The sequence below is a fragment of the Streptomyces sp. NPDC017676 genome (assembly GCF_044329325.1).
Lineage (GTDB): Bacteria > Actinomycetota > Actinomycetes > Streptomycetales > Streptomycetaceae > Streptomyces.
This window is the reverse complement of the sequence record NZ_JBIRJA010000012.1, coordinates 114,654-170,681: the sequence shown is the minus strand read 5'-3', so window position 1 is coordinate 170,681 and position 56,028 is coordinate 114,654. Positions and strand designations below refer to the sequence as shown.

General features: G+C 70.7%; 54 protein-coding genes (2 of these 54 running past the window's edge). 30 read left to right on the top strand and 24 right to left on the bottom strand.

Annotation, left to right across the window (positions count from 1 at the left end; genetic code table 11):
• The 4 genes from ACH4LD_RS26310 to ACH4LD_RS26295 all read left to right on the top strand — a co-directional run.
• Nucleotides 1-1,233: the 3' portion of an FAD-dependent oxidoreductase gene (locus ACH4LD_RS26310; RefSeq protein WP_398056718.1), read on the top strand. The gene continues 339 nt to the left of window position 1, outside the view; only the last 1,233 of its 1,572 coding nucleotides appear in the window; its start codon lies off the left edge, out of view; it ends in the stop codon at nt 1,231-1,233.
• A 147-nt stretch (nt 1,234-1,380) separates the two neighbouring features.
• Complete coding sequence (locus tag ACH4LD_RS26305; RefSeq protein WP_398056719.1) at nt 1,381-1,833, top strand: hypothetical protein; 453 nt, start codon at nt 1,381-1,383, stop codon at nt 1,831-1,833.
• Between the two features lie 84 nt (nt 1,834-1,917).
• On the top strand, nt 1,918-2,391 hold the full coding sequence (locus tag ACH4LD_RS26300; protein WP_398056720.1) for an MSMEG_6728 family protein: 474 nt from the start codon (nt 1,918-1,920) through the stop codon (nt 2,389-2,391).
• Between the two features lie 121 nt (nt 2,392-2,512).
• Nucleotides 2,513-2,965, top strand: coding sequence for a hypothetical protein (locus ACH4LD_RS26295; RefSeq protein WP_398056721.1), 453 nt, complete (start codon nt 2,513-2,515; stop codon nt 2,963-2,965).
• Nucleotides 2,966-3,053: 88 nt separating this feature from the next.
• Here ACH4LD_RS26295 and ACH4LD_RS26290 read toward each other — a convergent pair whose 3' ends face one another.
• The 7 genes from ACH4LD_RS26290 to ACH4LD_RS26260 all read right to left on the bottom strand — a co-directional run bounded on the left by ACH4LD_RS26290 (nt 3,054) and on the right by ACH4LD_RS26260 (nt 6,938).
• Nucleotides 3,054-3,215 (bottom strand): hypothetical protein, encoded by a 162-nt coding sequence (locus ACH4LD_RS26290; protein ID WP_398056722.1) that lies wholly within the window; start codon nt 3,213-3,215, stop codon nt 3,054-3,056.
• 110 nt (nt 3,216-3,325) lie between these two features.
• Nucleotides 3,326-3,538 (bottom strand): helix-turn-helix domain-containing protein, encoded by a 213-nt coding sequence (locus ACH4LD_RS26285; RefSeq protein WP_398056723.1) that lies wholly within the window; start codon nt 3,536-3,538, stop codon nt 3,326-3,328.
• A gap of 323 nt (nt 3,539-3,861) precedes the next feature.
• Nucleotides 3,862-4,095 (bottom strand): hypothetical protein, encoded by a 234-nt coding sequence (locus ACH4LD_RS26280; RefSeq protein ID WP_398056724.1) that lies wholly within the window; start codon nt 4,093-4,095, stop codon nt 3,862-3,864.
• Between the two features lie 523 nt (nt 4,096-4,618).
• The gene (locus ACH4LD_RS26275; protein WP_398056725.1) at nt 4,619-5,188 is read right to left on the bottom strand and encodes a hypothetical protein; all 570 of its coding nucleotides are present in this window, start codon (nt 5,186-5,188) and stop codon (nt 4,619-4,621) included.
• 187 nt (nt 5,189-5,375) lie between these two features.
• Nucleotides 5,376-6,209: a rod shape-determining protein gene (locus ACH4LD_RS26270; protein ID WP_398056726.1), complete on the bottom strand. Its 834-nt coding sequence runs from the start codon at nt 6,207-6,209 to the stop codon at nt 5,376-5,378.
• Nucleotides 6,206-6,580 carry a TraR/DksA family transcriptional regulator gene (locus tag ACH4LD_RS26265; RefSeq protein ID WP_398056727.1) on the bottom strand — a complete coding sequence of 125 codons (375 nt, stop codon included), beginning with the start codon at nt 6,578-6,580 and terminating at the stop codon, nt 6,206-6,208. Before ACH4LD_RS26265 ends, ACH4LD_RS26270 begins: the two co-directional genes overlap by 4 nt.
• 46 nt (nt 6,581-6,626) lie before the next feature.
• Complete coding sequence (locus tag ACH4LD_RS26260) at nt 6,627-6,938, bottom strand: TraR/DksA family transcriptional regulator (protein WP_398056728.1); 312 nt, start codon at nt 6,936-6,938, stop codon at nt 6,627-6,629.
• Between the two features lie 336 nt (nt 6,939-7,274).
• On the opposite strand from ACH4LD_RS26260, the gene ACH4LD_RS26255 reads away from it, so the two are divergent.
• The 5 genes from ACH4LD_RS26255 to ACH4LD_RS26235 all read left to right on the top strand — a co-directional run bounded on the left by ACH4LD_RS26255 (nt 7,275) and on the right by ACH4LD_RS26235 (nt 13,698).
• Nucleotides 7,275-8,228 (top strand): sensor histidine kinase, encoded by a 954-nt coding sequence (locus tag ACH4LD_RS26255; RefSeq protein ID WP_398056729.1) that lies wholly within the window; start codon nt 7,275-7,277, stop codon nt 8,226-8,228.
• Nucleotides 8,229-8,230: 2 nt separating this feature from the next.
• A complete protein-coding gene (locus tag ACH4LD_RS26250) occupies nt 8,231-8,935 on the top strand; it encodes a response regulator (protein WP_398056730.1) in 705 nt (234 codons plus the stop codon).
• Between the two features lie 1,049 nt (nt 8,936-9,984).
• Nucleotides 9,985-12,267 carry a protein translocase subunit SecD gene (gene secD, locus ACH4LD_RS26245; RefSeq protein ID WP_398056731.1) on the top strand — a complete coding sequence of 761 codons (2,283 nt, stop codon included), beginning with the start codon at nt 9,985-9,987 and terminating at the stop codon, nt 12,265-12,267.
• A 224-nt stretch (nt 12,268-12,491) separates the two neighbouring features.
• Complete coding sequence (locus tag ACH4LD_RS26240) at nt 12,492-13,421, top strand: trypsin-like serine peptidase (protein ID WP_398056732.1); 930 nt, start codon at nt 12,492-12,494, stop codon at nt 13,419-13,421.
• A 1-nt stretch (nt 13,422) separates the two neighbouring features.
• Entirely contained in the window at nt 13,423-13,698 is a 276-nt protein-coding gene (locus ACH4LD_RS26235; protein ID WP_398056733.1) for a carboxypeptidase regulatory-like domain-containing protein, read from the top strand.
• Nucleotides 13,699-14,050: 352 nt separating this feature from the next.
• Here the strand turns inward: ACH4LD_RS26235 and ACH4LD_RS26230 are convergent, their stop codons facing one another.
• Nucleotides 14,051-15,304: a PP2C family protein-serine/threonine phosphatase gene (locus tag ACH4LD_RS26230; RefSeq protein WP_398056734.1), complete on the bottom strand. Its 1,254-nt coding sequence runs from the start codon at nt 15,302-15,304 to the stop codon at nt 14,051-14,053.
• A gap of 244 nt (nt 15,305-15,548) precedes the next feature.
• Between ACH4LD_RS26230 and ACH4LD_RS26225 the strand changes: the two genes are divergently transcribed.
• Nucleotides 15,549-16,190 (top strand): carbonic anhydrase, encoded by a 642-nt coding sequence (locus ACH4LD_RS26225; RefSeq protein WP_398056735.1) that lies wholly within the window; start codon nt 15,549-15,551, stop codon nt 16,188-16,190.
• A gap of 286 nt (nt 16,191-16,476) precedes the next feature.
• Here the strand turns inward: ACH4LD_RS26225 and ACH4LD_RS26220 are convergent, their stop codons facing one another.
• Nucleotides 16,477-16,989, bottom strand: a complete 513-nt coding sequence (locus tag ACH4LD_RS26220) for a hypothetical protein (protein ID WP_398056865.1) — start codon at nt 16,987-16,989, stop codon at nt 16,477-16,479.
• A 501-nt stretch (nt 16,990-17,490) separates the two neighbouring features.
• Between ACH4LD_RS26220 and ACH4LD_RS26215 the strand changes: the two genes are divergently transcribed.
• Nucleotides 17,491-19,419, top strand: a complete 1,929-nt coding sequence (locus ACH4LD_RS26215) for a maleylacetate reductase and hydroxyquinol 1,2-dioxygenase domain-containing protein (protein WP_398056736.1) — start codon at nt 17,491-17,493, stop codon at nt 19,417-19,419.
• A 17-nt stretch (nt 19,420-19,436) separates the two neighbouring features.
• Complete coding sequence (locus tag ACH4LD_RS26210; RefSeq protein WP_398056737.1) at nt 19,437-21,209, top strand: FAD-dependent oxidoreductase; 1,773 nt, start codon at nt 19,437-19,439, stop codon at nt 21,207-21,209.
• Between the two features lie 484 nt (nt 21,210-21,693).
• Here ACH4LD_RS26210 and ACH4LD_RS26205 read toward each other — a convergent pair whose 3' ends face one another.
• Nucleotides 21,694-22,563, bottom strand: coding sequence for a helix-turn-helix domain-containing protein (locus ACH4LD_RS26205; RefSeq protein WP_398056738.1), 870 nt, complete (start codon nt 22,561-22,563; stop codon nt 21,694-21,696).
• Nucleotides 22,564-22,897: 334 nt separating this feature from the next.
• On the opposite strand from ACH4LD_RS26205, the gene ACH4LD_RS26200 reads away from it, so the two are divergent.
• Nucleotides 22,898-23,230, top strand: a complete 333-nt coding sequence (locus tag ACH4LD_RS26200) for a non-heme iron oxygenase ferredoxin subunit (RefSeq protein ID WP_398056739.1) — start codon at nt 22,898-22,900, stop codon at nt 23,228-23,230.
• Complete coding sequence (locus ACH4LD_RS26195) at nt 23,227-23,829, top strand: TetR/AcrR family transcriptional regulator (RefSeq protein WP_398056740.1); 603 nt, start codon at nt 23,227-23,229, stop codon at nt 23,827-23,829. The genes ACH4LD_RS26200 and ACH4LD_RS26195 overlap by 4 nt, the downstream gene beginning before the upstream one ends.
• Before the next feature lie 691 nt (nt 23,830-24,520).
• Here ACH4LD_RS26195 and ACH4LD_RS26190 read toward each other — a convergent pair.
• Complete coding sequence (locus tag ACH4LD_RS26190) at nt 24,521-24,997, bottom strand: hypothetical protein (protein ID WP_398056741.1); 477 nt, start codon at nt 24,995-24,997, stop codon at nt 24,521-24,523.
• A gap of 415 nt (nt 24,998-25,412) precedes the next feature.
• Here ACH4LD_RS26190 and ACH4LD_RS26185 point away from each other — a divergent pair, with 415 nt between their 5' ends.
• Nucleotides 25,413-26,999 carry a N,N-dimethylformamidase beta subunit family domain-containing protein gene (locus ACH4LD_RS26185; protein ID WP_398056742.1) on the top strand — a complete coding sequence of 529 codons (1,587 nt, stop codon included), beginning with the start codon at nt 25,413-25,415 and terminating at the stop codon, nt 26,997-26,999.
• Nucleotides 27,000-27,111: 112 nt separating this feature from the next.
• Here the strand turns inward: ACH4LD_RS26185 and ACH4LD_RS26180 are convergent, their stop codons facing one another.
• Together ACH4LD_RS26180 and ACH4LD_RS26175 are read right to left on the bottom strand one after the other, a co-directional pair.
• A complete protein-coding gene (locus tag ACH4LD_RS26180; RefSeq protein ID WP_398056743.1) occupies nt 27,112-27,444 on the bottom strand; it encodes an antibiotic biosynthesis monooxygenase family protein in 333 nt (110 codons plus the stop codon).
• Nucleotides 27,445-27,691: 247 nt separating this feature from the next.
• Nucleotides 27,692-28,939 carry an MFS transporter gene (locus ACH4LD_RS26175; RefSeq protein ID WP_398056744.1) on the bottom strand — a complete coding sequence of 416 codons (1,248 nt, stop codon included), beginning with the start codon at nt 28,937-28,939 and terminating at the stop codon, nt 27,692-27,694.
• 288 nt (nt 28,940-29,227) lie between these two features.
• Between ACH4LD_RS26175 and ACH4LD_RS26170 the strand changes: the two genes are divergently transcribed.
• The 4 genes from ACH4LD_RS26170 (at nt 29,228) to ACH4LD_RS26155 (ending at nt 32,808) form a co-directional block, all read left to right on the top strand.
• On the top strand, nt 29,228-29,911 hold the full coding sequence (locus tag ACH4LD_RS26170; protein ID WP_398056745.1) for a CbrC family protein: 684 nt from the start codon (nt 29,228-29,230) through the stop codon (nt 29,909-29,911).
• 111 nt (nt 29,912-30,022) lie between these two features.
• Nucleotides 30,023-30,571 (top strand): GNAT family N-acetyltransferase, encoded by a 549-nt coding sequence (locus ACH4LD_RS26165; RefSeq protein WP_398106190.1) that lies wholly within the window; start codon nt 30,023-30,025, stop codon nt 30,569-30,571.
• A gap of 139 nt (nt 30,572-30,710) precedes the next feature.
• Nucleotides 30,711-31,103, top strand: a complete 393-nt coding sequence (locus tag ACH4LD_RS26160; protein WP_398056747.1) for a hypothetical protein — start codon at nt 30,711-30,713, stop codon at nt 31,101-31,103.
• Between the two features lie 463 nt (nt 31,104-31,566).
• On the top strand, nt 31,567-32,808 hold the full coding sequence (locus tag ACH4LD_RS26155; RefSeq protein ID WP_398056748.1) for an alpha/beta hydrolase family protein: 1,242 nt from the start codon (nt 31,567-31,569) through the stop codon (nt 32,806-32,808).
• A 190-nt stretch (nt 32,809-32,998) separates the two neighbouring features.
• Here the strand turns inward: ACH4LD_RS26155 and ACH4LD_RS26150 are convergent, their stop codons facing one another.
• The gene (locus tag ACH4LD_RS26150) at nt 32,999-33,382 is read right to left on the bottom strand and encodes a hypothetical protein (protein ID WP_398056749.1); all 384 of its coding nucleotides are present in this window, start codon (nt 33,380-33,382) and stop codon (nt 32,999-33,001) included.
• Between the two features lie 222 nt (nt 33,383-33,604).
• On the opposite strand from ACH4LD_RS26150, the gene ACH4LD_RS26145 reads away from it, so the two are divergent.
• Nucleotides 33,605-34,048, top strand: coding sequence for an ankyrin repeat domain-containing protein (locus ACH4LD_RS26145; RefSeq protein ID WP_398056750.1), 444 nt, complete (start codon nt 33,605-33,607; stop codon nt 34,046-34,048).
• Between the two features lie 195 nt (nt 34,049-34,243).
• Here the strand turns inward: ACH4LD_RS26145 and ACH4LD_RS26140 are convergent, their stop codons facing one another.
• The 3 genes from ACH4LD_RS26140 to ACH4LD_RS26130 form a co-directional block, all read right to left on the bottom strand.
• Nucleotides 34,244-34,633 (bottom strand): hypothetical protein, encoded by a 390-nt coding sequence (locus tag ACH4LD_RS26140; RefSeq protein WP_398056751.1) that lies wholly within the window; start codon nt 34,631-34,633, stop codon nt 34,244-34,246.
• 144 nt (nt 34,634-34,777) lie between these two features.
• Nucleotides 34,778-35,263, bottom strand: coding sequence for a hypothetical protein (locus tag ACH4LD_RS26135; RefSeq protein ID WP_398056752.1), 486 nt, complete (start codon nt 35,261-35,263; stop codon nt 34,778-34,780).
• Between the two features lie 969 nt (nt 35,264-36,232).
• A complete protein-coding gene (locus ACH4LD_RS26130) occupies nt 36,233-37,468 on the bottom strand; it encodes an epoxide hydrolase family protein (RefSeq protein WP_398056753.1) in 1,236 nt (411 codons plus the stop codon).
• Between the two features lie 1,343 nt (nt 37,469-38,811).
• Here ACH4LD_RS26130 and ACH4LD_RS26125 point away from each other — a divergent pair.
• From ACH4LD_RS26125 to ACH4LD_RS26105, 5 genes are all read left to right on the top strand, one after another.
• The gene (locus ACH4LD_RS26125) at nt 38,812-39,015 is read left to right on the top strand and encodes a cold-shock protein (protein ID WP_103812030.1); all 204 of its coding nucleotides are present in this window, start codon (nt 38,812-38,814) and stop codon (nt 39,013-39,015) included.
• 567 nt (nt 39,016-39,582) lie between these two features.
• A complete protein-coding gene (locus ACH4LD_RS26120) occupies nt 39,583-39,879 on the top strand; it encodes a hypothetical protein (RefSeq protein ID WP_398056754.1) in 297 nt (98 codons plus the stop codon).
• Nucleotides 39,880-40,097: 218 nt separating this feature from the next.
• Complete coding sequence (locus ACH4LD_RS26115) at nt 40,098-40,343, top strand: DUF5133 domain-containing protein (RefSeq protein ID WP_132790812.1); 246 nt, start codon at nt 40,098-40,100, stop codon at nt 40,341-40,343.
• A gap of 692 nt (nt 40,344-41,035) precedes the next feature.
• Nucleotides 41,036-41,392, top strand: coding sequence for a hypothetical protein (locus ACH4LD_RS26110; RefSeq protein WP_398056755.1), 357 nt, complete (start codon nt 41,036-41,038; stop codon nt 41,390-41,392).
• Nucleotides 41,393-43,457: 2,065 nt separating this feature from the next.
• Nucleotides 43,458-43,832 (top strand): hypothetical protein, encoded by a 375-nt coding sequence (locus ACH4LD_RS26105; RefSeq protein WP_398056757.1) that lies wholly within the window; start codon nt 43,458-43,460, stop codon nt 43,830-43,832.
• 466 nt (nt 43,833-44,298) lie between these two features.
• Here ACH4LD_RS26105 and ACH4LD_RS26100 read toward each other — a convergent pair whose 3' ends face one another.
• Nucleotides 44,299-44,994 carry a glycerophosphodiester phosphodiesterase gene (locus ACH4LD_RS26100; RefSeq protein WP_398056758.1) on the bottom strand — a complete coding sequence of 232 codons (696 nt, stop codon included), beginning with the start codon at nt 44,992-44,994 and terminating at the stop codon, nt 44,299-44,301.
• Nucleotides 44,995-45,427: 433 nt separating this feature from the next.
• Complete coding sequence (locus ACH4LD_RS26095; protein WP_398056759.1) at nt 45,428-46,891, bottom strand: MFS transporter; 1,464 nt, start codon at nt 46,889-46,891, stop codon at nt 45,428-45,430.
• Nucleotides 46,892-47,874: 983 nt separating this feature from the next.
• Here ACH4LD_RS26095 and ACH4LD_RS26090 point away from each other — a divergent pair.
• Nucleotides 47,875-49,143: an MFS transporter gene (locus ACH4LD_RS26090; RefSeq protein ID WP_398056760.1), complete on the top strand. Its 1,269-nt coding sequence runs from the start codon at nt 47,875-47,877 to the stop codon at nt 49,141-49,143.
• A 477-nt stretch (nt 49,144-49,620) separates the two neighbouring features.
• On the opposite strand, the gene ACH4LD_RS26085 is transcribed toward ACH4LD_RS26090, so the two are convergent.
• The 5 genes from ACH4LD_RS26085 to ACH4LD_RS26065 form a co-directional block, all read right to left on the bottom strand.
• Nucleotides 49,621-49,746, bottom strand: a complete 126-nt coding sequence (locus ACH4LD_RS26085; protein ID WP_398056873.1) for a hypothetical protein — start codon at nt 49,744-49,746, stop codon at nt 49,621-49,623.
• A 640-nt stretch (nt 49,747-50,386) separates the two neighbouring features.
• Nucleotides 50,387-50,659 carry a hypothetical protein gene (locus ACH4LD_RS26080; RefSeq protein WP_398056761.1) on the bottom strand — a complete coding sequence of 91 codons (273 nt, stop codon included), beginning with the start codon at nt 50,657-50,659 and terminating at the stop codon, nt 50,387-50,389.
• A 20-nt stretch (nt 50,660-50,679) separates the two neighbouring features.
• The gene (locus ACH4LD_RS26075; protein WP_398056762.1) at nt 50,680-51,129 is read right to left on the bottom strand and encodes a hypothetical protein; all 450 of its coding nucleotides are present in this window, start codon (nt 51,127-51,129) and stop codon (nt 50,680-50,682) included.
• Nucleotides 51,126-52,127, bottom strand: coding sequence for a metallophosphoesterase family protein (locus ACH4LD_RS26070; protein ID WP_398056763.1), 1,002 nt, complete (start codon nt 52,125-52,127; stop codon nt 51,126-51,128). The genes ACH4LD_RS26075 and ACH4LD_RS26070 overlap by 4 nt, the downstream gene beginning before the upstream one ends.
• Nucleotides 52,124-52,420: a plastocyanin/azurin family copper-binding protein gene (locus ACH4LD_RS26065; RefSeq protein ID WP_398056764.1), complete on the bottom strand. Its 297-nt coding sequence runs from the start codon at nt 52,418-52,420 to the stop codon at nt 52,124-52,126. The genes ACH4LD_RS26070 and ACH4LD_RS26065 overlap by 4 nt, the downstream gene beginning before the upstream one ends.
• 810 nt (nt 52,421-53,230) lie before the next feature.
• Here ACH4LD_RS26065 and ACH4LD_RS26060 point away from each other — a divergent pair.
• From ACH4LD_RS26060 to ACH4LD_RS26045, 4 genes are all read left to right on the top strand, one after another.
• Nucleotides 53,231-53,830, top strand: a complete 600-nt coding sequence (locus ACH4LD_RS26060; protein WP_398056765.1) for a sigma-70 family RNA polymerase sigma factor — start codon at nt 53,231-53,233, stop codon at nt 53,828-53,830.
• 25 nt (nt 53,831-53,855) lie between these two features.
• Entirely contained in the window at nt 53,856-54,653 is a 798-nt protein-coding gene (locus ACH4LD_RS26055; RefSeq protein ID WP_398056766.1) for an anti-sigma factor family protein, read from the top strand.
• A 610-nt stretch (nt 54,654-55,263) separates the two neighbouring features.
• Nucleotides 55,264-55,704: an ATP-binding protein gene (locus ACH4LD_RS26050; protein ID WP_398056866.1), complete on the top strand. Its 441-nt coding sequence runs from the start codon at nt 55,264-55,266 to the stop codon at nt 55,702-55,704.
• Nucleotides 55,705-55,706: 2 nt separating this feature from the next.
• Nucleotides 55,707-56,028, top strand: partial view of a hypothetical protein gene (locus ACH4LD_RS26045; RefSeq protein WP_398056767.1) — the 5' portion only. 95 nt of this gene lie beyond the right edge of the window; the window shows 322 of its 417 coding nt (coding positions 1-322); its start codon is at nt 55,707-55,709; the stop codon falls past the right edge of the window.

Genomic DNA, 56,028 nt, shown 5'->3' with positions numbered 1-56,028 from the left:
CGGCGGCTGACCGCTCTGCCCGACTATCCGCTGCTCCACGCCGGTGGAACACGCGACAGCTTCCGCCACGTCCCGCGCACCCCGCCGTGGAGCGCGCTCGGCTTCGCCGCGCTCAGCCCCGCCTTCACCGTGCGGGACCTGCGCCGCATGGACCCGAGCGCGGCCCTGCCCTTGCTCGACGTCCGCGTCCCCGGCATCTACGACCGGCTCGACCACGTCAGCGCCCATGCGTTCCTCGACGCAGTCCGCTTCCCCGAGCAGGCCCGGCACCTCGCGTTCGAGGTGTTCTCGCGCAGCTTCTTCGCCGACCCCCGGCAGCTCTCGGCGGCCGAGATGGCGCTGATGTTCCACATCTACTTCCTCGGCTCGGCCGAGGGCCTGCTGTTCGACGTGCCCCGCGCGCCCTTCCCGGCCGCCCTGTGGGAGCCCCTGGCCGGCTACCTGCGGCGGCACGGCGCCGAGGTGCGCACCGCCACGGCCGTCGAACACATCACGCCGGGGCGCACCGGCGGTTACCAGGTCGCCTCCGCCCGGGACGAGCGGTACCACGACAGCGTGGTCCTCGCCCTGGACACCGCGGGCCTGCGCCGCCTCGTCGGCCGCTCGGACCTGCTGGGGGACGCCCCGTGGCGAGAGCGGATCGCACGGTTGCGCAACGCCCCGCCGTTCCTGGTGTCCAGGCTCTGGCTGGACCGCCCCGTGGCGCCCGGCCGGCCGGGATTCCTGGGCACCGGTGGATTCGGGACCCTGGACAACGTCAGTGTCCTGGAGCGCTGGGAGGACGAGGCCGCCCACTGGGCCGCACGCACCGGGGGATCCGTGGTGGAACTGCACGCCTACGCGGTGCCGGCCGACGCCGCCCGGGACGTCGAGGAGAAGCGCCTGATCGAGCAGATGCACCGTGTCTACCCCGAGACGCGCGACGCCACGATCGTCGACGCCCGCCACGAATGGCGCGACGACTGCCCCCTGTTCCCGGTGGGCGGTTACGGAGACCGGCCGACCGTCCGCAGCCCGGACCCGGGTCTCGTGGTGGCCGGTGACCTGGTCCGCACCGGCCTGCCCGTGGCGCTGATGGAACGGGCCGCGACGGCCGGCTTCCTGGCGGCCAACGCCCTGCTGGAGCGCTGGGGGGTGCGGGGAGTGACCCTGTGGACGGTTCCACCGCATGGCCGGAACGCCGTACTGCGGGGACTGGCCCGAGTTGCCACCCGGGCCTGGGGCACTCGGTGAACGGCCGGCGGCCGGCGATCCCGGGGGAGCGCAGGGCCCCACCGCACGCGACGGCCCGTCACACGTCCGGCCCACGCCGCACACGGTCACCCGGCGCGACGGGAAGGGATGCGGGGAACGAAGGCGCCACAGGACCCAGGGAGTGCCATGAACGAGTACCAGGGCCGGCCCGACCACCGGTACCGCCGCCCGGAAGGCGTCGACGACCTGACCGTCGAAGCCCTCGGATCGCTGTCGAAGGCCCTGGAGACCACGGAGCGCGCCCGCGGTCACCTGTACAGCTTCCACCAGTTGACCGGCGGGGCCGACCTCGAACTGGAACGGGCGGTACGGCTGTTGCGCGAGGCCGGGCACACCGAGTGGGCGGCGAAGGCCGAGGCCGAGATCCTGGGGCGCGACGTCATCCCCGGTCATTGGACGTTCCAGATCGTCGAGGCCTACAACGACACCTACTACCGGCCGTTCCAGGAACTGGAACGCAGTGTGGTGAACGCACTCGCCCAGGGCCGGGACCACCTGTACGAGGCGGAGATGAGGGAGGCGCGTCGCGCCCTCGGGCGCCCCGGCCACCCGGCGGGTCCCCCGGCCGCGGACGGCTGACCGCGGCCCGCACGGACCGAGACCACCGGGCTCGGTGGACCACCGAACTCCCGTACCCGCTCAAGGACTTCCAGGACGGCGCCCATGCAGACGTTCCTGCCCGATGCCGACTTCCGGCGCTCCGCCCTGATCCTGGACCGTCGCCGCCTGGGCAAGCAGCGGGTCGAGGCACTCCAGGTCCTGCGCGGCCTGACCGTCCCCGGATACGGCTGGCGCAGGCACCCGGCCGTGCGCATGTGGAGCGGATACGAGGAGGCCCTGGTCCGCTACGGACTCGAAGTGTGCCGGGTCTGGCGCGAGCACGGGCACCAGGACAGCTGTGCCGCGTCACTGATCGCCGGATACGCCGCAGGCCGTCCGGGCGCACACGTGCGCGATCAGCCCGCTCTCGCCGCGGCGGGCGAACTCCCGCCGTGGCTCGGTGACGAGGCCTTCCACCGCAGCCACCAGTCCGCGCTCGTCCGCAAGGACCCGGACACGTACGCACCCGTGTTCCCCGGCGTCCCGGACGACCTGCCCTACGTGTGGCCGTCCTCCGACCGGGAGGCGCGGAGGTAGACGAATCAGTTCGGTGCTCGGAGGTGCCGGACACCTCCCAGGTGTCCAGGGCCCCTGTGGGTCCTCCACGCCGGTGGACCGGGTTGTCCGCGCGCCGGGCACCGATCGCTACACTTCTGGCATGTCATCGTCAATACCGTCCGCTTACAGTGCCCCGGCGGGCAACCCCGTCCCCACCACCCCGGCCCGCCGGTTGCACCCCTCCTGGGCCGCCGCGCTCGTCGTGGGGCTCGTGCTGGGCGCGGGCGGGGTCGGCACCGCCTGGGCGCTCAGCGGGGGGAACGGCTCCGCCGGCAGCGGCGCGGCCGGCGACGCCCGCCAGGCCTGCGACGCCCTGCGGGGCTTCGACGAGTCGGACCTCGCGGCCGACGGGGCCAAGAGGGAAATCGCCTACGACCGCCTCGGCGCCGCCGCCGTGCTGTCCACCGCGGCGGCCGCCGGCGATCACGAGTTCAAGCCGTTGGCCGAGGCCGTGCGCCGGGTGCAGAACCGACTGCTCCGCTTCGCCGACCTCTCCGAGCCCGAGGCGCAGAAGGAATTGAGGTCCGCCCGGTCCGTGTGCGCCGGGCTCTGACCGATGTCCGGGCCGCGGTGCTGCCCGTGACCGACCCGGGCCGCGACTCGCGGACGGCGCGCAGCGGCGGGCCGTTCACCGGCGTGGGTCACATTCCGGACCCCGGCCGGCGGGCGCGCAGCTTGCCGAAGAGCCGCTGGGCCTGGGCCCGACGGCGCGGATCGGCCGCGGTACGCCGTACTTGTTCGATCGTGCGCCGGCCCTGCGGACTGTTCGCGAACTGCTTGAGTCGCTGGAGAACTCCGGACATGACACTCCTTTCGGCAGGGGTGCCCTGCTCTTGTCGGGGCCCCACGAAGCTCGGCTACCCGGAAACCCATGGGTCCAGCCTCGCGCGGTACGCCGATGCCGACGTGGCCGTCATCGCGCCGGGTGGGCGCTGCCGGCGCGGACATCTCCTCCCCGTGCCCTGAGGGGCGCGCCGGCTTCGGTGAGCACGCGGTGCACGAAGCCGTACGACCGGCCGTGCGCCTCGGCTATGGCGCGGATCGACTGCCCCTCGCGGTACTCCTTGGTGAAGGCTTCGGCCAACTCCTTGCGCGCGCTGCCTGTTATCCACTTGCCCTTGTGCACGAAGAATCTCCTCCCGCATCACCGAAACGTGATCACCGGTTTCCCGCGTCCACACGACTCATGCGGGCGAGCCTCGCCGAGTGCGGGAGCCGCGGCGCGCAATGCCGTGCCTGACCGACCGTCGGTCCTCAGCCGGCCCGAAGACCGTCGACGAGCCCGCGCACGGGAGGTGCTGCCGAAATCCCGGTTCGGCAGCGCCGAATCCAGGAGCGCGAGGAAGCCGGCGTACCCGCTTCACGACCCGTTCCCGCAGTCGCCGCCACTGGAGGCCGACCACGTGAGCAGGGCAGCGTTCCCGGACGCACCATCCCCCATCGGCTCGGTCACGGCTCCTCCGCCGGCCGCGTCACTGGCCACCGACGCGGGGCCTGGTCGTCGGGGACGTGCGGGGAGGGGAAGTGGAACGGTACGCCGAGGTGGTCGGCCAGCGCCCGGCCGGCCTCGGCGGCGGCCGTTCGCGGAGTGGAGCCGTCACGACGGTGGTGGACGGTCGCCAAGTGGCCGTCCCCGTCCGGGTCCTCCAGGACCGCGATCAGCACCACGAACCAGTCGTGCACCGTGTTCACCGTCCCACACGGCCTCGATCGCGGCCACACGGCCCGGGAGAGCCGCGGTACGGGCGGCGAGTGAGGGCACGTCGAGCGGATCGGGCGGTGTGCGCCGCACCCCGAGAGCCTCGTACCGCGCGTGCACCACCCGCTCCGCCTCGGCCAAGCCCAGCCCCAGCGGGCGCAGGGCGTTCCATACGGACCTGACCGCCGGCAGGCGGCGGTCCCGCAGCACTTCGGCGTCGACCTCTCGGCGGGTCCGTTCCTCCAGAAGGGGCCACCAGCCGCTCACCGGCTCACCGGCCGGAATCTCCGGATGCGTGTCATGGGCTCGAACGTACGCCAGCCCGCCGCCCGTGACGCACCGGGTTCCGTGATCAGTGGCCCTGCCCCGTCCCGGAGTTCGGCCAGCTCGCACCTCTCGGCGACCGCTCGGCCGAGTGCTCGGCGGCGAGCGGCCGGAAGTCGGCGGCGAAAGCGGGAAGGGCTTCGTGACCGTGCGGGGCGCTGGACCCCTCGGCCTGGCCGTGACCTACGGAGACGTGGTCCAACGCGGTGCAGTCCGGGCCCAGGCGGTGTCCCACGCGGCGAGGTTGCGGCGCAGGATGACGCGGCACGTGACGCCGTAGGCGGCGGCCGCGGTGGCGGGGACGCCGAGGGCGGCGATGATGGCCGATCCCAAGGCGCTGCTGCGGATCTCGCCGGGGCTCGGCGGTGGGTCCGTGATCTTCCCGTCGGTGCCGACCCAGACGCGGACGGCACTCCCCTTGGGCAGCGCGGGTTGGACATCGGCGGTGGCGGTGCGGGTGCGCCCATGGGGGTCGGTGAAGCGGACCTCGGCCGGGTAGCGGGTCTTCCTGGCTTCGGCGGAGCCGGGTTCGGGGTGGCGCCGGGCGTCCTGGAGGAGGACGGCGGTGGTGTGGTGACGGGTGGCGGCCTGGTGCTGGGCGGCGCGGGCGTAGTGGCGGTGGGCGGCGTCGCCGACGAGAACCATGACGGCAGGGGTGGCCGCCGGCGCGGCCAGCAGCAGGACGAGACCGATCCACGCCCGGACCAGGTCGCTGCGGCGGCACAGGGGATTGCGTCTCAGGCGCCGGAGCATGACCACGGACAACTCCTCGTGAGGTGGCGGACGCGGCCGGGCACGCGTCCTCCTTCCGGCGGCGGACGCGGCGGATGCGGAGCCCGAGGAAGCGGGGGGCGAACGCGACGCGGCGGACGTACGCGCCCCATCCCGCGGCCCCGGGACGATCCGCACGACTCAGCCTCAGGCTCACACCGAGCCCCGCTCACACCGTCCAGTGGGGGCGGGCAGCCGGCGGGTGAGTGCCGGAGGCGGAGGGGTGGGTGTGGGCGGCTTGCAGAAGCCTGGCGGCGCCGCGAACCGACGCGGTGTGCGGGGCCGGCACCACGCGCACCGGCATGTGCCGCTGCTCGGTGAGGTGGCGGGTGACCTCGGGACGCAGGGCACCTCCACCGGCCAGCAGGATGCCGCGGTGCACCGCGTCGGCGGTGAGCGAGGTACGGTCCTGCCGCAGCATCGCGGTCACCATCGAGGTCACCACCCCGGCGATCTCCCCGGGTGTGGTCGTGTCGTCCAGATCGCTGGTGCCCAGGGCGGTGCGGCGCGCGTCGGTGATGTCGCCGTCGCCCAGCAGCACCACCTCCGTGAGGTGGGCGCCGATGTCCACCACCATCAGCGGACGGGACATGTCCGCGCCGGCCGCCACGGCGATGGCACGGGCGCCGGGCACGGTCAGGACGGTGTGCGGCCGGAGCACGTCGACCGCGGTGCGGGCCTGGGTGCGGTAGGCGAGGCCGTCCAGGACGGGCGCGGTCACGATGACCATGGGGCGGGCGAAGCGGGGCAGACGGTGGGCGAGGAGGCGTTGCAGCATGCGGGCGCACTCCGGGGTGTCGATGATGGTGCCGCGCTGGACGGGGTGGACCGCGCCGGCACCCGGGAAGGCCACGGTGGGTACGTCGACGACCACACCCTTCCCTGCGATCCAGGCACGGGTGCGGGCGCTTCCCATGTCCAGGGCGATGCCGCAGCAGCGCCGGCACAGCGGCCAGGGCCGGTGCCGGGCAGCGGTCGTGCGGGAGCGGTCGACGCCGGTCATGGGATCGCCTCCCTGACCTGCTGGCAGCGGGCGCAGTAGCGGCACTGCGGCACGATCATCAGCCGTCCCCGGTCGATGGCGCGCCGGCACAGGTGGCAGGTGCCGTACGAGCCGTCGTCCATGCGTCGGAGGGCCGCCTCGACGTCGGCGAGGACCATGCGGGCGGACGCGGCGAGCTTGACGCGGACCTCGATCTGCGCGGCGGCCTGCCGCTGCAGCCGGTCCTCGGCACGTGAGATGACCGGTCCGGCGAGCTGCAGCAGTTGCTCCTGGCGGAACCGGCACTGCTCGTGAAGGTCCCGGCGCAGTGCGGCGAGGTCCTCGGCCGACAGGTGGGTCGTGCTCTGGCCGATGGTCTGGTGGTTCACCACTTCACCCCTTCGAGGGCAGAGGGCGGGAGGTCGGCGCGGGCGGTGGTCAGGTGGCTCGGCGCTGGCAGGCGACGCAGCACCGGGTGTAGGGGAGGATCTCCAGCCGTTCCGCGGGGATGGGCTTGGCGCAGTCCTGGCAGGTGCCGTAGGTGCCGTCGTCGATGCGGGTGAAGGCTTCTTCGATCTCCTTCAGGACCCGTTTCATGGCGGCCCTCTGCTCGGACAGCAGGTACGCGTCCGTGGTCTGCCGGGTCTCGTCGAGGGCTCGCAGCTGGGCCAGCCGGGAGACGCGGGCGTGTTCCAGGTGCCTTCGGGCCTCGTCCGGATGGGGTTCGGTCCGGGTGACGTCGAGTGACATGGTCAGTCCTTTTCGCGGCGGCGCACAGCGCGGCGGCGTTGCCGAGCCGGCGCTTCTCGTGGGCGGTGATCGTGTGCCTCCCACCATGGCCGGTCCGGCGGCGGACACCTATCGGGCGCGGGCCCCATCTACGCCGGGGCACGGGTCCCATACGGACCGACCATGGGTGGTGCGCGCCCCGGGAAATGGGGTCCCGGCCCCATCGACGCGGCACGTGGGACGGGGGACGCTGGCCGCAGGCGCACCCGAGCGCCCCGGTACCGTGGACGCGGTGGGGCTGCGCGATGGCCGACAGTGGAGGTGGAGCGAGGTTGTAGAAGGGGAGGCGTTGGGCCGGTGTCCTTGTTCTGGCGGATCTTCGCCCTGAACGCCGTCGTGCTGGGCACGGCGACCGCGCTGCTCCTGTGGGCTCCGGTGACCGTCTCGGTGCCGGTCCTGCTCACCGAGGCCGTCATCCTCGTCGGCGGCCTGGCCGTGATGCTGGTCGCCAACGCCGTGCTGCTGCGGCTCGGCCTGGCCCCGCTCGACCGGCTCACGAAGCTGATGACCACCGTGGACCTGCTGCGCCCCGGCCAGCGTCTGCCCGCTTCCGGAGGCGGCGAGGTCGCCGAGGTGATCCGCACGTTCAACGCCATGCTGGAGCGGCTGGAGCACGAAAGGGCCACCAGCAGCGCCCGGGCCCTGCTGGCCCAGGAGGCCGAACGCCGCCGTATCGCCCAGGAGTTGCACGACGAGGTCGGCCAGAGCATGACCGCGATCCTGCTGGGACTCAAGCGGGCCGCGGACGACGCTCCGCCGGCACTGCGTGAGGAGCTGCACGAGGTGCAGGAGATCACCCGGGAGAGCCTCGACGAGGTCCGTCACCTGGTGCGCCGGCTGAGGCCCGGCGTGCTGGACGACCTGGGTCTGGTCAGCGCGCTGACCTCGCTCACCGAGGACTTCGCCACGCACACCGGGCTGCGGGTCAGCCGCCGCTTCGACGCCGACCTGCCCGCCCTCCCGCCGGAGACCGAACTGGTCCTCTACCGCGTCGCCCAGGAGTCCCTGACCAACGTAGCCCGCCACGCGGACGCCCAGCGGGTCACGGTCGCCCTGCGCCACGCCGACGACAGCGTGGTGCTGACGGTCACCGACGACGGCTCCGGCATCGAGGCCCCCCGCGAAGGCGCCGGCATCCGCGGGATGCGCGAGCGGGCCCTGCTCATCGGGGGCAGCCTTGAGATCACCTCGGCACCCGGTACCGGCACCCGGGTCCGGCTCACCGCGTCCGCACCGAGGAAGCAGCCCTGACCATGCCCGACGACGCCATCACTACCCCGACCGGAACTCCGCCCTGGAGGGACTCCCGGAGCACGATCCGCATCCTGCTCGCCGACGACCACGCGCTGGTCCGCCGGGGTGTGCGGCTCATCCTCGACCAGGAACCGGACCTGGAGGTGGTCGCCGAGGCCGGTGACGGTGCCGAGGCTGTCGGACTGGCCCGCACCCACGATGTCGACCTGGCCGTCCTGGACATCGCCATGCCCCGCATGACCGGCTTGCAGGCCGCCCGGGAACTGGCCGTCCTCAAGCCGGGTCTGCGGATCCTGATGCTCACCATGCACGACAACGAGCAGTACTTCTTCCAGGCGCTGAAGGCCGGTGCCAGCGGGTACGTGCTGAAGTCGGTCGCCGACCGGGACCTGGTCGCCGCGTGCCGGGCCGCGATGCGGGACGAACCGTTCCTGTATCCCGGCGCGGTCACCGCCCTGATCCGCAACTACCTGGACCGGGCCCGGCGCGGAGAGGAAGCCCCCGATCAGGTCCTCACCCCCCGCGAGGAGGAGGTCCTGAAGCTGGTGGCCGAGGGGCATTCGTCCAAGGAGATCGCGGAGCTGCTGTTCATCAGCGTCAAGACGGTCCAGCGGCACCGCGCCAATCTGCTGCAGAAGCTCGGTCTGCGGGACCGCCTGGAACTCACCCGCTACGCCATCCGTGTCGGCCTGATCGAACCCTGATCTTCCACCCGGTCCCCGTCGGCAGCCGCCCGCCCCCAGACCGAACACCTGCGCCCGCACACCACGAGGAGAGGGGACGGGGCATGCACCACCCTGCGCGCACCACCCCTTGCCCCGGCAGCGCCCGCCGCTCTGCCGTCGCCGCACTGGCGACCGTCGTCCTGACGCTGCTGGCCACGGTGGGCCTCGCCGGCCCCGCGACCACGAGTGGCCCGGCGGTGACGAGTGGTCTGGCGGCGGCGAGTGGTCCGACGGCGGCGATGAGTGGTCCGGCAACCACGACTGGCCCGGCGGCGACAAGCGGTCTATCGGCCACGATCGGCTCGGCGGCCACGACCGACTCGGCGGCCACGAGCGGCTCGGCGGCGGCAAGTGGTCTGGTGGCGGCGAGTGGTCTGGCGGCGACAAGCGGTCTTTCGGCCACGACCGGCTCGGCGGCCACGACCGGCTCGGCGGCGGCGAGTGGTCTGGTGGCGGCGAGTGGTCTGGCGGCGACAAGCGGTCTTTCGGCCACGATCGGCTCGGCGGCCACGACCGACTCGGCGGCCACGAGCGGCTCGGCGGCGGCGAGTGGTCTGGTGGCGGCGAGTGGTCTGGCGGCGACAAGCGGTCTGGCGGCCGCGACCGGCCCGGAAGCGACAAGCGGTCCCGCGGCCGTAGCGGCGGCGGCAGCCGTTCACCACCAGGACGCCGGGCCGCACGCCCACAACGGCTGCGACCCCGTCTGCGACGACGCCTGTGACCCCGTCTGCGCCGTGCGGGCGGCACCACGCCAGGAGCAGCACCGCGAGCATCCGGCTCCGCGCTGCCACCTCGCCGCCCACCCCCGGAGCACGACAGTCGTCCCGCCCGGCCCCGCGCGGGCCACGGAATCGACCGGGCACGTCCCCTCCTCGAACTCTCACGCACCCCGTGACCGCGGACGGGCACCGCCTGAGGCCCGAGGCACCTGACACCCCCTCTTTTCCGTTCACCGCTCACCCCGCCCCCGGTCCGCGGTCACTCTCCGGCCGCCGCCGTGGCCGTGGTGTGCCTGCCGGAGGCCCCCGTTGACCCGTTCCCTGCGGGTGAGAGCGTCGCTCGCCCTCGCCGTCATCGCCGTATCGCTGTACATCGCCGTCACCGTGCCGGTCCGCCTCGGACTCGACCTGCGCGGCGGCACCCAGATCGTGCTCCAGACCCGGCCCACCGCCACCACCGACACCGACCGCGCGGTCACCGACCGCACCCTGGAGGTGCTGCGCGGCCGCGTCGACGCGCTCGGCGTCGCCGAACCCACCCTCGTCCGCTCCGGCGACGACCGCATCCTCGTCGAACTGCCCGGCGTGCAGGACCCGAAGAAGGCCGCCGCCGTCCTGGGCCGCACCGCGCAGCTCACCTTCCACCCGGTGCTCGGCACCGCTGAGCGCGCGGACGACGGCTCCCGGACCCTGCCGAAGCGGCCCGGGGAAAACGTCCTGCCCGATGAGTCCGGCACGCCCCTGCGCCTCGGTGCCGCGACCCTGACCGGCGCGCACGTCAAGGATGCCGCTGCCCGCTTCGACCAGCAGGGCGGCGCCGGATGGCACGTCACCGTCGGCTTCGCGGGTGCCGGCCGTGACGGCTGGGCCCGACTGACGGGCGAGGCCGCCTGCCATCCGCCGGGCGACCCGGAGCGGCGGATCGCCATCGTCCTCGACGGCAAGGTCATCTCCTCACCGCAGGTCGACCCGTCCGTGGCGTGCCGGACCGGCATCCGCGACGGCGCCGCACAGATCACGGGCTCCTTCGGCCCCGAGGAAGCCCGCGAGCTGTCCCTGCTCATCAACGGCGGAGCCCTGCCCGTGCCGGTCGAGACCGTCGAACAGCGCACCGTCGGCCCCACCCTGGGCGCGCAGGCCATCACGGCAAGTGCCTGGGCGGCGGCCATCGGCACGGCGCTGACCTCGCTGTTCATCATCGTCGTCTACCGGCTGATGGGGGTGTTGGCCGCCGCGGCCCTGGTCTGCTACGGCCTGGTCTCCTACGCCGCTCTGGCCGTCCTCGGCGCCACCCTGACCCTGCCCGGCCTGGCCGGCTTCGTCCTGGCGATCGGCATGGCCGTGGACGCCAATGTGCTGGTCTTCGAACGGGCCCGCGAGGAGTACGCCGCCCGCCGCCGCCCCAGTGCCCGCTCGGCGCTGACGGCCGGGTTCCGCAACGCCTTCAGCGCGATCGCCGACTCCAACATCACCACCCTGATCGCCGCCGCCCTGCTGTTCTTCCTCGCCTCCGGGCCCGTGCGGGGCTTCGGTGTCACCCTCGGCATCGGCGTGCTCGCCTCCATGTTCAGCGCCCTGGTGATCACCCGGGTGCTCGCCGAGTACGGCGCCGGCCGCCCCGGACTGCGCCGCCGCCCCCGTCTCACCGGCATCGCGACCACGGGCGCCGTCCGCGACCGGCTCACCCGGCGCGCCCCCCACCTCATGCGCCACCCGCGCCGCTGGCTGGCCACGTCCGCCGCTGTGCTCGTCCTGGCCGCGTCGGGCATCGCTGTGCGCGGCCTCGACCTCGGTGTGGAGTTCACCGGTGGCCGCCTCATCGAGTACCACACGAGCGCCCCCGTCGATGCCGACCGGGCCCGCACCGCGCTCGCGGAGGCCGGCTTCCCCCGGGCCGTCGTGCAGTCCTCCGGTGACAGCGGCCTGACCGTACGCACCGATCCCCTGACCGACGCCGAGGAGACCGAGATCACCGGCACGGTAGGCGACCTCGCGGGCGGGGCGGACAAGGTCCGCGACGAACTGATCGGCCCCAGCCTCGGGGAGGAGCTGCGCCGCGGTGCCCTGATCGCACTCGCAGTCGCCCTCGGCGCACAGCTCGTCTACCTGACGGCGCGCTTCCGCCTGCTCCTCGGCACCGCCGCGGTGGCGGCCCTCGCCCACGACGTGGTGATCCTCGTCGGGGTCTTCGCCTGGCTCGGGAAGCCCGTCGACGGGGTGTTCCTGGCAGCCCTGCTCACCGTCATCGGTTACTCGGTGAACGACTCCGTGGTCCTCTTCGACCGCGTCAGGGAACTCGCCCGCAAAGCCACCGGAACACCGCTGCCCGACATCGCGAACCAGGCGATCCTGCAGACCCTGCCCCGCACGGTGAACACCGGCATGGGTGCCGCCTTCATCCTCACCGCTCTCGCCGTGCTCGGCGGATCCTCGCTCACCGACTTCGCCCTGGCCCTGCTCATCGGCCTCGCGGTGGGCACGTACTCCTCCGTCTTCACCGCCGCTCCGGTGGCCGTGGAACTTTACCGGCAGGGCGGCGCCCTCGCCCATCCGGTCGCCCCTGAACCCGTCCAGAGAATTTCCAGCCGTTGACGCGGTGGTGACGACTGCGGGCGCGATCGGCCGAAGCCCGCTGGTGCGTCACCACCCTGACGGACGTATCGTGACAAAGGGGACGCCAAGTGGGACGTCAAGTGCCGGGCTCATCAAGCCGGTCCACTCCTTTCAGTCCCCCCTTCAACAGTCCGTCCCTGGACGTTCGGTCGGCGTTCGCCGGTGGATCGCGACGCCGGTCTCTGCAGGAAGGCCTTCGGAACATGACACGCGATCAGCACACCTCTGTCTCCAACCAGCCCGAGGAACAGTTCGCCCTGACGGCGGAGCAGGCCCTCTTCCAGCCCCCGTCGGAGGGCGTGGAGGGCACCGCGGCGCAGGCAGGCTCCAACGGACTGGAACAGGTCGAAGGGTATGCGCGTCCCGAGTACGACAGGATGCCGGCCGAGGCTTGGACCCCGCCGACCGCGGACCTGCCCGACATCGGCGTGGCGTCGTTCGGGCCGCCTCGGCCGGTGGCCGAGACTGTCCACCTGCCGGACGACAGAGTCCAGATCACGAACACGGCGGACTATCCTTGGCGAGTGCACGCGTCGCTGCTCATCACCGCGGCGAACGGCGACCGGTACATCGCGACCGCCTGGTTCGTCGGGCCGCACACGCTCGCGACCGCCGGACACGTGGTGTTCATCAACCACCCCGGTCATCCCGACCACGGCTGGGTCCAGAGCATCCAGGTCATGCCGGGCCGCAACGGCTCGACCCTGCCTTATGGCTCCGTCACCAGCACCAACTTCCGCTCCGTGAGGGGATGGACCGAGTCGGGCGACGAGAACTACGACTACGGCGCGATCATCATTCCCACAGAACTGGGCTCCACCACCGGATGGTTCGGGTTCGGAGCATGGCCGGACGCCGATCTGCTGAAGACCACCGGCAACATCTCCGGCTACCCGGGCGACAAGCCCCCGGGCACCCAGTGGTACGACGCGCGAGGCATCAGTTCGGTGAACCCGTTGAAGGTGTACTACGACATCGACACCGCCGGCGGGCAGAGCGGCAGCGCCGTGTACCGCGTCATCAACGGCAGCCGCTACGGCATCGCCGTGCACGCCTACGGCGGTGCGACCGTCAACTCCGGGACCAGGATCACGCAGCCCGTCTACGACAACCTGGTCGCCTGGAAGGCCTGAGGTGGCGCACGGCGATCACTCCGTCCACCTGATCACCGGGGTAGTGGAGGACACGACGACGGGCAGGCCCGTCCCGGAGGCCAGCGTGTATCTGACCGCCGGTCCCGGGCCCTACCCCGACATCGCCGCGTTCTCGGGGGCCGACGGCGGCTTCACCCTCTCCGTACGGGGGGAGGGCGTCTACACCCTCCAGTGCCGCACCCCGGACGACAGAATCGGCGAGGCCACCGTCACCGCGCAGGGCGACAGCCCGACGCGAGTCCGTCTGCGCGTATGAGACAGGGGAGGGCCCCGGCGTTCACCGGGGCCCTCCCCTGCACCGTGGCCTGAGCCGACGCACCGCCCCGCCGACGCCACGCCGCGAGCCTGGCGCCGGCGGCTTCGGCTCCGTGGAGTACCCCGGCGCGTGCGGCGACAGCCCCGGCTTCGTCACTGTCGACGGCGATGGACACGTGAGGACACGGCAGTTGGACGGGGTGGCTGTGGACGGTGTCACCCCAGAAGGGCACTGGTCGGTCGTCTTCACCGAACAGGTAGCCGCTGTGTCGTGGGGTGTGCCGGTGCTGGTCGAGGGAGCGCGCGCCGGGCAGCGCGTCCGCAGGGCAAGGCCGGACGGGCCTGCTCGCCGGTCAGAGTCGCACGACGATCAGCGCGATGTCGTCGCGGCCGCCGCTTGAGACGCCGAGGCGTGCCAGGACGGAGTCGGCGAGTTGTTCGGTGCCGAGGCGGCCGCATGCGCTGAGCACATCGGTCAGGCGTTCAAGGCCGGCGTCGATGTCCTCGCCGCGGCGCTCGATCAGCCCGTCGGTGTACAGCACGAGGGTGTCACCGGGTCTGTAGGGCAGGCTGGCCTGTGGGCGCGGGACGTGCTGGGGGCGGGCGCCGAGCGGTGGGTCGGTGGCCTGGTCGAGCTGTTCCCAGCCGCCGTCGGGGTGAAGGAGTATCGGCGGTGGGTGACCGGCGTTGCTGTAGGTGATCAGGCGGCTGCGGGTGTCGGTGAGCACCTGGACGGCGGTGGTGCCCAGAGCGTCCTCGATGGACCGGGCGTACAGGCCGAGGACTTCCAGCGCCTGGGCGGGACGTTCCAGGGCGCGGGTGGCAGCGGACAGGGCGCTGCGGAGCATCCCCATGACGGCTGCGGCCTGAAGGCCGTGGCCGATGACATCGCCGACGGCGAGGGCGAGCCGGTCGGGAGGGATGTCGACGACGTCGTACCAGTCACCGCACACGTTGAGCGAGCCGGTGGCGGGCAGGTAGCGCACGGTGACATCGTGGGGGTGCTGCGCCAGGTCGGGGGCATGGAGCATGGCTTCCTGCAGGGCGAGGGCGACCTCGCGTTCCCGCGTGTGGGCCTGGCGCAGTTCCTCGTTCAGCCGCTGCAGCTCCCGCGCCCGCGCGTACAGCTCGGCCTCCAGCGCCTGGGTCTCCTCCAAGTACTGGCCGACCCGGACACCGGCGGGCTCCGCGGCCTGGTGGGCTTTGACGAAGGCGGTGACGTCCTCGACCCGGTGGATGATGTAGGCCACCCGCCCGTCCGGGCCCAGGACGGGCGTGTTCACCGGGGACCACCAACGTTCCTCGAAGACTCCCGGCCGGCCCGTGACGGGGATGTCGTACTTCTGCAGGCCCATCGTGTCGGGCCGGCTGGTGGCGAGGACCCGGTGCAGGGAAGCGTCGAGGTTGCGGACCCCGTCGGCCTCCGGGTCGGCGGGGTTGTCCGGGAACGCGGTGAAGATGTGCAGGCCGAGCAGGTCCTCGCGGGTGCGTTCGGTGGCCTCCAGATAGGCCTGGTTCACATCGACGATGATCAGGTCCGGGCCGAGTACCAGGTACGGGCTCGGTGTGGCGGCGAACAGTGCCGCGTGATCAACCCGCGATGCCATCGGTGGCACTCCCTTCCGGCCCCAACAGCCCTCACCCTCAAGTTACGGTCCGCCATCCGTCCGCGCCCGCCATCTCCTCCCGCACTCCCGGACCAGCGGCGCCGCGCGCCGAGGCTCCGCGGTGAGGCGGGCGCCCCGGGCCCGGCGCCTGATGCCGACGCCCGAGCCGTCGGCATCACCCGACCCGGCGACGTTCGAGGGCCCGGGCGGTGCGACGACGGGGGCCGGGTTCTAAGCTGCGGTCATGACCGAGATCCAGAACCCGACGCCCCGAGACGCCTTCGAGCTGCTGCTGTCCGGCAACCAGCGCTTCGTCGCCGGCGCCCCGGAGCACCCGAACCAGGACGCCACCCGCCGCGCCGAGATCGCACCGTCCCAGCAGCCCTTCGCCGTGCTGTTCGGGTGCTCGGACTCCCGGCTGGCCGCCGAGATCATCTTCGACCGTGGCCTGGGCGACCTGTTCGTGGTGCGCACCGCGGGTCACGTGGTGGGCGCGGAGGTGCTGGGCAGCATCGAGTACGGCGTGGACGTGCTGGGCTGCCCGCTGGTCGTGGTACTGGGTCACGACTCGTGCGGGGCGGTCGGCGCGGCGTGCGCCGCGCTGGAGGACGGCATGGCACCGGCCGGGTACGTCCGGGACGTCGTCGAACGGGTGACCCCCAGCGTGCTGGCGGCGCGGGCCGCCGGACGGGTCGAGCCGGACGAGATCCTCGCCGAGCACATAAGGCACACCGTCGACCTGCTGCTGGACCGCTCCCGGGTGCTCGCCGAGAAGGTCGCCGCCGGCGAGGCCGCCGTGGTGGGCCTGTGCTACCGCCTGGCCGACGGCAGTGCACAGCTCGTCGCCTCTCACGGCATCGATGCGGTGGCCCCGGCCGCGTCCTGACCGCTGACCGCCCCGGCCGCGGCTGTTCAGCATGATGTGCCGTGGTCGGAGATCTCCGCTTGATCATCCATGGAACGGCACCGCCCGATGGCTCGCGGAGCCGACCACGTGCCCGGCACCGCCCCCGCGCCGACCTGGCGCGGGGGCGTGGGCTGCGAGGTGCGAGATGCCGGGGGAGGGGCGACGGTCCTCACCGGCGACAGCAGGCATGAGCGCACCCGTCCATAGGCGCACCCGTCCCGCGACTGCCCGGTGGCCACGGGACGGTGCGCCGGGACGAGCGGTATCAGCCGACGGTGAGCTGGAAGTAGGCAGTCTCCCGGTAGCCGGTGTCGGGTACGGCCACCTCGACGGTGACCGGGACACCTGCCCGGGTCGGCTTCACCTGGACGGGTACTGTGCGCTTCTCGCCCTCGGCGAGCGGCGGCACCAGGTCGGAGGCGGCTGCCTGGCGATTCAGCCAGTCCAGGTCGTAGTCGGTGACGTAGTCGTCGAAGCTTTCGCCGGGACGTACGACCAGCGGTGCCGGGCCGATCTCGGAGACGCTGTCGTCGAGCGACGGGCCACCTGGGAGTAGTTCGGCGTCGGTACCGTTCTCATAGGTCACGGAGAAGGCGTGGGTGCCGTCGCCCTTGGCGATCGGCGGACTCACGGTGACCTTCAGACCGTCTTCGAACTGGGCCGTCTCGCCGGGACCGAGGGGATCGGCCTCTGTTCCTGAGCGGCCTGTCTGTTCCATCTGTCCGTACCCGTCCAGGCCCTTCTCCAGGTCTTCCAACGCGTAGGCCCCGTACGCCACCAAGGCGACGATGATGATCGCTGCGAGCGCGCAGCCGCTGAACCACCGTGTACTGCCCGCAGCCCGGTGTCGGTGGAGGGCGGATCCATGTCCATGACGGGCACGATAGAAACCGGCCGGCAGACGATCACGAGTCGGCGTACTCAGGACAGCTAGGTATGTGTCCCCACGTCCCTGGTTCCGCGCCGTGGGACTGAGCGTGTCGCGCGCCGAAACGGCCGTACAAACCGCCCGCTTCCTTGACGACTGAACCGCGCCCCGCCAAGGGAGTACCGGCAGTCCTGCCCCTCCCGGAAGCCCAGCGGGCCTGGGCGCGCTTGCCACCGGTATCCGGCCAGGGAGCCGGGGCAAGCAGCTCCCCGGTGCGCCGGCCCCCGGAACACACGCGCGTTTCGTGCAGCCCGGCGCGCGCATCGTGCAGGACGACGTGCCGCCCTCCTCCGCACACTCGGTGATCCAAGCCATCGACGCACACCGGATGACAGGCGGAGGCAGAACTCGATGCGGACGTTCGTCTACACATCCCGTCCCTCGCGGGTCGTCTTCGGAGCCGGCACGGTGGGCCGGCTCCGCGAGGAGGTCGAGCGGCTCGGCCGCTCCCGTGTCCTGCTGCTGTCCAGCCGGCCCCTGGCCGGGACCGCCGCACGGGTCCGCGAGGTGCTGGGAGACCTCGTCGTGGCGGAGTTCGACGGTGCCGCCATGCACACCCCGGTCGAGGTGACCGAGCAGGCGCTCGACGTGCTCACGCAGGCTTCGGCCGACGTCGTCGTGGCCGTCGGCGGCGGCTCGACGACCGGCCTGTCGAAGGCGCTGGCCCTGCGTACGGACCTCCCGCAGGTGATCCTGCCGACCACCTACGCCGGGTCCGAGGTGACCCCGGTGCTCGGCGAGACCAGGGACGGGCGCAAGGTCACCCAGTCCTCCCCGGCGATCCTGCCCGAGACCGTCGTCTACGACGTCGACTTCACCCTCACCCTGCCGCTGCCCATGACGGTGACGAGCGGCGTCAACGCCCTCGCGCACGCGGTCGAGGCCCTGTACTCGGCCGACGCCAACCCGGTGACGGACCGGCAGGCCCTCGACGCGATCTCGGGCATCGCATCGGCACTGCCGCGGCTGGCCGCCGACCCGGCCGACCCGGACGCCCGGGCGGACCTGTTGCACGCCGCCTGGCTCGCCGGTACCTGCCTCGCCACGGTCGGCATGGGACTGCACCACAAGCTGTGCCACACCCTCGGCGGCAGCTTCGGCCTGCCGCACGCCGAGACCCACACCGTCGTGCTGGCGCACGCCATGGCCTACAACGCACTCGCCGTCCCCGACGTCATGCGCCGCGTCGCCGACGCCCTGGGCGTGCCCGACGCGCCGAGCGGCGTGTACGACCTGATCGTCTCCCTGGGCGGCCCCACCTCGCTGCGCGAGCTCGGCATGGCCGAGTCCGACCTCCCACGCGCGGCCGAACTGGCCGTCGCGACGCCGTACCCCAACCCGCGCGAACTGACCACCGAGGGCATCGGCGAACTGCTGGCCGGCGCCTGGCAGGGACGCCGCCCGCAGGGCCCGCCCTCGACGGAGGCGAAGCTGGCCCGGCTCACCGAGGAGGTGGTGGCCAGCTTCGCGCACGCCCCCGACCCCCGGGTCCGTACGCTGATGACCGACCTCGTCCGGCACCTGCACACCTTCGTCGCGGACAACGACGTCACCGACGCCGAATGGCAGTACGCCATCGACTTCCTCACCCGTACCGGACAGATCTGCACTCCGACCCGCCAGGAGTACGTGCTGCTGTCCGACACCCTCGGCGTCTCCAGCGCCGTGGACCTGCTCACCAACTCCCGCACCCCCGACACCACTCCGTCCGCCGTGCTCGGCCCCTTCTACGTGGACGGTCCGCCCGAGACCGCGCTCGGCAGCGACATCTCCGGCGGCCTGCACGGCACCCCGCTGTGGGTGGACGTACGGGTCACGGACAGCGACGGCGAGCCGGTCAAGGACGCCGTGGTGGACGTGTGGCAGTCCAACGAGGACGGCTTCTACGACGTCCAACTCCCCGATCTGGACGGGCCGGTGCTGCGCGGTCGGCTGCGCAGCGACAGCCAGGGACGGGTCACCTTCTGGTCCATCCTGCCCTCGCACTACCCGATTCCCGCCGACGGACCGGTCGGGCAGATGCTCGACGCGGTCGGCCGCCACCCCTACCGGGCGCCCCACCTGCACTTCATGTTCGACGCGCCCGGCCACCGCCGGCTCGTCACGCAGCTGTTCGTGGCCGGCGGAGCGTACCTGGACAGCGACACCGTCTTCGGCGTCAAGGACGAACTCGTCGTGGACTTCACACCGGGGTCCGGCCCCACCCCCGACGGCCGTCCGGTCGACGGCCCGTGGTGCCGGCTCGACTACACCTTCCGTCTCGCCCCCCAGGCCGGATGACCGAGGAGCGCACACCCATGACGACCACCGACCCGCTCGACGCGTACGACACCGACGTCCTCGTCGTCGGCAGCGGCCCCGCAGGCGGCTCGGCCGCCCTGCTGCTGGCCATCTACGGCATCCGCACCCTGCTGGTGACGAAGTACGGGTGGCTCGCCAACACCCCGCGAGCGCACATCACCAACCAGCGCACCATGGAGGTCCTGCGCGACCTCGGCGTCGAGTCGGAGGCGCTGGCCCTCGGCAGCCCCTCGCACCTGATGGGCGACACCGTGCTGTGCACGGCGCTGACGGGCGAGGAGATCGGCCGTATCCGCAGCTGGGGCACCGGCCCCGCGACGGCCACCGAGTACTCCGCGAAGAGCCCCTGCGAGATGATCGACCTGCCGCAGACCTACCTGGAGCCGATCCTGGTCGACAACGCGGCGGCCCGCGGCGCCAAGGTCCGCTTCGACACCGAGTTCGTCAGCTTCGAACAGGACGAGGACGGGGTCACCGCCCTGCTGCGCGACCGGGTCCGCGGGGACGAGTTCACGGTGCGGGCCCGCTACCTGATCGGCGCCGACGGCGGGCGCAGCACGGTCGCCGAGCAGCTCGGCCTGCCCTTCGCCGGCCGCATGGCCAAGGCCGGCAGCATGAACATCGTCTTCAAGGCCGACCTCGCCCGGTACTGCGCCCACCGTCCGAGCGTCCTGTACTGGGTGCTGCAGCCCGGCGCGGACACCGGGGGCATCGGCATGGGCCTGGTCCGGATGGTCCGCCCGTGGAACGAGTGGCTGCTGGTGTGGGGTTACGACATAGAGCAGCCGCCGCCGAGTGTCGACGAGGAGGCCGCCCGGAAGATCGTGCGCGACCTCGTCGGCGATCCCGACCTGCCGGTGGAGATCACGTCGACCTCGCTGTGGACCGTCAACCACGCCTACGCCGAGGAGTACTCGACCGGCAGGGTCTTCTGCGCCGGCGACGCCGTGCACCGCCATCCGCCGTCCAACGGACTGGGCTCCAACACCTCCGTCCAGGACGCGTACAACCTCGCCTGGAAACTCGCGATGGTGATCCGCGGCGAGGCGGGACCCGCGCTGCTCGACAGCTACACGGCCGAACGCGCCCCCGTGGGGCGGCAGATCGTCGAGCGGGCCAACCTCAGCCGCGACCAGTTCGGGCCGATCTTCGACGTGCTCGGCGTCGGCGGCGGCAGCGACGCGGAGGCCATCGCCGAGGGGATCGCGGCGCTACGGGAGCGGACACCCGAGGGCGCCAAGAAGAGACGGCAGCTCGAAGAGGCGATCCAGCTGAAGAACTACGAGTTCAACGCGCACGGCGTGGAGATGAACCAGCGGTACGTCTCCACCGCGGTGCTCCCCGACGACAGTCCGGCCGAAGTGTGGCCGGCCGACCGCGAGTTGGTGCACCAGCCGACGACCCGGCCGGGCGCCAAACTGCCGCACGCCTGGCTGGTCGACGCCCAGGGCGAGCGCGTCTCCACGCTGGACGTCGTCGGCCACGGTCTCTTCACCGTGCTGACCGGCCTGTCCGGCGGAGTCTGGGAGACCGCCGCACGCGCCTGCGGCGACGCCCTCGGCGTACCGCTGCGCGTGGTCCGTGTCGGTGACGACAACCACCGTGACGCCTACGGCGAATGGAGCCGCGTCAGCGAGATCGCCGAGGACGGCGTGCTGCTGGTACGCCCGGACGGACACGTCGCCTGGCGCCGAACCACCGCCGCCGAGACCGACGAGGCGGCACGGGAGGACCTCCTCGGCGCACTCCGCCACGTCCTGGCGCGCTAGGGGAGCCATGCGCTCGCAGAACCCGTGCCGACGCCGGGCAAGGCCCTGGCAGACGTGACGGACGGACGGTCGTACATCGGGCGAGGCTGTCCCGGCCGAGGACGTCAGCCTGCCACGCGAGGGCAACAGGGCGCGACGCCGCCTCCCCGGCGATCCCTCGCCACGCCGGAACCGGCGTCCCGCGCTGAGGGCACCATCACCGCCGCCTACGCCGCGCCGCCCAGCGGCGGGGCCGGCGGTGACCGGGGGTGAGCCGCCGGCGCGGGTGCGGCCGGCGGCGCTGAGGGGTCCCTCGTCCCGCAGTACCTCGGGCTCGGGCCGGCCGACGCGATCCGCAGGGTACTCGCCAAGGCGGACCTGGGAGTGGTGGCGCACCAGCCGGCCGCGGCGGGCACGGCACGGGTACATGCCCGGCGGGCACTGTGCACCGGGGTGGGTCAGAGAGGGGTGCTGGTGCCGGAACGCTGGAAGGGGACCGCCCCGGTCAGCCCGAGCGGCGCAGCGCGGCCGGGGTGGTGCCGAGCCGGGCGCGCATCACCCGGGTGAGGTGCTCCTGGTGGGAGAACCCGCAGGCGACGGCCACCTCGGCGATCGGGTCGGTACCGGTGCGCAGCAGCCGGCACGCCCGCTCCAGACGCAGCGCGAGCAGGAACTGGTGCGGCGACTGTCCCGTGCTCGCCCGGAACTGCCGGGTGAACTGGCTGCGGCTCAACGAGGCCGCGTCGGCGAGGTCCGCGATCGGCAGCGGTTCGGCCAGCCGCTCCTCCATGAGCGCGCGGACGGCGGCGAGCCGGCGTGCGGACAGTCCGGACCGGTTGTCCGCGGGTACCGCCTCCCGGACACCGTGCCGGCGGGCGAGCTGCGCGGCGAGCATCCCGGTCAGGTGGTCGGTGTAGGTACGGGCCGACGGCTCCCACGAGCGCACCGCGCCGGCCAGCGCGAGCAGAAGCTGCTCGGCCAGGGGATCGGTGGTGCCGAGTTCCTCGGACAGCTCCACGGGCCGTCCGTCGTTCGCCTCGCACAGCGCGTCGTCGGTGAGGTAGGCGTGGACCGTGTCGAGCGTGCCGCCGAGTTCGACGGCGAGGGTACGGCCGGCCGGCTGCAGGAAGAGCCCACCGGCCGGGATCGTCCGCGACCGGGAGTCCGCGCCGTGTCCCCGCCGCACGGTGACGGGGCCGCTCAGGTGCAGGATCAGCAGATGCGTGGGCGCCGGATCGAAGGCGGCACGGTAGGGCTGTTCCTCCTGGGTGGAGAGGTACAGCCGCTCCCAGCCGAGCCCGGCACTGCTGTGCCGCGTCCGCACACCGGGTTGCCGCAGGATGCCGACGGTGTCGGCCAGACCCAGCTCCGCCATGGTGCGACCTCCTCGTGGCACCGGATGTAGTTGAATCATAAACGGTAGCTGCGGGCGCGGAAGGTGGCGCACGCCGATTTCCGGCCACGTCCCGCAATGCCCCGCCACGAGCAGCCGCGTGACAGGGCGATCACCGCCGGTGCCGACCTGTCCTCGCGACGCCCTAGGTCCATGTGCCGAGGCGAAATGGGGCTGCGGGCGGGTTTCCACGCCGGGCCGCGTCGCTAGCGTGGGTGATCAGCCGTGATCACGCGCGTGACGCTCCCGGCCCGCCCACGCACCTCGCACCTCGGTGGGTCGGACGACCGCCACGTGGACGCACCCGAGGAGTTCGATGCCCGCCGGCGGCCACACATACCTCTGCACGTCCGACGCACTCGAAGAGGGCGTCCCCCGGCGGTTCGAGGTGGAGGGTGTGCCTGTCTGCCTGGTCCTGACCGAGGACGAGGTGTTCGCGATCCACGACGTGTGCTCGCACAGCGCCGTCTCGCTCTCCGAGGGAGAGGTCGACGGGTGCACGGTCGAGTGCTGGCTGCACGGCTCCCGGTTCGACCTGCGCACCGGAAAACCGCTCGACCCGCCGGCCAGACGGCCCGTCCCGGTGTATCCGGTGCGGATCGAGGAGGGACGCGTCTACGTCGACGTCGCACCGCGGAGCCATGGATGACCGAGCCCCCGGACGATCTCACCGGGGAGCGTGCCGATGCCGTCCGCAACCGTGCCCGGCTGTTGGAGGCGGCTGCCTGGCTGGTGGCCGAGCGGGGCGCCGCACACCTGACGATGCACGAGGTCGCGCAGGCGGCAGGGGTGGGCAAGGGCACGCTCTTCCGCAGGTTCGGCGACCGCAACGGCCTCCTGCTGGCACTGCTGGACGACGTCGAGGCCGACTTCCACGAGGCGTACACCTTCGGTCCCCCTCCGCTGGGACCAGGGGCACCGGCGAAAGACCGGCTCACGGCCTTCGGCTGCGCACTGATCGAGCGCGCCGCCGACGAGACGGACCTCGGCCCGGCACTGGGACGCCACATCCGCTGCGAACGGCGTCAGACCACCCACTACGGCCGGGCCTTCCGCCACCACGTCCAGGCGCTCCTGCGGGAAGCCGGCGTCGTCGGCGACCACACCATGCTCGCCCACGCCCTGCTCGCTTTCGTGGACCTGGAGACCCTGGACCACCTGCGCAACGAGGAGCAGGTCACCACCGCGCGGCTGCGGCTCGCGTGGGCGGATCTGGTACGGCGGGTGACCGGTGCCGACGAACGGTGAACGGAGCCCCTTCCGGGCGCCCTTCTCCCGCAAGGAAGACGCGCACGGCGTCCGTCCCGCCCATGGCCTTCGCCTCCCGGGTGTGGGCAGTGCGGTGGACGACGACGTTGCCCAGATCCCGGGACAGGTGGGCGGTGAGGGTGGCGAGGCCATGGTGCCAGTCGGTCCCGGCGGTCGGCGGAGGCACGACGATCACTTCCAGTACGTCCGCCGGATGTGTGGCCGTTCCCCCGACGACGGCGCCGTCGAGGGCCAGATAGTCCGGTGCCGGTCGGAGGTATGCCCGCGCCTCCTCAGGGACCAGGTCGATCACGGCGTCGCGCAGATCCGCCAGCTGACGCAGGGCGGCCCAGGCGATGTGTCCGGGGACGAGACGTACGGCTCCCCCTTTGCGCCTGGGAGCGAGGAGTCCAAGCAGGCCGAGCCGGAAGAGCTGCTTCCAGTTGGGTCGGCGTCACCGCGGCGGCCCTGGACAACTCGTCGAGAGGCAGCGGCCGGAGGGCATCGGCGGTGTGATGGGTGGCGAGGGCGGTGAGGAGCCGACCGGAGGTTCCGGGGAACAGGGCGGACAACGGGGTCGCGAAGTTCATGGTGCGTCCTGGGTGGGGTTCTCGCCGGCTTCGCAGGCAGGTGGGCACCGACGACGAAGCCGACGAGAGGATGGGGGCTCGGAGCGCCGGGTTCCGAGCGGTCAGGCGCCGCAGGACCGATCTTCCGCGAGCGCGGTGGCTGCGGCGTGGAACTCCGCGAGAACGTCGAGGAACCCGGCCCTGCCCCACAGCGCCGACCCCAGAACGGCGACACCTACAGCAGTGATGTGCACGGCCCCGGTGAGGTCCCGGCACGACACCGCGCGCATCGCCGACTGGTCTCCGCGGGCCCACGCCCGCGTCGCCTCGGCCACGGCGAACTCGTAGTGGGGCGGGGCGACCGTGGCGACCCCGTCGGCCCGCCGCACCAGGTCGTCCACCCTCCACGGCCTGCCGGTGAGCTCCATGATGCTGATGGTGGAACGCACCAGGCCGTTCAGGATGGAGTACACCTCCAACGAGCCGCCCGCGTCCATACCGTCCAGCGCCTCCCGGACCGCGATGCCGTCGTGGTCCACGTAGCCCCGGACCACGTCCATCGCTCGGTCGAGGGGCGTCTTGCGCGCCGTGTCGCTCATGTTGATCACCCTAGGGAGGCCCGGCCGGGAGCGGATCGGTCTCCCGGGGCACCATCCCTGGCAAGAAAGCACTAGGACCGAGGACCACCGTCCTGCCGGCCCTCGACAGCTCCGGTGAGCACGCGCGCTGGCCGGCCGAGGCCGGCAGACCGATGGCCCGCTGACGGCGATGGGCGGCGGGCGATGGGCGGTTGGTGATAGGCGGTAGGCGGTAGTGCACGGTGGTGGACGGCGACACGGGCTGCTGTCATCCGCCCCATCCGCCCCACCGCCCCAGCAGCGCCACCCGCCCCACCAGCGCCACCGGCGCCCCCCGTGACGCCCGGCGGCCGTGAGAGGGCGCGCCGCCCGCAGGGCTGTGCCACCTTGGCCCGGAGAGACGGGTGAAAGGCGAGCCGCAACCACGGGAGGCGCCATGGGGATGGATCCTGCCAGGCAAGGGGGTCCGGACGACGGGACGGCCCACGCAGGGCGGCCCGGACGCAGGCGCTTTCTCGGAGCGTGCACCGGCCTCGGACTCGCCTCGGTGACGGCCGCGGCCTGCGACGCGTCCACTCCCACGCACGGGCACCACCGGGCGGCCCTCTCCCACCGGCCCGAAGCGGAACGGGACCGGTCCGGGACACCCGATTGGCGTATCACGTCCCGGGGTCCTGCCCCGGCCGTCGCCGGCTACGTGGACCGGGTGAGCGTGACGCCGGGCGAGGCGTGCGGCCTGTACGTCTCGACGACGGCGTCGTCCTTCCGGGTCTCGGCCTTCCGAGTCGGCTGGTACGGCGGCAGCCAGGCCCGGCTCGTATGGTCGTCCGAGCGTGTACGCGGCCGTGTCCAGCCGGAACCCCGCTTCCTGCCGGACACCCGCACCGTGTGCGCGGACTGGCCGCGCACGCTCACCTTCGGCACGGCCGGCTGGCCGGAGGGCGCGTATCTGCTGCGGCTGGAGGCGGACAGCGGTCACCAGCGCTACATCCCGCTGATCGTGCGTTCCACGCAGGGTACGGGCCGAACGGTCCTGATCCACGCCCCGGCCACCTGGCAGGCATACAACCGGTGGGGCGGCTACAGCCTCTACGCCGGTGCCTCCGGCGCGTACGCCACCCGCTCCCTGGCCGTCAGCTTCGACCGCCCCTACGACGCCGACGGCGCGGAGAAGTTCATGGTGTACGAACGGGCGGCGGTGGTGCTGGCGGAACGGCTCGGCATACCCCTCGCCTACACCACCGGTACGGACGTGCACCGCGACCCGGAGGTCCTGCGCGGCGCGGCCACGGTGGTCTGTCTCGGGCACGACGAGTACTGGACCCCGGAGCAGCGCCGACATGTCACCCAGGCGCGCGACGCCGGCACCAACGTGCTGTTCCTCGGCGCCAACACCTGTTTCCGCCGGGTCCGCCTGGAGCAGGGGCAGACGCAGCCGGACCGTACGGTGGTCTGCTACAAGTCCTCCGCCGGGTCCGACCCCCTCTACACCACCCACCCCGCCCTCGTGACCACCGACTTCCGCCGGACCCCGGCGCCGGACCCCGAGTCCTCCCTCACGGGAGTGCTCTACGAGGGCTACCCGACGGACGCGCCGTACGTCGTCCGCGCGGCGGACCACTGGCTGTACGAAGGAACGGGTGTACGGTCCGGCAACGGCTTCGACCGCCTGGTCGGCGTCGAGTACGACCGGGTCACACCCGCGGCCCCCGTCCCCGAGCCGCTGGAGATCACGGCTCACTCTCCTCTGGTGTGCGGTGGCCGCCGCAGCCACAGCGACTCGGCCTACTACACGGCTCCCAGTGGCGCCGGTGTGTTCGCCACCGGCACCATGCGCTGGGTGGAGGCCCTCATGGCCGGCACCCCCGACGGGGGCCGCGACCACGGAATGGATGCCCGGACCCGCACCTTCGTGACCCGCACCACGGAGAACGCCCTGCGAGCCTTCGCGCGGGGCCCCGCCGCCCATCACCGCCCGGCGGCCCGCCCGAACGTCAGCGAGCTGTACAGGACCCGGACCTGAGTCGGCCTCAGCAGAACCCGGCCCCTGCGACAGCGCGAGGAGCGGCGACGGTCTACACCACGGCGATGTTCACCCGGAGGCGGGGAACCCACAGCACCCGCACTCCCTCCCCTCAGTCGCGACTGAAGGCGTAGGCACGCTCCACCCGCGCGACTTCCACGCTGTACGAGGAGTACCAGCGTTCACGTCCGAGCCGCTGAGCCTCAAGATGTTCGGGGTGGGCCTTCCATGCCGCTATCGATGCCTCGTCCGCGTAGTAGATGACGACGAGGTCCCGGCCGTCCTCGTCCGTCAGCGACTCGCGGCCGAGATAACCGGGCTGCGCTTCACCGAGTTCGGCCATGCGCTTGCTCATCGCTGCGTAGCCCTCAAGATCTGCGGCGGGCCGGGTGGTGATGATCACTGCGTAATACGGCGGCTCGGGACGGACGAACGAGGTGGTCATGCGAGAAGCCCTCCGTCAGTAAGGAGCGTGAGACGCCAAGGCTACTGACGTGCTTCTTCGGTGGCTACCGCCTCGGTCGGCGAACATCGCAAGGGCTGAGCGCCGGCCGATCAACCGAAGGTGACGCATGCCGGGTGTGCCTTCTTTGCCGGGGAAGGTGTCGGTTGGCACTCACCTGGACAGCAGCGCCCGGATCGACGAGCCCAAGGATGACTGCCATGGCACCGAACGTCTCACGATTCATGAGTCATGCGTCGTCGGGCCTGACACGTCCCCCTTCGGCCGCCGCACGTGGTGTGCGCGATGCCGTCCGGTCCCACCAGGCAGGAACGAGGGCAGTCAGCATCAGCAGGGCGGTCAGGACGAATCCCCAGGGGTAGCCGGTCGATGCGGCCACCAGGCCGGAACCGACCGCGCCGACGCCCATGCCGGCGTCGTAGGCGACGTTCCACAGGGCGCTCACCGTCCCGTACCCGGAGGCGGGCACCCGGGAGTACATCAGGGTGATGGTCGCGCTCTGGGAGATGCCGAAGCCGGCCCCGAAGACGGCCGCACCCACGACGGCCGCGACAGGAACGCCCGTGAGGGCAACGACGAGGATGCCGGCGGCCGACGTGATCAGTCCCGGCACGACCAGCCCGGCGGCTCCACGCCGGTCGGCGCGCCGACCGGCGAACCAACGGGACGCGGTCGCGGCAGCCGGTTGCACGAACAGCGCTGCGGCGACCACGCCGGAATGCCCTGGCGCCACGGCCGGCGGCAGAAAGGTGACGACGATCCCCGCGCCCACAGCGATTGCCGCGAACACGACCGTCGGCCGGCCGAGCGCCCCGGAACGAGCCCCGGCGAAGAGCCCCAGGGGCGGCCCCGACACCGCTTCCCGGCCGGGCAGCCCCGGGACGGCGGCGATGGAGACCAGGGCGATCAGTGCCGCAGCCACGTAGACGGGCCCGTACCCCGCGTGCGAGGCCAGCCAGGTTCCGAGCGGCAGGCCCACCAGTGAGGGCACACCGGCCATGACGCCGATCAGGGCCAGCCCCTCGCCACGGCGTTCGGACGGGATCAGCGACGCCGTCAGCGCCCCACCCGCCACCAAGGTGAACGCGAAACCGAGCCCCCGGACGAAACACACCGCCACGATGCCCGCCATACTCCGCGACACGGTCAGGGCCAGGGCAGGAGCACCCAGCAACAACAACCCCGTCCCCAGCAGCACCCGGTAGCCACAGCGTGCGGCCAGCCATGGGGACATCAGCTCGCCGGCCACCGTGGCCAGCATCAGCACACCCGTGACCAGACCCGCCTTGTCGCTGCCCCCGCCCGGCAGGCCCTGCACGTACGCCGGGACGACTGACAGCAGCAGATAGAAGCTCGCCGAGGAGCCGACGACCGTCACAAAGCGCAGTAGCAGCGGTCGGGTCACCAGACGCGGCCGCGCCTCAGCAACATCCTCTCGGTCTCGGTCACGGTGTTCAGGATCGACGGAGGAGGCCATGAGCCGAAAGCCAGGGGACGAAACCGCCGTAGGCTCCCCGTTTTCAACGTGCTCCTACGCGGGAACACGGTCCCGGCGCTGCATCCACAACGGCGTTCCTGGCTTGCCCATTCACCTCTTCGTACGCCTGGACCAGGGCTGCCTCCCCCTCGACACGCGCGTGGCAGGGCAGGGGAGCCGTCGGCACCGGCCCCCTTCAACCACTCCCCACTGGAGCTCGTCCGACCGCCGAGCCGCGCGATGCTGGATGCCGTACGACCGACCCCGGCACCCGGAGCCACGCCCGGGGTGGAGCGGGTCGACCTCGCGGCAAGCTGTCTCAACCGGCTGGGCGGCAAGGAGCCCGACACCGCGCTTGAACGGGGACCTGCTCGCGGACAGACTGCTCTCCATGGGATCAGCAGGCATGGCCACCAGGGCGCAGATCGGGAACCGCTGATGAGTGCCGGCCTGCCCTTCTTCCGCTATCACCCCGACCCAGTCGCAAGTGGGTCCATCCGGGCGACTACCGAGACGTGCGCCTGCTGCAAGCGCAACACGGGCTGGATCTACACAGCCACCTTCTACACCGCCCAGGACGTCAGTGGCCGCTTCTGCCCGTGGTGCATCGCAGACGGGAGCGCTGCTGAACGCTTCGCGGGTGAATTCACCGACTCCTACGGGCTCGCCGGTGTCAGCGAGGACGTCTTGCACGAGGTCACCCGCCGCACCCCCGGTTTTCATGCCTGGCAGGATCCGCACTGGCTCGTCCACTGCCAGGACGCGGCCGCCTTCGTGGGCGAAGTCGGGTACACCGGGCTCGCGGCACATCCCGAAGCCCTCGACCGACTACGGGCCGACATGCGCCTCGACGGCTGGCACGACGAAAGCCACCTTGAACACTTCCTCGCCAACCTTGGCGAAGGGGCGACCGCCATGCTCTTCCGCTGCACCGTCTGCGGCACCCATCTCGCCTACGCCGACGCGGCCTAGCGACGATCACGCGCGCGGTCGATCACCAAGACAGTGGAGCGCGTCGACCAGGTCATGCGCTGCATGGGCAGTCAGTCCTGAGTGATCCCTGAGATCGATTAGGTTTGCTCCATGTTTGAGGGAACGCTGGTAAGAATGCGCGCGCTGCGCTCCGAAGACGCTGAGCACCACGTGCGGTGGCGCAATGACCCAGAGGTGGTGCGCTGGGCGGCCGGCGGTGACCCGTTGTTCGGCCCGGTCACAGCGGAAGCGATCCGGCTCGGTTTCGACACCATGCTGCGACTGAACCCCAGGGAGTCGGCCGTGTTCACGGTCGAGGACCTGGCAGACGGGAAGGTGATAGGCATGGCCGACTACCGGGACCTGGACCCCTACGTCGGAGTGGCCACCCTGGGAGTCACCATCGGCGAGCGGGAGTTCTGGGGCCGCGGCCACGGCAGTGACGCGTTGCGGCTGCTCGTGGGCCACCTGTTCGGGGCGTACTGCCTGCGCCGGCTGGAGCTGGACACCTGGAGCGGCAACGAGCGTGCCGTGCGCGCCTTCACCAGGCTGGGCTTCCGAGAGGAAGGACGCCGCCGGTCGGCTGTACTGGTGGAGGGGGAGCGCTACGACCGCGTCCTCTTTGGAATGCTCCGCGAGGAGTGGGCGAACCCCGCGTGACGCCGTATAGTCCGACAACCGCGGTGAGAGGCATCTACACGCCTGCGGGCCGTCCCACTTCACCTCTGCCGCCCAGACCACCGACAGAGCCGGTCCGGCACCGGGGAATGCGCCCCAAGGGGACGGAGCACGATCACAGATGCCCGCGTACGTCAGGTTGCAGGACATGCTGTTCGCAACCGGAACGGCGCTGGCAAACCGTACCCTGGGCGGACAACGCCGCCGCGACAGCCGGCGGTTTCGCCCTGGCTGCTGCACAGGCCCCCTCTTCGCCGCGCTGCTGACCGGGCGTTACCGATACGCGCCCCCAACCACCCGCACCCAGGTGTTCACCCTGGGAGCAAGCATCAAGAGCGCCTTCGCCGCGGGCGGTGCCGCACTCGCGGGCGGCTGGCAGTCCGCCGAACCGGCAAGCCTCGTCTCGGCGGTGGCCGGCTGCCAGATCGCTGCGGCCGTCCTCGGCGCGCTCTTGCTGAAGGAGCGCCGGACCAAGGTGGATTGCCCGCTCCAGGAGACGAGCACGAGTCACTGAACTCCCCTCCCTCCGGGCTGATGACAGCCGCGCCGACGTCTCCCACTGCGCCTCCCCCGGCCGACCCGGCGGCACGTCTGGCCAGGGCACGGGAGCGCCGAGCCCCGGCTCCGGCAGTGTCCATGCCCTCCACGCAGAACATGGACCAGCGAGTGCCCTGACCCGACCACACGTCGACGAAGCCTCAACCTCGGAAGGCCGGACGCGGACAGAAGCAGCCCCACCACCGACACGTGCACTTACAGGCCATCTCATTCGGCGATCCGGTGACAGTAGCTGAGCTGAGCTAAGTGCAGGCAGGAACCGTGTAGATCACCCCAGTTCGATACGGACGGGGTACAGGTAGCCCCCGTGCGCGTCAACAGGCCTGCCGGATGGTGGTGGCTGAGAAGATCCGCAAAGGTAAGGGGGCTCTGCACACGTACAGATAGGCTCTGCACACGTACAGTCGAGGGGGCTTGCCATGCAGACTCGCCGCGCCGTCATGCTGTCGGCTGTTGCCGTCGTCACCCTGTCCGCCGTCTCCGCACGAACAGCTTCCGCAGCGCCGCGCGAGGCCGGGCTTGTGCGGCTGAGATTGCCCGCACCCAGTGGGCCGTTCCCCGTGGGTACGATCTCACTGCGCCTCGTCGATACCTCACGTCCCGACCCCTGGATGACCTCGCAGCCGTACCGCGAGCTCATGATCGGCATCCGCTACCCGGCTCGCGCCGTCGCCGCGTACCCGACCGCACCACAGATGCTCCCGGGGGAAGCCGCCGGATTCGCCGCTTTGAACAACTTCTCCGGTGTGCCCGGCGATGAGGTCGACTGGTCGGCCACGCGCACGCACGCTCACGAAGGCGCCCCAGCCGACCGGGACGGAGGCCCGTACCCGGTGGTCTGCTACTCACCCGGTGCGGGAGACCCGCGTTCCCTGGGCACCACGCTCTGCGACGACCTTGCCTCCCGGGGCTACGTCGTGGTGACACTCGATCACACCTACGACGCCACGGCTGTTCAGTTCCCCGGCGGTCGCGTCGAAAGCACCGTTCTTCCCGCGGAGTTCGCCAAGGCGTACCCGGACCTTGACCGTATCACCGCGCTCTTGCAAAAGGCGCTCGCCGTACGGGTGGCCGACACCCGCTTCGTCCTCGACGCGCTGCCCAGTGCGCTGCCCCGGTATCTGCGCGGCACGGTGGACCTGGACCGCGTCGGCATGTTCGGCCAGTCCGCAGGAGGCTTCACCGCCCTGCAGGCGATGCACGACGATCCACGCATCGCAGCAGCAGCCGACCTCGACGGCGTTCTCGCATACGTCCAGGAGGACAGCACCCCCGGCAACCTCTCCACCGTCGCCGCCAACGGCCTCGACCGCCCGTTCCTGCTGATCGGCAAGGAAGGCAACGACCTCGGCACTGTGCCGTCCTGGGACTCCTTGTGGCGGCACAGTCACGGCTGGCACCGGGGCCTGACCCTGCAGGGCGCAGGGCACGCTACCTACACCGACGCGGAGGCAGTCATCCCGCAGATCGCCCATCGGCTCGGCCTCCCTCGGAAGACTGTTGTCGAGAACATCGGCACCATCGCACCGAGGCGCGCGATCAGCGCCCAACGGACCTACCTCGCCGCCTTCTTCGACCGCTGGCTGCGCGGCCGGGACGACCAAGGTCTGTTCGACGGGCTGTCCGACCGCTACCCGGAGGTGCGCCTCTTCTCCCGATGACCAGTGGTCGAGGACCAGGAGTGAGCGAAGTTCACCACATGGCCCCACTGCATGCTCCTGGACACCGGTCACCGCCACACGGGCACGGCCACCTCACGTGACCGCCGCGACGCAGCCGGGACAGCGCGGCGCGGGGCCGAACGGTCAGTCACACGTGTGCCGGACACGGCCGGTCCCGGCCAACGGCACATCAGTGGGCCAACAGGAACGCGGCGGCCAGCATGACGAGCACGGAGACGCCACAGAACGCCAGGTGTGAACGCGGATAGTCGTACCGCTCGCGCGTCACCCCTTCGTTGATCTCGTGCGCCCACACCGCGAACAGCTTGCGAGTCGGATACATGCCGATCGTCAGCCCGATGAGCGCGAAGGAGCACAGGACGAGCATGTCTGCCAGATCGAAGCCGCGCCAGGATCCGAAGCTCACCGCTCCTGCACCGCACACCACCCAGATGAAGGGATAGACCCTCCAGAACCTCTGGATGGGTATCCATTTGGCCATGGCGGAGCAGTGGATCACCAGTGCGGTGACGGCCAACAGCCACGGCCAATCCGTGGTAACCGACGTGAACACGGACTCCCCCTGAGTCATTTTGAACCCGCAAAGAGTAGCAGCGAGGTGAGAGGAGGCTTGTCGGCCGGCGCCGGCGGTGCCGTCGGCCGGCCCCCGCCGCTTCGCTGCCGGGCCTACGGTGGTCGCCGTGGCCGGTCCGGGGCGGCCAGGCCGCCGGGGCGTCGAGAAGGGGACCGGATATGACTCGTCACATCCCCTGGACGACCACTACCCTCGCCAACCATGAAGCAGCGTCGGCAAAAGAAACTCTCCCGCGATCTCCTGGAAGCAACTCTGGCAGCCGACGCCGTACGCGTGAAGGCGATTCTGAAGGCCGGAGCGCACCCGGAGCGAGGGGACAGTGACGGCACCACTCCTCTGTATGTTGCCTCGGTGCAGGGAGCAGCCGAGGTCGCACGCTTGCTCCTGGAGGCGGGTGCCTCCCCTGACACTGAGAGCAGGGGAGCGGGCTCGGAGGGGACACCGTTGTGCGCAGCCGCGTGCTGGGGACACACCGAGACAGTGCGTGAACTGTTGAGTCACGGGGCCGACCCGAACCTACGGGAAGACTACGGAACGGGATGGTCGCCCTTGGACTGGGCGACCAACGGTCCTCACCCCGGGAGCGCCGAACTCCTCACCGCAGCCGGAGCAAACCCCACGAAGGAACCGTCCAACGGCTCATAGCTCGATCAGCCGATCTCCTCACTCGCTCTCGCATGAAGCCCTGGACGAGTAGGCCCGATGTGTCTCAGTCACGCGCATCGAAAGGCCGTTGGTCAAGGTGTGAGGCTTGGCCCGGGAAGAAGTCGGCGCTTTGAACGTACTCCATCGCTGCGCTGAACTCCGGCTCGCCGAGACGGCGTTCCATCTGCTGCGGGCTCAGGTCCTCCACTCGGGTCTGGGTCCAGTACAGGTTCCCCAGAGGGGCGCGCACCCGCCCGGCCCTGTCACCGAAGAACAGGTGGGTGACCTCGGTGACAGAAGTGCCACCGGCCGCGAAGCCTGTCGGTGCACCTCGTCGGCGTCCTCGCCGTAGAGACGGAGGAAGCCGGGAGTAGGCGGCCACTCCGGCCGCGCGTCGAACATCATCACCACCGAGTCACCGATCCGTACCTCTGCCTGCTCGATGCTTCCGTCCTTGCCGGCGAGACACGCGAGCCCCACCACGTCGAACGCCCTTTTCATGAAGTCGATGAGCTGCACGGCATCCCGAGAGGTGATCCAAGGCGTCACGGCGTGGTAGCCGTGGGGAACAGGCTTCACGGACATGTGGCTGCCTTCTGGGATGCGGGTGCGTCAAGGTGGTGAGGACGCTAGCTCCGCTCCAGGCCAGGTCCTGTCCTAGAAGACGCCCAGACGGATGACCAGCACGAACCCCACCGCAGTCCTCAACTCCAGGAGAGGAAAACCTCCTTACGGCAGATCAGCGCGGCCCAGCCACTTCGGCTTGACTGGCACGCCGTCGGGGTATCGCTCCTCGGACGGCGAGGCGGACGGCATGATGTCCGCAGGCGCAGGCGCAGGCGCAGGCGCAGGCGCAGGCGCAGGCGCAGGCTCGGTGGCCTCGCGTGTATCGGTCGATTCCTTCGCGGGCTCGCATGCATTCGTTGGCTTCGCCGGTGTGGCGGTGTCCTCCAGTAACTCCGCGACCGTGAACCGGGTGCCCGAGGACCGCCAGGCGGCGTCATCAACGACCATCAGGAAGTCGTCGCCGTTGCGGAACAGCCGACGGCGCTTTCGCCTCTTGGGGTGATGAGCCAAAGCGTGCCGAGCATGCCGTTCCAGCTCCGCCAGAGCTTCTTCGTACGTACCTTCCACATATGCCAACACGTGCGTCTCCGCGATGTAGTTGTCCCAGTGCTTCACGTTCGTCTCGCGGATCAGCCCCCAGGTCGCCATGGGTACCTCTTTCCGTTGGGATCAGTACGAAGCGCGGCGCGTACGTCGGCAGGGGCTGCCGACATCGCCAAGCCTGTGATGCCCAGGCACGTGGCTGCGAGAACCAGAGTGGACCGATGTGATCCCGACAGCCGAAACCTGCCCCGGCCGGCCCGCGCGGCGGCTCTCCCGAACCCAGCTCTCCCTGCCTCCCGCTCCCTGACACCCCGCGGCAGAAGACGACCCCCGAGGGTGAGCAGCGACGTTCGCCAACCCGGCACGGCGCGTCCGAGTCCGCCGGGAGGCGTGAGCGGGCGGTGGAGTGGGGGAGGGCCGGTCAGCGTTGCGCCGTACCAGGCCAACGCCTCTCGCAACTCACCCACAGCCCACGGTGTACATTCCACGTCCACGCCACCCCCTGCTCTCCGTTCAACCCGGCCGGTCAACCAGGCGACAGGAGCCCTCTGAGGCTGCCGACGGGTGCTGGGGTGTGTTGCCGGATGTGAGCGCCTGTGCGCCCCACCTGCACTCTGCCCGAGTCCCGCAGGTTCGGCGCACGGTCGAGCGCATGGGGGCTATCAGTGAGCTGGAGTGTGTGGGGCGCGGTGATGGCAGCGGCTGCCCGCACGGAGCCGTACTGACGATCGACGCGGGGATCCCCGTGTACCGGTGCGATGACTGCCGGTACTACTGGGAGCTGGATGAGACGGAGCCGGGGCGCCGGGCGGAAGCGGATGATGCGCTGACCCGGCCGCTGGGGGATCCGGGAGAGGCCGGCCAGGGATCGGCGGCGTAGTCCGACGGGGTGCTCACCCTCAGCCTTACACCCTACGGCGCGCCCGGCGGGCCAGCTGTCTGGTGGCCATCGCGGTACGTCCGATGACGGCCGGGCCGGCGTACGGCGTGGCGAGCGGGGGGAGCCGGCTGACGCGCACGCTCGCACCAGGTCATGTTCGCTCGGCCCGTCCCCGGACGAGCCCACGGGGTCGTTCAGGGCCTACGGCCGTGGAAGGTGCGGCGCAGATCGCTCACCCAGGCGTCGGGGTTCTCCCAGGGAATGAAGTGGCCGCCGTGGTCGTGGGCGTTGACGTTGACGTGGTTGAACCAATCGGCCTGCGGGCCGTTCTTGAACGCCCGGACGCGCTCGTCGGCGGTGTGGATGCCGGGCGGGTTCTCGTACGTGACGAAGGTGAGTCCGACCGGAGCCTGTACCACCGGGGTACGGTCGTGGGCGGGGGACCAGGGACAGCGGTTGGCGTTGGCGTAGTAACGCATCGACGTCGCGATGGAGTTGTTCACCCAGTAGATCGTGGTGTGGGTGAGCAGGTCGTCCTTGGTGAAGACGGCTTCGACATCGCCACCGTTGTCGCTCCAGGCGTTCCAGCGCTCCAGCAGCCAGGCGAGCAGTCCGGCGGGTGAGTCGCTCAGCCCGTGGGCCAGGGTGGCACCGTCGAGCATGTGCACGACGAGGTGGGACGCGAAGCGGTGGTCCAGCTCGATGATGCGGGCGCGGACGTCGGCGGGCTGGCCGTCGGTGAGGGGTTGATTCCGGGCGAAGTCCCAGGCGCGGGGACCGGTGAAGTAGTCGAGCGGCAGCCCGGAGCCGATGTGGATGCCGTAGAGCTCGTCGGCGTACTTGTGGCCGAGCTGACTGGAGACGACTCCGCCGATGTCGCAACCCCCGGCGGCGTACTTCTCGTAGCCCAGGGTCTCGGTCATCAGGGTGTGCCAGAGATCGGACACCTTCCAGAAGTTGATGTCAGGGAAGCCGGTGAGCGGGCCGGGGAAACCGAAGCCGGGAAGAGACGGCACGATGACGTCGAACGCGTCGGCGGGATCGCCGCCGAACGCGGCCGGGTCGGCGAGCGGGTCGATCACCTTCGACCAGTGCCAGAACGTCCACGGCCAGCCATGGGTGAGGATCAAGGGGATCGGGCGGGGGCCCCGACCGGGCTTGCGCATGAAGTGCACCGGAACACCGGCGACGCTCACCTCGTAGTGCTCGTACACGTTGATGGCGGCCTCGGCCTTGCGCCAGTCGTAGCCGTCCCGCCAGTAGGCCACCAGCTCACGCAGATAGCTGTCCGGGACGCCGTACGACCAGTCCTCATTACCCTCCTCCAGCGGCGGACGAGTCAGCGTGAGACGGGCGCGCAGGTCATTGAGCACCTCATCCGACACACGGATCGAGGTGGGCTCCAGAGGGAAGGCGCGCGGGATGGTCATGCCGTGATTCCTTACTGGATTGGATGAGGGGTAGCGGTGCTGTCGGCCTGTCGGGTTGGTGGGCAGCGAGCCTGGCCAATTCAAGGAGTGCGGGCAGTGATGCGGCGAGTGCCTGGCTGCGGCGCGGGTCGAGCTCGCTCGTCGACCAGACCACGGATGCGCTCCCTTCGCCGCGACAGGACCATCCTGGCACCGGCGGGCATCACGTGTGCCAGCACCGCCCGCAGTCCGAAAGGCCCGGCTCATCGGGAGGGGCAAGCGTGCGGTCTCTCTGCAGAAGTGGGCGCAGTACGCCAGGTCCTGGCACGTCCAAGGAGTACAGGGGGGCGACGGAGGCGACCCATGCGCTGGCACCAGGACCTCAACCGGGGGAGTCGACCGGTGCCTGGGAGGCGCAGGGGGTGAGTCCGCCGAAGGGGGCGGGGACCGCAGGGGGGCCAGGCCGTGGCCGCTGAGGGGGTACACCCGCTCCCACGCGTCGAGGTCCGACCCGGAGACGAGGGCGACGGTGAGGGCGGCGACCCGGCGTGCTGGGGAATCCGAGGCGAGCTGGAGTACCACCCCGACGCCCGGACCTCGTGGCGGAAGCCCAGCCCGACATCGCGGTCGAAGGCCGCTACGTCACCTGGTCCGCTTCCTCCGCAGGCGCGAGCCATCACCGATCAGCAGGTACCTCTGAGGGCGGGTAGCTCGCCGGGGTTGTCGGCACGCTGGTCGAACGGGAGGTGCGGTCGGGCTCGGGTCGAGACACCGGGAGTCGGGCTGCGTCGCAGGGAGGCGGGGGCGGGCATCGGTCGTGCCCGTTCCGCAGAGCGGCCTGCCGGCACTGAAGCCGTGCCCATGACCGCGTCGACGAGAGCCACGTCGCCTTCCTCGGAACCGATGAAGAGTTCGACGCGATCTTGGTGCGCCTGAAGAAGAAGTCCCGTACTGGCCGAATCCTGGTAGGTCCATCGAGGGCGGGGTCAACCACAGTTACGGCGGGCGCTTCGCAGTTGTGACGCCGTGGACCTGGCAGCATGCGCCCGTGCCGGCCGGCCTGCCTGTCTGCCTGCACCGGAGTCGCAGGCAGGCTGCTCGGCGACCGGGTGATCATGTGGTGGTCATCTCGTCAGCACTGTTCGCCCGCGGGCGGAGAGAGCGGCACGTGTCCGGATGTGGCCGTGCGTACCGGCCGTTGCCCGGGCCGGCGGCGTCCATCGGACCAGACTCGTCCGACTGGTGGACGGATGATCGAATGACACGGCCCTGGTCGGGGTAGAACGGACGATGGCGTCTTCCCGCAAGGGCAGATGCCGCTACTCACCCCGGCCGGCACCCCCGGCAAGATCGAAGGACGCAGTATGGCCAGCGGCACCGTGAAGTGGTTCAACTCCGAGAAGGGCTTCGGTTTCATCGCCCAGGACGGCGGCGGACCGGACGTCTTCGCCCACTACTCCAACATCACCGGCAACGGCTACCGCGAGCTGGTCGAGGGCGAGACGGTCACGTTCGACGTCACCCAGGGTCAGAAGGGGCCCCAGGCGGAGAACATCGTCCGCGGCTGACGTCCCGCGCCGGCCTGCGGAGCCGGTGTAGAGCGGCACCACCGACGATGGGTGGAGCAGCTCAGTATCTCGCTGGGCTCATAACCCAGGGGTCGCAGGTCCCCGCCACGAATCTCAGGGGGCCCGGAATCAGCCGGGCCCCCTGACGCGTTCCTCCGACCCCCAGGTCGAACATCGCGAGAAGCTGCTCAGCCGAGGCAGGCGGCCCACTCGACGTAGGGCGGATCCGTCGCGTACCCGATCGGACGAAGCCGTTGAGTCGTGGCGAACCCGGGCACAGGGCCGCCACGCCGGCAGGCGGCCGCTGCCGTCGCTCGTCAGGTAGATCGCGCACAGCGTGTACCCGGGATCGTTGCACGGTACCTCGGTGTCGGACAGTCGCGAGCCACAGCATCCACGGCGGCGGGCCCAGTCCTTTCAAGGCATCGAAGCCGAGCCCTGCGGCAGCCGGTGAGGTGCCGTGACTCCTCCAGCACACCGTGAGACATGGCTTTCGGCGGGTAACCGCTGCTGTGATCGACACAAGGCGCTGACGGCGTCCGCTTCGCGGGAAAGGAGAGAGCGCCTATGGCTACCGGCGCGGACTCGGCGAGGATCACGGCGAAGGTCCACGGCAGGGACATCACATTGGACGGCCCCCTGTCGAAGGACGAGATCCGGAACAGGATCTGGTGGTGGCAGAGCGCCGACGTCGACCCCCTGACTTCCAAGGAACGGGAAGACGGTCAGCAGGAGCACGACGGCTCCCACAAGGACGTGATCACGACCCTGGGCGGGTACTACGAAATCTCCCCCGACCCTCGTACGCCCGAGGCCGAGAGACTGGTGGAGATGGTGTACGACGAGCTCAACCCTGACGAGTGACTCAGCACGGCACAGGCAGAGCCGGGACACAGGTCTCCGCCATGAAGAACTACCCTCAGCCGAGTGCGGCAGCAAAGTGCATACGGTGATCAGGTCCGGGCACACGACTCCCTGGAGCACGCATCCACTGCTTCCAGCCGTGCAGCCATCAGGCGGATGCGCGCTCACGGACGTCGCGGGCCCCGTCAAACGGCCCGCCTTTCGAGAAGGTTGTCGCTGTGTTGCTGCCTGCGGAGAAGGAACTACGCGCGGTACTGGCCCGCTTCGCCGACGCCCGCTTCCGTCATGACCTGCACCCCACCGGTTACTCCAGCCGAGAGCTGGAGGACGCCTCCTACACGCTGTGCGTCATGACCGGCACCCAGTCGGTGGACCAAGCCCTCATCGCCGCCGACGCCCTCCTGGAACGACTGCGAGCGGACCGCACGACGACGACCAAGGCGACGCAGACGCTGGCCGCCTGACGCCGAGCCACCGCGCGGTCTCCGCATCCCGCCGACACGCAAGCTAGCCGTAGCCTTCGGCACGGCACGGCGTCCACGGGTCAGGGGTTTCTCCGGGATCGGCTCGCCCTAGCAGCAGGACCTGTTCCAGCCCGACCCGTGCGGACGGCGCGGCGATATGGGTGGCGTCGGTGCGCAGGGACGTTGGACCTGTTACTCGACGCCCTCCGCGAGGGTGAGGTCGTCCCGCGACGGGGACGGAAAGGTCCGCCACATCTTGCCCCTCTGGATCGAGGGCTCGGCGGGCAGAGATCCAGACCATCCACTCGGTGATCGACCGGGACAAGCTCAGCTGCCTCGGACCGGTCGCCACTGTGTGGGCTCTGCCGCGACGTGAAGCGGGTCCGGTGCTGGCACAAGCACCGCGGGCGCCGTCGTCCGCATCGCCACGCGCACCAGCCGGGGGGCCGGGAGGCGCGTGGCCTGCAGCACGCCGGTGGGCTTGCACCAGCACGCGCGTTGTCAAGGTCAGCCTGGCAATCGTGGCCTTACGCAGGGTGAGCAATCGGTCGTAGTGGCCCATGGGATGCGGGCAGAATCCCGATGCCTGAAATGTCCCGTCCGCGGTGTGTGTGGGGCATGGGGAACGGGTATGGGCGCTGCCGGGCCCCGCCGCACCACTGCGGACGCGGCCCGGCAAGAGGGAGGAGATCATGCAGATGACTGGACGGATCGCGATAGTCGGCGCTTCCACGCTGCTCGCCGTCGGCGCCATGGCGATCGGCAGCGGTCCCGCGACGGCGGTCACAGCCCAAGCGCCCGAGCACCATCCGGCCGTCGGCGTATCCGGTGGCACTCAGCACTCCTCCGACCGCCACAATGCCGCCAGGCAGCCCACGGACCGTTGGATCGAGGACCAGCTGGCGACCTTCTGCCCGTCGTCCAAGCAGCGGCTCGCGGTATTCGACCCCTGGGTCAAGGACCAGCTCGCGCTGTTCCAAGAAGACCGGCCGGTGAGCGGGGCGGCGCTCACTGTTGAAGCTCTTCGGCCGCAGCTGCCGGTCGGCTAGGGATTCCTTTCCCTTCCGCGCCGTGGTGCGTTGCTTCAGGCCAGGTGAACCGTACGGCTGGTCAACCGCGTGCTGCAAGCGCCGAACGTGCGGTGATGGCCAGCCCCATCTGGGACAGGTCTGACGACGGCGGTGCTGGACACGGCGATCCTTCCGTCACTGCAGGTAGGGGAGGGGAGTGAGTGAAAGCTCCACGCCGCCGGTTCAGGCCCCGGGGCAACGAGACCCTCATGCGATTCGAATAGGTCGCCCACTCCCTGATCGGATGGGCTTATCTACTTACAGCCCGTGGCCACCGCAACGGTGTCGCCATGCTCATCCAGCCCTGCGAGGCACCGGCCCGTGGGCCCCTGCCTCCTTCGCCCGAGCATGACGCCCTCTACAGGGCCATGCTCCCCACCAGCCCGGCCGGCCCCACAGCACCGACACCGGGCGGGGGCGCGTGACGAGGCGGCGGCCACCCGCGTGACGTCGTCGCCCGAGTGCGGCACCGGTCTTTCAGGCTTTCGTCTGCACGGAAGTGTTCGCGGTCCACCGCGATGTCCTGACAGGCAGGCGGCTGGACGCCCGGCAGATGGCGTGGGTCGATCAGCGGTCCGACTGGTCGACGAAGCCTCCGTCGCGCCCCGGCCCGGGTCCTGGGGACACCTTGACCGCGACGGGGATGTGCTCCGGCAGAGCACTCGGCCAGGGCCCAAGGGTGGGCAGTCGGTGAGGTCTTCGCTCATCCCGAGACCTCGCATACCGGGATCAAATGGGCGAATCTTTCACAGGTGCTGGGTTTCGGCTCCGGCATGTGAAGATGCTGCGGTCGGTCAGGCATCAGGACTGGTCGCGGTGGTGATCGAGTCGTGCCGCTGCGGACGGCCCGTCGGCACCCAAAGGGTAGATGTTCACCTCCTCGCGAGGCGGGCCGCTGCCGTGAGACGCCGCTTATTCTGGGAGGACGGGCCGCTAACGGGAACCTGGGAGGTGTGCCCGTGTCCCGCTCTCCCCGCTTCCATCTCGACTTGGCAGGGCACTCCGTCACGGTGCAGACACGCTTGGCCACACATGAGACCGAGCTGCTGGTGGACGGCAAGGTGGTCGGTTACCAGTGCACGTCGGCGGGACACCGCGGGCTCACCACGCTCACCGCCGAACTTCCCGGTGACCCACCCCAACCCTTCGACGTCACGCTCCGCGCCGGCGATGCCACCGGGCATACGGCCACCTGTGTGCTGAAGATCGCCGGGTGCAGACACACCATGCCCGAGGTGCCCCTGGGACGAGGCGATGTCACACGGCCTGGTGTGTACCGGCCCTCACTGCGCCGGATACGCAGACTTCTGCGTCACAGTCTCCCGCGACACGCCCGCCGCCGCTGACGGGGGCATCCATGGGGCGGTGTGCGCCACCTGCGATAGTCCGTGCCCGGCGATCCATGTCGACCGCCGATGGACCCGACCCGCCGCCGACGGCTTCTCGGGCTGGTGCCGTCCGGAGTCGATGCAGCGCTATGCGGGGGTGGAGGTGCTCGGCAGGGCCACCGACCTGGATTGCATACCTGAGCCGACGCGAGGAGCCGCCGCGGTCGCGAACGGTGCCGACATGCCGTCTTCACCGTCTGTGTGACGCAGCTGCTGGGTGGTGTGCAGCGCGGCGTGAAGCAGGAGACGCGCGGGCAGCCCCAGGCCGCTGGCGTCGATGGCCATGCCAAGGAGAGGCGTGGCCAGGGGAGTGAGGGTGCGGACAAGCGACTGCACCGATGGAACAAATGAGGTGCGGGGTAGCGTGATGACGAGAGTGAGAGGCACTGCGGTGTCCTGGAGCCGATCAAGCCGATCAAGCCAAGTCGAAGCTGGCTTGTTTTGCCGGTTTTCTCAGGAGAATCCGCTTCTGAGGCGCGTAAATGGCCCCAATCTCTCAACTGAGCCAACAAAAGGTGAACGCGGGTGGTGGTCAACTCGGACGTTGATCGCCGATGTCTGTGCGGTCGGCCGTTGATCATAAACGAACAGACCCTGAATATGCATGTATCGGACATAATGAAAGAAGGGGTCGGCAAGAGTGATGGAGTGATCACATGACCCAGACGACAGCTCAGCCCCCCGCAGCAGCCCCCGCAGACGCGACCGCCGATCGCACCCAGCATGATCACGACCGGCACACGATCACCATTCCGCTCGACAACGTCGCCCACGCCGCGCAGAAGGCGGTCACCCTTCCCATCACCGCCGCCCAGCGCATCCTGCCGGCCAAAGGCGGACTTCCCCTCTACGCCGGGCTCGGCGCCCTCGCTCTGGCAGGCGCCCTGGAGTGGCCCGTTGCCGCCGGAATCGGCATCGGCTACGCCGTCCTACGCCGCGGAGGAGCATTCCCGCCCTCACCACCGGCACCCCAGACACCCGCAGAGGCGGTCACGATCGACAAGCCCACAACCTCACCCGGAGCCGACTGAGAGTCCCTGACGTACACACCGGCACGCGGGAATGATGAGGTGCCGAGGAAGCCGGATATGAGGCCGGCCCAAACGGTACCGCCAGACCCTTCCGACAGACGTACGGGCTGCCCGCGACCTCACGGACAGCCGGTGGTCGACTCGAAGGCCGCCGACGGCGGTGACATCCTCGGGCCGTCCAGCGCAAGCGTCGTCCAGGCCGGCCATGCCGGCAGCGCACAACGTCGACACACCGGCCCTCGGCGTGTTCCTCGTCTTCCTCGGCGACGGCCCGAGCCTGTTCGAGGACGGTGTGCCCAATGGGCAGGGGAGGCTGGTCAGCCAGACTGCCGACGAGCATGGAACGCCGGCTCTCGTCTACGACCGCCCAGGTTCTGCCACAGACTTCACTGCCCGGAGGCGTGGCGTCACCAACGGCGCCGGGCGGCCGGACGGCTCGCTCCCGCACGGCCCGCAATCCCCAAGGTCAGGCCGTGGCCTCGGCCAGCCGTTTCATGCCGGGCTGGTCGGTCACGCAGCCCACCAGACCCAGCGCCCGGGCCAGCGCCAGGTCGCGTTCATCGTTGACGGTCCAGGCCATCACGTCGATACCGGCAGCGCCGCACCTGTCCACAATGACCCGGTTCAGCTGGCGCAACTCCACGCTGACCAGCGTGGAACCGACCTGCTGAGCGCGGCCGACGAAGGTCTCGCGGTGCGCGCTGGCGCCTGCCACCAGCACCGTGCGGGCCTGCGGCAGCAGGCTGCGGACCTCGATCAGCGCCGCGTCGTGGAACGACAGCACCGAGACCCGGTCCAACAGGTCGCGCTCGGCCAGCACTTTGGCAAGTGACCGAGCCGCGGCCACGTCCTTGATCTCCGCCTGGATCGGCAATGTCGGCCCGACGGCGTCCAGCACCTCCCCGAAGGTGGGAATCCGCTCACCGAGACCGGCATCGAGCTGCTTGAGCCTTTCCAATTCCTGGTCGGCGATCGGACCGGAACCGTCCGTCGTGCGCTCCAAGGTCTCGTCGTGCATGACGACCAGCTCGCCGTCCTTGCTCAGATGCAAGTCCAGTTCGATACCGTCCAGACCCTCACGTTCAGCCCGCAGGAAAGAACGCACGGTGTTCTCCGGCTCGGCGGCCATGACACCACGATGGCCAATGATGAAGAAAGACACTCGGTCGCCGTCCTTCGCAGTGATGATCCCGGGTAGCCGCACGAGCGCCCTACCCCCGCCAGACAGCGGGCGACCACCCGTCAGCACGCCCCACCCTAACGGGCCCCATCCGCCCGCACCTCCCGCCCCCGCCCAACCGCGCCACAGCGCACCTCAAAGCAGCGCGTCTCCTCGGGCCTCACTCATCAGCTCATCAGCAGCAAGACCACTACTGCAACACGAGGGGCCACCCGTTCATGAACACAGACGTGGACGGACCGACGGCCAACAAGGACACGGCCCACCCGCAGGACTGGCCGTACGAGCTGAAGGTGATGGGCTGGGCCGCCTGGCCCATCGGCACCTGGGACTCCTACGCCACCCCGGGCTGCCGGGCCTGGTCAGGCGAGTCCGGCTTCTCGTCCGCGACGGACTCGGTGCGGCGGCCCCGGCCTTACCCCGGAGCGCCGTCGTTGACCTCGTCGCGGGCCGCGGGCGCCGCGCTCTTCCGCTGGCAGGTGGTCCTGGCGCTGCGCAGGCCGAAGGCCGAGATCGCCGCTCCCAGCAGCACCATGGCCACCGGCACGACGAGCGCGGTGCGGTAGGCGTCCAGCACCGCGCCCGGTGAGGCATCGGCACCGGCCGCGGTGGTCCCGTACACCGCGGTCACCGTGGAGATCCCGACCGCCGCGCCGAACTGGGTGAAGGTGTACAGCAGCCCGCCGGCCAAGCCCTGCTCCTCCTTGGCCACGCTCTCGGTCGCCGCGATGGTGAGCGGACCGTAGGCGAAGGCGAAGGCGGTACCCGCGATGATCAGGCTCGGGAACATCGCCGCGTAGGACCAGTCCATGCCGACCGGCAGGAAGAGCCCGTAGGCCAAGACCGCCAGCAGGAAGCCGCCGAAGATCACCCGGCTGTTGCCGTAGCGGTTCACCAGGCGCGGGGTGAGGGTGGGTGCCAGCACGGCGTCGCAGCCCATGGCGATCAGCGCGATCGCGGCCTGCAAGGAGGACCAGCCCCGCAGCTCTTGCAGGTAGAGGGTGACGATGAACTGGAAGCCGAAGAACGCGCCCAGGAAGAGCAGCGCGGCGAGGCCGGCCCGCACCATCGTGGCCTTGCGAAAGATCCCCAGCCGGACGAGCGGCGCTCTGGCGCGTCGTTCGATCAGGATGAACGCCGCCACCAGCGCCAGCCCGGCGGCGAGGGCGCCAAGGGTCAGCTCGATCCCTTCGCCGCGGTGCTCAAGCCGAATGATGCCGTAGGCGAACAGCAGCATCGCGGCGGCGGCGCTGGCCGCGCCCGGCAGGTCGTAACCGTGCCGTGCGGGCTCGGGGCGGGACTCGGTCGGCAGCAGCCTGAGCGCCGCAAGCAGGATGGCGCCGGTCAGAAACACTGGGGTGAAGAACACCCAGCGCCAGCCGACTTCGGTCAGCAGGCCGCCGATGACGAGTCCCAGCGAGAAGCCGCCGGCGCCGACGCCGGCGAAGACCAGCATGGCCTTGTCGCGCTGCGGCCCCTGCGGGTACGAGGTGGTGATGATCGACATGGCGGCGGGGGTCATGAAGGCCGCCGCCACGCCGGTGGCGAACCGCGCCGCGACCAGCATCCAGCCGGCGGTGGCCAAGCCGCCCAGCAGGGAGAAGACCAGGAAGACACCCAGCCAGGTGAGGAACATCCGCCGCCTGCCCAGCAGATCGGCGGCGCGGCCGCCGAGCAGGGTGAAACCGGCGTAGCCGAGCACGTAGCCACTCATCACCCAGGCCGCGGTGCCGGTGGTCAGGTTCAGATCCGCGCGGATGGTGGGGATGGCAACGGCCAGCATGGCGACGTCGCTGCCCTCAAGGAAGATCGCGCCGCACAGGACGAGCAACAGGGCCCAGGAGCGTCTGCTCGTGCGGACCGCGGGGATGGTGGACACGGCTGCGCTCCTCACCCGTTGAGCCGCATGGTCACGTCCGGTTCTTCAGCGACGGACGCTGTCCGTCGCTGAAGCTGCACAAGTACAGCCGCCTCGTCCGCGCCCGCACGTCAAACCCCCGTCCCGGAGCCTCCACCATCGCCGTGGCCGCGACCGTACCGAGTAACAAGCGATGGGGGCCACACCTTTTGTCTGTGCCGCACGTTCGGGTGGGTGGTCAGTGAACCTCTGACCGGTGGTGAGCTCGTCGGCGCGAGTCACGGTGGGGCTGGTAATGATCACGGGGGCGCGTCCGTAGTTGTCCAGGCCGCGGAAGCCGAGGTCCGCGGGGGCCCCGAGGCCGGCGGCGCGCCGGTGAGTCGGGACGTTTTCGTGGCGGGCGGCGGTGATGTCGTGGGTGCGGCCGGGTCGGGCGGCGGTGGAGGCAATGTGCTGCACCGGGATCGCGTGCCCGGGCGGGGCGGCGGTGAGCGACCGATGGGTCGTGGGCTGGTTCTTCTTGCTCACGGCGATGTAGAGGTCCTTCTTGGCCGTCAAGAGCCAGGCGCTGGTGGCCTTGACCGAGTGCAGGGCGTCGAAGACCTCCCCCCTGAGTGGTCGTCGCGATGGGGGGCGCGGGTGACGGCTGACAGCAGATGCCGGCCGCTCGGCGACCCCCTCGATGCGTCTGGCGCCGGAGACCGCCGCGCAGGCGCACATCAGCAAAATCGCCGTCGGCGGGTACCACCGCCCGCGCCCTGATCGCGGATCCGGAAGCACCCCGAGGTGGACACGCAGGTCAGCGAACCGGCCCTCGTCCGGCGGACGCAGGTTCTCCAGCACGACAGGAGAAGGCAAGCTGCAACAACAGGCATGGGACACTCTCGTGATCATCAGGCTTGGACGCCGGCCCAATGTCCTGCGCGAAGTATGGACTGGACGTTCCGGTCGGCGGCGGAGGCCCAACACTCATATCACCAGAGTCACCAGGGGGAGCCCGCAGCATGACCGGCACCACGGAGGCCCGTAGCGGGCCGGCTGCAGTCGAGGGTGCGGCACGAAGTGTCACGCGCCCGTTCTACGTATACGCCGTGCTCGCCAACACGCTGTTCCAGCGCGGCGTGTTCGTCCTCTTCCTTCAGCAGCGAGGCTTCTCCGCCGGGCAAGTGGCCCTACTGCAGACACTGCTCTACCTGGTCAGCGGACTTGCGGAATTGCCGACGGGAGTCATCGCCGACCGAATCGGCAGGCGTGCCAGCATCGTGATCGGGCAGGTGCTGATAGCTGCATGTCTGCTCGGTCAGGTGACGTTCTCCAACTACTGGGTGTTCCTGACGCTGTTCATCGGGCAGGGCGTGGGCATGGCATGTGTGTCCGGTTCGGACACCGCCCTGCTGTACGACCTGCTCGTGCGTCGTGGTGCAACGGCCGGCTACGTCAAGGTCAAGTCCCGCTTCACCATGCTCGGGACGGTCACCTCGGGAGTCGCCATCGTCCTCGGCGGCCAACTGCAGCGGATCTCCTGGGGAATCGTCTACGTCGGTTCGGCGTCGTGCCTCGTCCTGGCCGTGGTGGTGCTGATGTCACGGGTGCCCGAGATCCGCGGCGCGGACGCGGTGGACGAGCAGGACGGAGCCGAGGAGCACGGCGACGCCACAGCATGGCGGGCCGTGCTTCGGGTCGCCACGCCGGCGCTCGCGACGCTTGTCGTGGTCTCCGGATTGATGCATGCGACTTTGACGCCGTACATCATTTTTACGCAGAAGACCCTCTCCGATCAGGGAGCGGGCACCGCATTGGTCAGCGTGGTCATATCGGCGGGATTCTTCGTCGGCGGGCTCACTCCGCTGCTGTCGGACCACGCGGACCGGCGCATCGGGCACCGGGTCATCGTCCCGGTGTCTCTCCTGACGCTCGCCGCGGCACTTGGCCTGAGCGGCCTGGGCCTTGTCTGGGTCACCATCGCCGCCTTCCTGGCCCTGGTCGGGATTCCCGAGATCACCGCCGTGCTCGTGGACAATGTGTTCAACGAGGCCGTGCCGTCGCGCCACCGGGCGAGCCTGCTGTCGATGATCGCATTCGTGGAGTCGGCGCTCATCGGCACCGGCTATCTCGTCCTCGGCGCGCTCATGGACGGGCTGGGCTCCAGTATGGGCATGGCCACCTACGCCGTGGTCCCCCTGCTGGCATGTCTCCTGTGGCTCCCGGTGCTCTGCCGAGGGGCACGGGTGACCACCGAGATCTCCAAGCCCGCCGACCAGAAGGCGACCTGAAACAGACCATCAAGAGCGGCGAAATGAGAAACGGTATCCGCCGACCTGCGAGAACGGGGGTTCCTACGCTTCCTTCGACCATGTTGCGGCGGACGGAGGCCGCGATTTGCTCCGCGAGGCTTTGGGGCGAGGAGCGGTCAACCGGCATGTCAGCCACCTTTGCGCCCGTGTGCGAGGGGTTGGTTGGTGAGCTGGGCAGCGGTGTCGGCGTCGTCGGAGGTGATCACGAACTGGTTGCCGCTGGCAAGAGTGAAGCACTCTGTATGGGGTCAGGAGGAAAACGGCGTCGCAGGAACGGGATGAGCGCCGATCCGGCGGTGACCCCGCGGGGGAGATGGTGACTAGATGGCACCGGTGACGAGGAAAGCCACGCAAAAAATCAGGAGCCACAGGGTGACGGTCGTGCCTATGGCGAGCATCCAGCCGCTGGCCAGAGACCGGTGCCAGCCGTCACCTGGTGTGGAGTCGCGTCCTGGTTCACGCGCGCCTTCTGGAGATGAGCCAGGCGGCACCGCCTATGACGGCGCCGACGACGACGGCCACGGGCAGATGGAAGAGGGACAGTCGCGCGGTGCGTCCGTCGGAGCCACTGGTGGTCCACACAACGACCTGGTGCTCTTGAGCGCGGACCTGGTGGAGAAGCCCGCGGCAATGGTGCCGACTGCTTCGATCGCGAACACCAGCATGTATTTGCCAAGTGCTGCGGCGGGGGAGCTGTAGCCGTCGGCGGTGCCGTCAAGTGTGAAGTGCGTGGCCACCTTGTCGGGGAACGAGTCCCGGATCGGCAAGAACGCGATCACGCTGGCTAACGCCGTCAAGGACGGCACACGAGGCTACCGCGACATCGAGTCCCGGACGACCAGCGGCAAGCTCTGCTTCCCGTGACAAGCGCCGACGAGCTTGACCGGGCCGTCCTCGCGCGGCTTCCTGCAGAACGGGAAAGGGTCAGCCCGGAAGGCAGGGTCGCAGTACGGCAGGACCACCGGCTGCTGACTCATCTCGCCTCCCGGAGCGACCCTGGCCCATGTCGGTTCCGCGCCCGGCGACCATGCCGCACACCGGTGCACATCTGTGCACCGGCGCGAAGACGACGGCGGACCGGCTCGGCTCGGGCGCGGCTCGGTCGCTCCCCGGCGCGGCTATCGGTCGCCCTTCGCCGCGCGGCTCGGTCGCTCCCCGGCGCCGCCACCCGTCGCCCTTCACCGCGCGGCGTTCGGCGCTCTGCAGGGCAGCCGGGTGCCGGTCAGTGCGACCCGTGGTCGAGCAGGGTGGCCCGCAGCTCGTGCTCGGTGATCTGCTCGGCGGGGTGGTGAAGCACCCAGCGGTGGGGTTCGCCGTCCATGGGCAGCACCGCTACGACGGTCTCCAGCTGTGGGCGGCCGGCCTCGCCCCGGCTGAGCTGACGGATGATGACGGCGGTGTCGTCGTCCAGGTCGAGCAGGGCGCGTACGGCGTTGTTCAGTTCACGCAGGCGCGGGCTCGGCCAGGCGATCCCTGGGCGTGGTTGCAGGTACATGGGCGCGTCCCTCGGGTGGTTCAGCCGGATGGTGCGCGGGTGGTGGCGCAGGCGGCCGCCCCGACGGGCGGCCGGGCAGCGCGGGGGCGTCCGGCCAGGGTCACCTGCCAGACGGCGAGGAGCAGCAGGGTGCCGGTTTCGGCGAGGAGACTGAGGACGGCCTGTGGCGCGGGTTGCAGACCGTGCTCGGTGAATCCGAACACTCCGACGGTCCGCGAGGCGGCGAAGCCGCCCAGAGCGCCGAGCGCGACGCCTGCCCCGGCGATTCTCAACAGCAGGGGCGGTGTTCCGATCAGCAGCAGGACGGCGAGGGCGATGGAAGCGCCGGCCTGGAGCAGGAACAGGGGGCCGATGACGGGGATGAAGCGGTACCCGTCGACGTAGAGCTGGGCGTGGAGGTATCCGGCGGTGGCTAGGGTCGCGGCGGTCGCCGCCCGCAGGGCGGGGGCGAGGAGTCGGCGGGTGTTCATGTGAGCCTCTGGTCCGTGATGGCCAGTTCGCGCTCGCCCCGGCGGTAGCCGACGCTGCGGATACCGAGTGCCTCTTTGAGCTGACGGGCGGGGACGACCTGAGGGGTGGGGGCGGGAGCGCGGCCCGGATGGGGCAGGGGGTAGGCGGTGGTGGTGGCGGAGTGGAAGGTGATGTTGCCCTCCGTCTTGGTGAAGAGCTGGTGGACGTGCCCGTTGAGGCAGGTGACGGAGGAGAAGCGGCGCAGGAGGGCGATGACCTTCAGGGCGTCGTCCGTGCTCCAGCCCCACCGCGGGTACATGGCGAACAGCGGGATGTGGCTGAAGACGACGACGGGGGTGTCCGACGGCACTCCGGCGAGGTCCTTGCGGACGAAGTCGATCTGGGCGTTGCCGAGGTGGCCGAGCTTCTCCAGGCTCAGGGTGTTGACCAGGGCGATGAAGTGCACGCCGTGGGTGTCGAAGCTGTACCAGCCGTCGCCGAGCGTGCCCGCGCCGAAGGTCCGCCGGTAGGCGCGGCCCGCGTCGCCGATGGAGTCGTGCTCACCCGGCACGGTGAAGACGCGGTCCGTGCGCATATCGCTCATCATCTGCTTGACCTGGTCGAACTGCCCGGCCGTGGACAGGTGGGTCAGGTCGCCGCTGTGCATCACGAAGTCGGGCCGGAAGCCCAGCGTGTTGACCTGGTGGATCGCCTCGGAGAACGAGCCGGCCACATCCGTGTTGGCCGGGCCCTGGAACCCGATGTGGCTGTCGGAGACCTGTACGAACCGCAGCGCCCCGCTCTCCGCGGCCGCGGCCCCGGCGATGCCCCGGGCGGTGCCTTCCTGGGAGTCGGCGATCTGGCTGATCACCTGTCCACTGGCTACGGTGAGCACCACGGCGCCACCGAACCAGGCGGTGTGCCGCATGAGTTGACGTCGGGTCATACCGTGCTCGGTTTCGGGCCGGCCGGTGTCATCGGCCGGTGCTTCCTCGTGGCTGTTCCAGTGGTCGGTCATCGGGTCACCTCCACGGTGGCGGTCATGAACGGATGGATGGTGCAGAGGTATGTGTAGGTGCCGGGCTTGGTGAACGTGCGGCGGTAGGTGGCGTGGGTGGCCAGGGCGGCCGAACGCAGCGGGCCGCCCGATCCGGTGCTGGTGACGGTGTGGGCGTCGGTGTCCTGATTGGTCCACGTCACCGTCGTGCCCACCTTGATCTTCAGCTTGGCCGGGGAGAACGCGAAGTTCTTGATCGCCACCGCGTTGCCGGTGACCGGCGCGGCCTGGGCGCCCTTGGTCGAGGGGCTCATGGGCATGCTCATGCTCGGCATCGGTGAGGCGCCGGAAGCGGAGCCCACGCCTTCCGGCCCCGTGGTGCCGGGCATCCCTGCCATCCGGTGCTGGTCCGGGCCGGGTGTGAGGGCACCGGCTCCGGTTGCCGGGGAATGCGACGACTGGCCGCATGCGCTCAGGAGCCCCAGAGCGCCGCCGGTGGTGACGATGACGACGGCCATCCCGGCCGCCGCGCGTGACCGGCGGCCTGGAGTGCGAAGGTTCAGGTACATGGTGTTCGTTCCTCGTTGATCAGGCGGAGGCGTGGAACGCGCCGGTTCGGCGCGCGCACCCGCGTGAATGTGTGGTGGATGCCGTGTTCGTGGGCGCGTGCCCGTCACCGGCCCGGCCGGCGGACGAACAGGGGCGCCGCCCCGTGCGCGCCGCTCGCCTCGACGTGCCCCGCGCCGCGCTTCCACCTCTGCGCGTCGCGAGGGTGCGGTCGGGGTGGGGCGGACGGCGCCGGGAGCGCTTCCGTCGCATGGCGTGTCCCGGCCACCTCCGCCTCCTCCTGTGCCACGCGGGGAACCGGTGGAGACATCGCATCGGAGTCGGCTCTTGTCGGGCTTCACGGACGGCGGGGGCCCCACGGTTCGACAGATGCGCATCTTTCCGGGACGAATAGGTATCGCCGCCGGTCAGCCAGGGTCCCCGACGTCGCACACGCGGGGTGCCGGCGGTGCCGCGCGGTCCGGCAGGGACACCTCGCCCACGAGACTCGCTGAACGTCACCCGCCCCTTACCGTGCATTACAGGACAAAGGCGTACATGTGCGCGACGATCGATTCATGCCCTGGAACCAAAAACGTGGCCCGCGGACCCGGCCGGATCGCTCCGCAGACCGTGTCTCTGGTAAAGGGACCCTTTCGACCGCGGACGAGGAACTGCTGCGCGCGCTGTACGCCGAGCACGCGGGACCTCTGTTCCACTACGTGCTGCGGCTGACCTCGGGAGACTGGCAATGGGCGGAGGACGTGGTGCAGGAGACACTGCTCCGGGCGTGGCAGCACCCCGCCGCGTTCGACCCCGCACGCGGCCCGGCCCGGGCGTGGCTGTGCACGGTCGCCCGGCACCTGGTCATCGACGCCCACCGGGCCCGGCAGGCGCGGCCCGCCGAGACCGGCGGCGAGGCGCTGGAGCGGGCCGCCGAGCAGAACCCGGGCGAGGACGAGATCGATCAGGCACTACAGAGCTGGGCGGTCGCCGACGCCGTCCGGTCGCTGTCCCCGGACCACCGCGCCGTCCTCCTGGAGACGTACTACCAGGGCCGGACCATGGCGGAGGCGGCACGGGTGCTGGGCATCCCGCTGGGCACGGTGAAGTCGCGGACGTACTACGCCCTGCACGCCCTGCGGCTGGCGCTGCAGGAACGCGGGATCGAGCCATGACAGAGGCGTGCGGGAGGTGGCGACCGTGAGTGCGGAGCACGACGATCTCCGGCTGGCGCTCGGAGCGTACGTCCTGGGCACCCTGCCACCGGAGGAAGCGGAGCTGGTGCGTGCCCACCTCACGCACTGCGCCGAGTGCCAGGCGGAGCACGCCCGGCTGGCGGGACTGCCCGCGCTGCTGGCGACCGTGACCCTGGCGGAGGCTTCGGGGAGTACGGTGCCGGCGGCCGACGGGAACCTGGCCGACCGGCTGGTGGCGCGGGCGGGCGAAACCGTGCGCGTTTCTTCCCCCGAAGGGCCCACAGCGCCCGCCGTACCCGTGACACCGCGGACGCCGGAGAGAGGCGTCCTGGAGAGACTGCTCCAGCAGGCCGCGACCCGGCGCCGCAGAACCCGGCGCCTGCAACTGGCCGGAGCGGCCGCCTCAGTGGTGCTCGTCGCCGCAGCGGCCGGCGGCACCTGGCTGGCCACCGTCGGCACCGTGGGCAGCGTGGCGACGCCACCCGGGCCGAGCGCGCCCACGTTCACGCGCACCTTCTCCGGAAGCGATCCCGCCACCGGCGTCTCCGCCTCGGTGAAGGTCTCGCCCTCCGCTTGGGGCAGTGTCCTACAGGTCTCGGCCAGGGGGGCGCCCGCCGGGACCACCTGCCGGCTGCAAGCGGTCGGGCCCGGCGGAGTCAGGGCGGACGGCGCCACCTGGTGGGCCGGCAAGTACCCTTCCGGCACCACGATCCCCGGGACGGTCGCCATGGCCCCCGAGACCATCCAGCACTTCGAGATCATCGCGGACAACGGCCAGAAGCTGGTCACGATCCGGGCGTGACCCGACGACGTCCGCCGATTGTGACCGCGGGGCACCGCGGGGCGGCACGAGAGGCCGGGAGGGGGTCGGGCAGCCGACGGCAGGTGGGCCAACGGCAGGGGAGCCGCCTACAACCGGTGCACCAGCCCGAGGGAGCGCGCACAGGGACGTCCGGCGCCTGGCCTCCTCCGGCACGCGCCTGGGCACCCGTATGGCCTGCTCCGGCACACGTCTGGCCACTCGTATGGCCTGCTCCGGCACACGTCTGGCCACTCGCATGGCCTCCTCCCGCACAGGCGTGGCCACCCGCATGGCTTCCTCCCGCACACGCGCGGCCCAGCACCCCGCCCGGCACCGACCACGGGCGGGGGAGCGAACTACTGGTGCCCGGTCCGCCCGCGTACGGCGGCGAGTTCCGGCACAGGGGCCGCGTGAGCCCGGCCGGGCCGCTGCCCTGAACTGAACGGTAAGAAACCGAACAAATGGGCCGACCACCCGAACCGTTCGGCATGCGGCACCCGTGAAACCACATGAGCGCGCCATGCAGGATCAGCCCGCCGACAACCCGAGAGGGTGCTGCTGGTGGTCCCCCTTCCCGGTCTCCGCACACTCACAGAAGAGCCAGAAGACCATGTTCGTGACCGACTCCCCCCGCACCAGTCCACAGCCCGGCCGGCCCTGCCGCCACGAGGCGCTGCTCACCCTGCCCGCGCAGGAGGCGCACGTCTACGCCGTCCGTCACTTCACGGCGGATCTGCTGGAAGCCTGGCAGGTGCCCGCGAGCGAGCGGGACTCCGCCATTCTCATCGTCGACGAACTCGCCGCCAACGCCGCCCAGTACGGCCGCGAGCGCATGACCCTGCGGCTAGTCCTCCACGACGGCACGCTGCACATCGTGGTCACCGACTCCGGCGGTGCAGTGGAGCGCCACCGCCCCGACATCGCCTCCGACGAACACGGCCGCGGCACCGGCATCGTCCAGTACCTGGCCCAGTCGACGGAGGCGCGCCAGACAGGCAGTGGCCGCGAGGTCCGCGCCTGCCTGAGTGCACGTCACGATCAGGAGGAGTGACCATGGACATCACCCCGGACAACGGTGAGGGCATCGACGTCCCGCCCCTGCACGAGGCGTACGCCAATGCACCGGGCCTGCGTCGCGAGATGCACCGAGTGCTCGCACTTGAGGCCGAGCGCGACGGCCGCCGGCCGGGGCCCGGCGCCGGTTCCCCGGCCGATGCGACGGCCGCCGAACGCGCCCGATTGCTGCGCCGGGCCGCCCTCATGGACCGACTGGCCTCCGTCGCCCCCGGTCCCGGCGCGGTCGCGGCCGCCGCGGAAACCGCCGAACAACTCGTCCTGCACGATCGCAGGCACCCCGACCTGGTGGCCGGTCCGC

Excerpts from the sequence above, each read along its gene's own strand:
- ACH4LD_RS26305 (WP_398056719.1), top strand. The coding sequence starts at position 1,381 with ATGAACGAGTACCAGGGCCGGCCCGACCACCGGTACCGCCGCCCGGAA.
- ACH4LD_RS26300 (WP_398056720.1), top strand. The coding sequence starts at position 1,918 with ATGCAGACGTTCCTGCCCGATGCCGACTTCCGGCGCTCCGCCCTGATC.
- ACH4LD_RS26295 (WP_398056721.1), top strand. The coding sequence starts at position 2,513 with ATGTCATCGTCAATACCGTCCGCTTACAGTGCCCCGGCGGGCAACCCC.
- ACH4LD_RS26290 (WP_398056722.1), bottom strand. The coding sequence starts at position 3,215 with ATGTCCGGAGTTCTCCAGCGACTCAAGCAGTTCGCGAACAGTCCGCAG.
- ACH4LD_RS26275 (WP_398056725.1), bottom strand. The coding sequence starts at position 5,188 with ATGCTCCGGCGCCTGAGACGCAATCCCCTGTGCCGCCGCAGCGACCTG.
- ACH4LD_RS26270 (WP_398056726.1), bottom strand. The coding sequence starts at position 6,209 with ATGACCGGCGTCGACCGCTCCCGCACGACCGCTGCCCGGCACCGGCCC.
- ACH4LD_RS26260 (WP_398056728.1), bottom strand. The coding sequence starts at position 6,938 with ATGTCACTCGACGTCACCCGGACCGAACCCCATCCGGACGAGGCCCGA.
- ACH4LD_RS26250 (WP_398056730.1), top strand. The coding sequence starts at position 8,231 with ATGCCCGACGACGCCATCACTACCCCGACCGGAACTCCGCCCTGGAGG.
- ACH4LD_RS26240 (WP_398056732.1), top strand. The coding sequence starts at position 12,492 with ATGACACGCGATCAGCACACCTCTGTCTCCAACCAGCCCGAGGAACAG.
- ACH4LD_RS26230 (WP_398056734.1), bottom strand. The coding sequence starts at position 15,304 with ATGGCATCGCGGGTTGATCACGCGGCACTGTTCGCCGCCACACCGAGC.
- ACH4LD_RS26225 (WP_398056735.1), top strand. The coding sequence starts at position 15,549 with ATGACCGAGATCCAGAACCCGACGCCCCGAGACGCCTTCGAGCTGCTG.
- ACH4LD_RS26215 (WP_398056736.1), top strand. The coding sequence starts at position 17,491 with ATGCGGACGTTCGTCTACACATCCCGTCCCTCGCGGGTCGTCTTCGGA.
- ACH4LD_RS26210 (WP_398056737.1), top strand. The coding sequence starts at position 19,437 with ATGACGACCACCGACCCGCTCGACGCGTACGACACCGACGTCCTCGTC.
- ACH4LD_RS26205 (WP_398056738.1), bottom strand. The coding sequence starts at position 22,563 with ATGGCGGAGCTGGGTCTGGCCGACACCGTCGGCATCCTGCGGCAACCC.
- ACH4LD_RS26200 (WP_398056739.1), top strand. The coding sequence starts at position 22,898 with ATGCCCGCCGGCGGCCACACATACCTCTGCACGTCCGACGCACTCGAA.
- ACH4LD_RS26195 (WP_398056740.1), top strand. The coding sequence starts at position 23,227 with ATGACCGAGCCCCCGGACGATCTCACCGGGGAGCGTGCCGATGCCGTC.
- ACH4LD_RS26190 (WP_398056741.1), bottom strand. The coding sequence starts at position 24,997 with ATGAGCGACACGGCGCGCAAGACGCCCCTCGACCGAGCGATGGACGTG.
- ACH4LD_RS26185 (WP_398056742.1), top strand. The coding sequence starts at position 25,413 with ATGGGGATGGATCCTGCCAGGCAAGGGGGTCCGGACGACGGGACGGCC.
- ACH4LD_RS26180 (WP_398056743.1), bottom strand. The coding sequence starts at position 27,444 with ATGACCACCTCGTTCGTCCGTCCCGAGCCGCCGTATTACGCAGTGATC.
- ACH4LD_RS26175 (WP_398056744.1), bottom strand. The coding sequence starts at position 28,939 with ATGGCCTCCTCCGTCGATCCTGAACACCGTGACCGAGACCGAGAGGAT.
- ACH4LD_RS26165 (WP_398106190.1), top strand. The coding sequence starts at position 30,023 with ATGTTTGAGGGAACGCTGGTAAGAATGCGCGCGCTGCGCTCCGAAGAC.
- ACH4LD_RS26160 (WP_398056747.1), top strand. The coding sequence starts at position 30,711 with ATGCCCGCGTACGTCAGGTTGCAGGACATGCTGTTCGCAACCGGAACG.
- ACH4LD_RS26155 (WP_398056748.1), top strand. The coding sequence starts at position 31,567 with ATGCAGACTCGCCGCGCCGTCATGCTGTCGGCTGTTGCCGTCGTCACC.
- ACH4LD_RS26145 (WP_398056750.1), top strand. The coding sequence starts at position 33,605 with ATGAAGCAGCGTCGGCAAAAGAAACTCTCCCGCGATCTCCTGGAAGCA.
- ACH4LD_RS26140 (WP_398056751.1), bottom strand. The coding sequence starts at position 34,633 with ATGTCCGTGAAGCCTGTTCCCCACGGCTACCACGCCGTGACGCCTTGG.
- ACH4LD_RS26135 (WP_398056752.1), bottom strand. The coding sequence starts at position 35,263 with ATGGCGACCTGGGGGCTGATCCGCGAGACGAACGTGAAGCACTGGGAC.
- ACH4LD_RS26130 (WP_398056753.1), bottom strand. The coding sequence starts at position 37,468 with ATGACCATCCCGCGCGCCTTCCCTCTGGAGCCCACCTCGATCCGTGTG.
- ACH4LD_RS26125 (WP_103812030.1), top strand. The coding sequence starts at position 38,812 with ATGGCCAGCGGCACCGTGAAGTGGTTCAACTCCGAGAAGGGCTTCGGT.
- ACH4LD_RS26120 (WP_398056754.1), top strand. The coding sequence starts at position 39,583 with ATGGCTACCGGCGCGGACTCGGCGAGGATCACGGCGAAGGTCCACGGC.
- ACH4LD_RS26110 (WP_398056755.1), top strand. The coding sequence starts at position 41,036 with ATGCAGATGACTGGACGGATCGCGATAGTCGGCGCTTCCACGCTGCTC.
- ACH4LD_RS26105 (WP_398056757.1), top strand. The coding sequence starts at position 43,458 with ATGACCCAGACGACAGCTCAGCCCCCCGCAGCAGCCCCCGCAGACGCG.
- ACH4LD_RS26090 (WP_398056760.1), top strand. The coding sequence starts at position 47,875 with ATGACCGGCACCACGGAGGCCCGTAGCGGGCCGGCTGCAGTCGAGGGT.
- ACH4LD_RS26080 (WP_398056761.1), bottom strand. The coding sequence starts at position 50,659 with ATGTACCTGCAACCACGCCCAGGGATCGCCTGGCCGAGCCCGCGCCTG.
- ACH4LD_RS26075 (WP_398056762.1), bottom strand. The coding sequence starts at position 51,129 with ATGAACACCCGCCGACTCCTCGCCCCCGCCCTGCGGGCGGCGACCGCC.
- ACH4LD_RS26070 (WP_398056763.1), bottom strand. The coding sequence starts at position 52,127 with ATGACCGACCACTGGAACAGCCACGAGGAAGCACCGGCCGATGACACC.
- ACH4LD_RS26065 (WP_398056764.1), bottom strand. The coding sequence starts at position 52,420 with ATGAGCCCCTCGACCAAGGGCGCCCAGGCCGCGCCGGTCACCGGCAAC.
- ACH4LD_RS26060 (WP_398056765.1), top strand. The coding sequence starts at position 53,231 with ATGCCCTGGAACCAAAAACGTGGCCCGCGGACCCGGCCGGATCGCTCC.
- ACH4LD_RS26050 (WP_398056866.1), top strand. The coding sequence starts at position 55,264 with ATGTTCGTGACCGACTCCCCCCGCACCAGTCCACAGCCCGGCCGGCCC.